This is a genomic window from Paenibacillus massiliensis subsp. panacisoli DSM 21345, from assembly GCF_000426545.1.
GTDB lineage: Bacteria > Bacillota > Bacilli > Paenibacillales > Paenibacillaceae > Paenibacillus > Paenibacillus panacisoli.
Genome location: NZ_AUFO01000001.1, coordinates 57672 through 115342, shown reverse-complemented (window position 1 = coordinate 115342; position 57671 = coordinate 57672). Strand labels below are relative to the sequence as shown.

Annotated in this window: 48 protein-coding genes and 1 other RNA gene (2 of these 49 cut by a window edge); 3 read left to right on the top strand and 46 right to left on the bottom strand. The window is 50.1% G+C overall.

The window, feature by feature from the left end; translation table 11 throughout:
* On the top strand, nucleotides 1-531 hold the 3' portion of the coding sequence (locus tag K331_RS0100480; RefSeq protein WP_028588759.1) for an aminotransferase-like domain-containing protein. It extends 678 nt beyond the left edge of the window; 531 of the gene's 1209 nt are visible here — the last part of the coding sequence; its start codon lies off the left edge, out of view; the stop codon is at nucleotides 529-531.
* Between the two features lie 210 nt (nucleotides 532-741).
* Here K331_RS0100480 and rnpB read toward each other — a convergent pair.
* From rnpB to K331_RS0100330, 31 genes are all read right to left on the bottom strand, one after another.
* An RNA gene (rnpB, locus tag K331_RS30870) (RNase P RNA component class A) lies at nucleotides 742-1146 on the bottom strand.
* A gap of 107 nt (nucleotides 1147-1253) precedes the next feature.
* The gene (locus tag K331_RS0100475) at nucleotides 1254-2369 is read right to left on the bottom strand and encodes a Nif3-like dinuclear metal center hexameric protein (RefSeq protein ID WP_028588758.1); all 1116 of its coding nucleotides are present in this window, start codon (nucleotides 2367-2369) and stop codon (nucleotides 1254-1256) included.
* Nucleotides 2345-3106 carry a tRNA (adenine(22)-N(1))-methyltransferase gene (locus tag K331_RS0100470; RefSeq protein ID WP_028588757.1) on the bottom strand — a complete coding sequence of 254 codons (762 nt, stop codon included), beginning with the start codon at nucleotides 3104-3106 and terminating at the stop codon, nucleotides 2345-2347. Before K331_RS0100470 ends, K331_RS0100475 begins: the two co-directional genes overlap by 25 nt.
* A gap of 347 nt (nucleotides 3107-3453) precedes the next feature.
* Nucleotides 3454-4587 (bottom strand): RNA polymerase sigma factor RpoD, encoded by a 1134-nt coding sequence (gene rpoD / locus K331_RS0100465; protein ID WP_018886743.1) that lies wholly within the window; start codon nucleotides 4585-4587, stop codon nucleotides 3454-3456.
* A gap of 40 nt (nucleotides 4588-4627) precedes the next feature.
* Nucleotides 4628-6448 carry a DNA primase gene (dnaG, locus tag K331_RS0100460; RefSeq protein WP_028588756.1) on the bottom strand — a complete coding sequence of 607 codons (1821 nt, stop codon included), beginning with the start codon at nucleotides 6446-6448 and terminating at the stop codon, nucleotides 4628-4630.
* Between the two features lie 41 nt (nucleotides 6449-6489).
* Nucleotides 6490-6999 (bottom strand): YaiI/YqxD family protein, encoded by a 510-nt coding sequence (locus K331_RS0100455; protein ID WP_051289561.1) that lies wholly within the window; start codon nucleotides 6997-6999, stop codon nucleotides 6490-6492.
* 207 nt (nucleotides 7000-7206) lie between these two features.
* Nucleotides 7207-9282, bottom strand: a complete 2076-nt coding sequence (gene glyS / locus K331_RS0100450; protein WP_028588754.1) for a glycine--tRNA ligase subunit beta — start codon at nucleotides 9280-9282, stop codon at nucleotides 7207-7209.
* Nucleotides 9275-10162 (bottom strand): glycine--tRNA ligase subunit alpha, encoded by an 888-nt coding sequence (gene glyQ, locus K331_RS0100445; protein ID WP_018886739.1) that lies wholly within the window; start codon nucleotides 10160-10162, stop codon nucleotides 9275-9277. Before glyQ ends, glyS begins: the two co-directional genes overlap by 8 nt.
* Before the next feature lie 377 nt (nucleotides 10163-10539).
* Complete coding sequence (gene recO, locus K331_RS0100440; protein WP_028588753.1) at nucleotides 10540-11295, bottom strand: DNA repair protein RecO; 756 nt, start codon at nucleotides 11293-11295, stop codon at nucleotides 10540-10542.
* 33 nt (nucleotides 11296-11328) lie between these two features.
* Nucleotides 11329-11463, bottom strand: a complete 135-nt coding sequence (locus tag K331_RS31305) for a YqzL family protein (RefSeq protein ID WP_084165294.1) — start codon at nucleotides 11461-11463, stop codon at nucleotides 11329-11331.
* Between the two features lie 108 nt (nucleotides 11464-11571).
* Complete coding sequence (gene era / locus K331_RS0100430) at nucleotides 11572-12474, bottom strand: GTPase Era (RefSeq protein WP_025679304.1); 903 nt, start codon at nucleotides 12472-12474, stop codon at nucleotides 11572-11574.
* Between the two features lie 167 nt (nucleotides 12475-12641).
* Entirely contained in the window at nucleotides 12642-13049 is a 408-nt protein-coding gene (locus K331_RS0100425) for a cytidine deaminase (RefSeq protein ID WP_025679302.1), read from the bottom strand.
* A gap of 28 nt (nucleotides 13050-13077) precedes the next feature.
* Nucleotides 13078-13461: a diacylglycerol kinase family protein gene (locus tag K331_RS0100420; RefSeq protein ID WP_028588752.1), complete on the bottom strand. Its 384-nt coding sequence runs from the start codon at nucleotides 13459-13461 to the stop codon at nucleotides 13078-13080.
* Nucleotides 13461-13955 carry an rRNA maturation RNase YbeY gene (ybeY, locus tag K331_RS0100415; RefSeq protein WP_028588751.1) on the bottom strand — a complete coding sequence of 165 codons (495 nt, stop codon included), beginning with the start codon at nucleotides 13953-13955 and terminating at the stop codon, nucleotides 13461-13463. Before ybeY ends, K331_RS0100420 begins: the two co-directional genes overlap by 1 nt.
* A 254-nt stretch (nucleotides 13956-14209) precedes the next feature.
* Nucleotides 14210-16456 (bottom strand): HD family phosphohydrolase, encoded by a 2247-nt coding sequence (locus K331_RS0100410; protein ID WP_028588750.1) that lies wholly within the window; start codon nucleotides 16454-16456, stop codon nucleotides 14210-14212.
* 15 nt (nucleotides 16457-16471) lie between these two features.
* Nucleotides 16472-17443 carry a PhoH family protein gene (locus K331_RS0100405; protein ID WP_018886730.1) on the bottom strand — a complete coding sequence of 324 codons (972 nt, stop codon included), beginning with the start codon at nucleotides 17441-17443 and terminating at the stop codon, nucleotides 16472-16474.
* A 6-nt stretch (nucleotides 17444-17449) separates the two neighbouring features.
* The gene (gene yqfD / locus K331_RS0100400) at nucleotides 17450-18643 is read right to left on the bottom strand and encodes a sporulation protein YqfD (protein WP_028588749.1); all 1194 of its coding nucleotides are present in this window, start codon (nucleotides 18641-18643) and stop codon (nucleotides 17450-17452) included.
* Complete coding sequence (gene yqfC / locus K331_RS0100395) at nucleotides 18640-18933, bottom strand: sporulation protein YqfC (RefSeq protein WP_018886728.1); 294 nt, start codon at nucleotides 18931-18933, stop codon at nucleotides 18640-18642. The genes yqfD and yqfC overlap by 4 nt, the downstream gene beginning before the upstream one ends.
* A 362-nt stretch (nucleotides 18934-19295) precedes the next feature.
* Entirely contained in the window at nucleotides 19296-19904 is a 609-nt protein-coding gene (locus K331_RS0100390) for a hypothetical protein (RefSeq protein ID WP_028588748.1), read from the bottom strand.
* A gap of 33 nt (nucleotides 19905-19937) precedes the next feature.
* Complete coding sequence (floA, locus tag K331_RS0100385) at nucleotides 19938-20942, bottom strand: flotillin-like protein FloA (protein ID WP_028588747.1); 1005 nt, start codon at nucleotides 20940-20942, stop codon at nucleotides 19938-19940.
* Nucleotides 20943-21041: 99 nt separating this feature from the next.
* Nucleotides 21042-22415 carry an NfeD family protein gene (locus K331_RS0100380; RefSeq protein WP_028588746.1) on the bottom strand — a complete coding sequence of 458 codons (1374 nt, stop codon included), beginning with the start codon at nucleotides 22413-22415 and terminating at the stop codon, nucleotides 21042-21044.
* 478 nt (nucleotides 22416-22893) lie between these two features.
* Nucleotides 22894-23337 (bottom strand): GatB/YqeY domain-containing protein, encoded by a 444-nt coding sequence (locus tag K331_RS0100375; protein ID WP_028588745.1) that lies wholly within the window; start codon nucleotides 23335-23337, stop codon nucleotides 22894-22896.
* A 15-nt stretch (nucleotides 23338-23352) separates the two neighbouring features.
* Nucleotides 23353-23526 (bottom strand): 30S ribosomal protein S21, encoded by a 174-nt coding sequence (gene rpsU / locus K331_RS0100370; protein WP_005547957.1) that lies wholly within the window; start codon nucleotides 23524-23526, stop codon nucleotides 23353-23355.
* 190 nt (nucleotides 23527-23716) lie between these two features.
* The gene (locus K331_RS0100365; RefSeq protein WP_018886723.1) at nucleotides 23717-24076 is read right to left on the bottom strand and encodes a histidine triad nucleotide-binding protein; all 360 of its coding nucleotides are present in this window, start codon (nucleotides 24074-24076) and stop codon (nucleotides 23717-23719) included.
* A 148-nt stretch (nucleotides 24077-24224) separates the two neighbouring features.
* Nucleotides 24225-24671 (bottom strand): hypothetical protein, encoded by a 447-nt coding sequence (locus K331_RS0100360; RefSeq protein WP_404821452.1) that lies wholly within the window; start codon nucleotides 24669-24671, stop codon nucleotides 24225-24227.
* A 349-nt stretch (nucleotides 24672-25020) separates the two neighbouring features.
* The gene (locus K331_RS0100355; RefSeq protein WP_028588743.1) at nucleotides 25021-28455 is read right to left on the bottom strand and encodes an AAA family ATPase; all 3435 of its coding nucleotides are present in this window, start codon (nucleotides 28453-28455) and stop codon (nucleotides 25021-25023) included.
* Nucleotides 28452-29666: an exonuclease SbcCD subunit D gene (locus K331_RS0100350; RefSeq protein WP_028588742.1), complete on the bottom strand. Its 1215-nt coding sequence runs from the start codon at nucleotides 29664-29666 to the stop codon at nucleotides 28452-28454. The genes K331_RS0100355 and K331_RS0100350 overlap by 4 nt, the downstream gene beginning before the upstream one ends.
* A 155-nt stretch (nucleotides 29667-29821) precedes the next feature.
* On the bottom strand, nucleotides 29822-34141 hold the full coding sequence (locus K331_RS0100345) for a UvrD-helicase domain-containing protein (protein WP_028588741.1): 4320 nt from the start codon (nucleotides 34139-34141) through the stop codon (nucleotides 29822-29824).
* Nucleotides 34138-37644, bottom strand: a complete 3507-nt coding sequence (gene addB / locus K331_RS0100340; protein WP_028588740.1) for a helicase-exonuclease AddAB subunit AddB — start codon at nucleotides 37642-37644, stop codon at nucleotides 34138-34140. Before addB ends, K331_RS0100345 begins: the two co-directional genes overlap by 4 nt.
* Before the next feature lie 213 nt (nucleotides 37645-37857).
* Nucleotides 37858-38349 (bottom strand): DinB family protein, encoded by a 492-nt coding sequence (locus tag K331_RS0100335; RefSeq protein ID WP_028588739.1) that lies wholly within the window; start codon nucleotides 38347-38349, stop codon nucleotides 37858-37860.
* Nucleotides 38350-38422: 73 nt separating this feature from the next.
* A complete protein-coding gene (locus K331_RS0100330) occupies nucleotides 38423-39793 on the bottom strand; it encodes a class I SAM-dependent rRNA methyltransferase (RefSeq protein WP_028588738.1) in 1371 nt (456 codons plus the stop codon).
* Nucleotides 39794-40053: 260 nt separating this feature from the next.
* On the opposite strand from K331_RS0100330, the gene K331_RS28595 reads away from it, so the two are divergent.
* Nucleotides 40054-41037 (top strand): Na/Pi cotransporter family protein, encoded by a 984-nt coding sequence (locus K331_RS28595; RefSeq protein WP_051289514.1) that lies wholly within the window; start codon nucleotides 40054-40056, stop codon nucleotides 41035-41037.
* Between the two features lie 51 nt (nucleotides 41038-41088).
* On the opposite strand, the gene K331_RS0100320 is transcribed toward K331_RS28595, so the two are convergent.
* Nucleotides 41089-42477, bottom strand: a complete 1389-nt coding sequence (locus K331_RS0100320) for an MFS transporter (protein ID WP_028588737.1) — start codon at nucleotides 42475-42477, stop codon at nucleotides 41089-41091.
* A 112-nt stretch (nucleotides 42478-42589) separates the two neighbouring features.
* On the opposite strand from K331_RS0100320, the gene K331_RS0100315 reads away from it, so the two are divergent.
* On the top strand, nucleotides 42590-43489 hold the full coding sequence (locus K331_RS0100315) for a LysR family transcriptional regulator (protein WP_028588736.1): 900 nt from the start codon (nucleotides 42590-42592) through the stop codon (nucleotides 43487-43489).
* A 43-nt stretch (nucleotides 43490-43532) separates the two neighbouring features.
* Here the strand turns inward: K331_RS0100315 and K331_RS0100310 are convergent, their stop codons facing one another.
* The 14 genes from K331_RS0100310 to lepA all read right to left on the bottom strand — a co-directional run.
* Nucleotides 43533-43973 carry an NUDIX hydrolase gene (locus tag K331_RS0100310; RefSeq protein WP_028588735.1) on the bottom strand — a complete coding sequence of 147 codons (441 nt, stop codon included), beginning with the start codon at nucleotides 43971-43973 and terminating at the stop codon, nucleotides 43533-43535.
* Nucleotides 43974-44059: 86 nt separating this feature from the next.
* Complete coding sequence (gene mtaB, locus K331_RS0100305) at nucleotides 44060-45406, bottom strand: tRNA (N(6)-L-threonylcarbamoyladenosine(37)-C(2))-methylthiotransferase MtaB (RefSeq protein WP_028588734.1); 1347 nt, start codon at nucleotides 45404-45406, stop codon at nucleotides 44060-44062.
* A 1-nt stretch (nucleotide 45407) separates the two neighbouring features.
* Nucleotides 45408-46175: a 16S rRNA (uracil(1498)-N(3))-methyltransferase gene (locus K331_RS0100300; RefSeq protein WP_028588733.1), complete on the bottom strand. Its 768-nt coding sequence runs from the start codon at nucleotides 46173-46175 to the stop codon at nucleotides 45408-45410.
* A gap of 131 nt (nucleotides 46176-46306) precedes the next feature.
* Entirely contained in the window at nucleotides 46307-47005 is a 699-nt protein-coding gene (locus K331_RS0100295; RefSeq protein WP_018887944.1) for a site-2 protease family protein, read from the bottom strand.
* Between the two features lie 3 nt (nucleotides 47006-47008).
* Nucleotides 47009-47974: a 50S ribosomal protein L11 methyltransferase gene (prmA, locus tag K331_RS0100290; RefSeq protein ID WP_028588732.1), complete on the bottom strand. Its 966-nt coding sequence runs from the start codon at nucleotides 47972-47974 to the stop codon at nucleotides 47009-47011.
* Nucleotides 47975-48119: 145 nt separating this feature from the next.
* On the bottom strand, nucleotides 48120-48317 hold the full coding sequence (locus K331_RS0100285; RefSeq protein WP_018887946.1) for a YfhD family protein: 198 nt from the start codon (nucleotides 48315-48317) through the stop codon (nucleotides 48120-48122).
* Nucleotides 48318-48395: 78 nt separating this feature from the next.
* Nucleotides 48396-48767 carry a hypothetical protein gene (locus K331_RS0100280; RefSeq protein ID WP_028588731.1) on the bottom strand — a complete coding sequence of 124 codons (372 nt, stop codon included), beginning with the start codon at nucleotides 48765-48767 and terminating at the stop codon, nucleotides 48396-48398.
* 363 nt (nucleotides 48768-49130) lie between these two features.
* Nucleotides 49131-50258: a molecular chaperone DnaJ gene (dnaJ, locus tag K331_RS0100275; RefSeq protein WP_028588730.1), complete on the bottom strand. Its 1128-nt coding sequence runs from the start codon at nucleotides 50256-50258 to the stop codon at nucleotides 49131-49133.
* 229 nt (nucleotides 50259-50487) lie between these two features.
* Nucleotides 50488-52329, bottom strand: a complete 1842-nt coding sequence (gene dnaK / locus K331_RS0100270; protein ID WP_028588729.1) for a molecular chaperone DnaK — start codon at nucleotides 52327-52329, stop codon at nucleotides 50488-50490.
* Nucleotides 52330-52407: 78 nt separating this feature from the next.
* Nucleotides 52408-53001 (bottom strand): nucleotide exchange factor GrpE, encoded by a 594-nt coding sequence (grpE, locus tag K331_RS0100265; RefSeq protein ID WP_028588728.1) that lies wholly within the window; start codon nucleotides 52999-53001, stop codon nucleotides 52408-52410.
* A 55-nt stretch (nucleotides 53002-53056) separates the two neighbouring features.
* Nucleotides 53057-54088: a heat-inducible transcriptional repressor HrcA gene (hrcA, locus tag K331_RS0100260; protein ID WP_018887951.1), complete on the bottom strand. Its 1032-nt coding sequence runs from the start codon at nucleotides 54086-54088 to the stop codon at nucleotides 53057-53059.
* A gap of 155 nt (nucleotides 54089-54243) precedes the next feature.
* The gene (locus K331_RS0100255) at nucleotides 54244-54720 is read right to left on the bottom strand and encodes an N-acetyltransferase (RefSeq protein ID WP_028588727.1); all 477 of its coding nucleotides are present in this window, start codon (nucleotides 54718-54720) and stop codon (nucleotides 54244-54246) included.
* Nucleotides 54721-54911: 191 nt separating this feature from the next.
* Nucleotides 54912-56102 (bottom strand): radical SAM family heme chaperone HemW, encoded by a 1191-nt coding sequence (gene hemW, locus K331_RS0100250; RefSeq protein ID WP_028588726.1) that lies wholly within the window; start codon nucleotides 56100-56102, stop codon nucleotides 54912-54914.
* Between the two features lie 94 nt (nucleotides 56103-56196).
* Nucleotides 56197-57671, bottom strand: partial view of a translation elongation factor 4 gene (gene lepA / locus K331_RS0100245; protein ID WP_028588725.1) — the 3' portion only. It continues 340 nt past the right edge of the window; the window shows 1475 of its 1815 coding nt (coding positions 341-1815); the start codon falls outside the window, past its right edge; the stop codon is at nucleotides 56197-56199.

Here is a 57671-nt window from a genome sequence, read left to right as displayed (position 1 = left end):
TCAGGTAATGTGCTATATACTAGCACTTTCTCGAAGATGGTGGCTCCGGCGCTGCGCTCTGGCTGGGTCGTTGGTGATCTTGAGATTATCAAAGTCATCGCCAAAGCCAAGCAAGCCGCTGATCTGCACTCCAGTCTGATCGACCAACGTGCTCTATCTGAACTGCTCGCTTCCTTTGACCTCAAGGCTCATATAGCCACAGTATCCGCGGAGTACTACAAGCGTCTGCTTAAGCTTACGGACCTTATCAAGTCTCGCCAGTGGGAGGGAATTAACTGGGTTGAGCCACAAGGCGGGATGTTCATGTGGGTGCAGCTCCCTGAGCACATTCAATCTGATGTCCTGCTGCGTCACGCAGTGGAGGCCGGAGTGGCCTTTGTACCAGGACAAGTATTCTATCCCGATGGATCAGGCACGAACCGAATCCGTGTGAATTTCACCCATACAGATCCGGGATTGCTCCCTGAGGCAGTCGAACGGCTAGACCGCGCCCTACGTCAATATGCTGCGGCAGAAGTATTGCAGTCCTAAACAGCGCATGTGAAGTCAACCGACTACGGCAGGAGTATTCGAAGCATCAAGACACCACATTGCTTCAAGATACTAAAAAGCTTCAATAATACCAAAAAGAACCTTCAGACTTCAGCAGCTGCGAAGTTCGAAGGTTCTTAAGCTTTTGGCTATTAAAGATACAGTATAAGTATCTCTCATGAAAGCACGTAGAGCGTGCAAGGTTGCAGTTAGGAAAGTCTTCCGTAAGCCGGGTTCTGTGCTCGTTGTGGTCCTAACGGGAACTACCCTTCCACTATAAAGCGACAATCATCTATCTAGGCCATCCATTACTGAACAGCTCCAGCGACCAACCCAGACACACCTCGGGCTAAGGCTGCTTCCGTGAAGAAGCTGTGTCCCATTAGGTCTTGCTCCAGATGGGGTTTACCAGGAATGAAGTCACCAGCATTCCTCGGGGTCTCTTACACCTCGGTTCCATCCTTGCCTGTGCCGCCATGAAGCGGCCATCGGCGGTCCATTTCTGTGGCACTATCCTTCGACTCGCGCCGACTGGACGTTATCCAGCATCCTGCCCTGTGGAGCCCGGACTTTCCTCTCGCGGCTGCCGCCGCCAGCGATTGTCTGTCAAACTTTCCGTACAACATTACATAGTATACAAGGATTCATCCCTCGTTACAAGTCCTGTTACAGTAATTCTGTTGGATATTCCAGCAGTATTTACATTAAGGGATAACATAGAGCTACATAAAGACAAATGGCTCTGTATTGATCTCCGACGCAAGTACCTCCGTCTCATAGCGCTGATCAGACAGCTTCTCTCCTAGCCACTCTGCTAGCTTGGACTTCATAATTTTCTCCGTGTTATGTCCTGGATCGATGATAGTCATCCCTGCCATGAGTGCATCATGAGCCGTATGGTAATCAATATCTCCTGTGACAATGACATCGGCTCCCTTGAACTGCGCCTTGCTCACATAACGACTGCCAGAGCCTCCGAGAACAGCCGCCTTCTTGATCGTCTTGTCCAGATCACCGACCACACGAACCTGATTTACATCAAGTCCCTGTTTAACTACATTCACATATTCACGAAGCGTCATGCTCTGCTTCAGCTTGCCGACCCGACCTAGACCAAAGGCTTTACCTTGCAGCTCTACATGATACAGGTCATATGCCACTTCCTCATAAGGATGAGCCTTGATCATCGCTTGCACGACTCTACTACGTGCTTGAGCTGGCACGATGGTCTCCACCCGAACCTCATCTACCTTTTCCACACGGCCTACCTGACCGATAACAGGACTAGTACCCTCTCCCGGCAGGAATGTGCCTGTACCTTCCACATTGAAGCTACAATGACTGTACTTTCCAATATGTCCGGCTCCTGCACCCAATACGGCATCCAACACCTGCTGGTGGTGCGTCTTGGGCACGAATACTACCAATTTATACAACTGCTCGGTATACGTAGCCTCCAGCGCAGAGCCGCTCTCAATACCGATAGCCTCAGCCATCCAATCATTGATTCCGCCCTCAGCCGCATCCAGATTGGTATGGGTGATATACACTGCAATATCATGCTTGATTAATTTTTCATACAGCTTTCCGACTGGCTGGTCGGTATTCAACGACTTGAGTGGTCTGAAAATAATCGCATGATGGGCTACGATCAGGTCCGCCTGAACCTTGATCGCCTCCTCTACAACCTCATCATTGACATCTAACGCGACCAATACACGCTTGATCTCTTTTTGCAGACTGCCCAGTTGAAGACCAATCCGGTCATCAGGAACCGCCAGATACTTGGGAGCCAATTGCTCCACGAGGCTGATTACGGTTTGTCCCTTGGCAAACATGCAAGCACCTCCTCTAATTGTTGAATCAATAATCGCAGCTGCTCCTTCTTCTCTTGGGCGGCTTCCTGGCCCGCGAGCTCCAATTGCTGTGTCACATGCTGAAGCTTGGCAATCTCCCCCTGCCATTTGCGAATGAATACCTCATTCACCTTATGCAGCAGAAGTGGCCCCATACGAATCATGAGATCCTCATCCACCCGGACAGAGCAGCCAGCGATCGTGAAAGGCTTGTACAAATCAGAATGTGTTGTGCTAATTGATGTGCCAGGAACCGCAGTGAGGATTTCATACACTTTACCGTCTTCCTCCAAAATGTGCTCATTCACCAAAATCCAGTTATGGCGAATGAGCCATTTGCGCAGAATATCCTCACCTACATTCGGCTGCAGAACAAGCCGTTGAACGCCTGCCAGCTTCTCCTGACCGCTGTCGAGGATGTGCGCGATCAGCGCGCCACCCATGCCTGCGATTGTAATAACATCCACTTCATCCAGCTGCAGCACCGCCAAGCCATCTCCCTGCCGTACATCAATACGGTCACCAAGGCCTGCATCCAGCACCTGCTTGCGTGCTGCCTGAAGCGGGCCAGCATTGACCTCGCCAGCCACTGCGCTCACTGCCCTACCACTCCGTACGGCAGCCACCGGCAGCAGAGCATGATCCGAGCCGATATCTGCCATACGGGAATGTGGTGGTATTTGCTCCATAATATACTGCAATCGATCCGAGAGTTTCATCCGTTCACCTACATCTTTTAGATTGTACTATTGACTGATTCTCATCTTCTTGTTTATTAATTCTTACCTTTCGGGGTCCCAATCATTTGCAATACCTGTAAAAAAAAGATAAAATAAAAACACAGTCGAAGCAGAGCAAGGGATTTCTTAAGATAATGAATTATAAGTGTTCAGCGAATCTGAACAATTCGATTATCGCAAGAAAAACTTCAGTTAATGGTGATCTGGCTTCTGCGAAAGTACGTCGATGGACGTTTTTCTCACAAAAGAAACCGCTTCTGCCATACGTCCATAGCCCGAAAAAAAGACCCTCTGCAGTCTAGCCCGCAGAAGGTCCGCAACGTTCTCTATTCCAGAAAATCCTTAAGCCGTTTACTCCGGCTAGGATGGCGAAGCTTGCGAAGGGCTTTGGCTTCAATCTGGCGGATCCGTTCACGAGTAACGCCGAACACCTTGCCTACTTCCTCCAGGGTCCGTGTACGTCCGTCATCCAATCCGAAACGAAGACGCAATACATTCTCTTCACGCTCCGTCAACGTGTCCAGCACATCCTCCAGCTGCTCCTTGAGCAATTCATAGGCCGCAGCATCCGCAGGAGCAAGCGCCTCCTGATCCTCTATGAAGTCTCCAAGATGGGAATCGTCTTCCTCACCAATCGGTGTCTCCAACGATACAGGCTCTTGTGCGATTTTCATAATTTCTCGTACTTTCTCAACACTCAATTCCATCTCAGCTGCGACTTCTTCAGGTGTCGGTTCACGCCCCAGCTCCTGCAAGAGCTGCCGAGAGACACGAATGAGCTTGTTGATCGTCTCCACCATGTGAACAGGGATACGAATCGTTCTTGCTTGGTCTGCAATAGCACGGGTAATGGCCTGACGGATCCACCAGGTAGCATACGTACTGAATTTGAAGCCCTTGCCATGATCGAACTTCTCAACAGCCTTGATCAGACCCATATTACCTTCCTGAATAAGATCAAGGAAGAGCATTCCACGTCCTACATAACGCTTGGCGATACTGACCACGAGACGTAGATTGGCTTCAGCCAGCCTGCGCTTCGCTTCTTCATCCCCGTTCTCGATTCGTTTGGCAAGCTCGATCTCATCATCAGCTGACAAGAGCGGTACGCGTCCAATCTCCTTCAAGTACATACGAACAGGGTCGTTGATTTTGATACCTGGAGGCAAGCTCAGATCATCATCAAAGTTGAAGTCATCATTATCATTGGAATCTGGATCATCACTTGGACGCATTCTGGCGATGTCTTCGTCGTTGTCATTCACGACATCAATCCCCATATCACCCAGCTGCTCATAGAATTCATCCATCTGTTCGGGGTCTTGATCAAATGGCGATAATTTTTCCATGATATCCTTGTAGTTCAAGGAAGATCTCTTTTTACCTAATTCAATTAGCTGATCCTTTACCTGATCCAACGTTAGTTCCGTTTCTAGTTCAGTATGTTGATCATTCGCCATAATTCGACTCCCTCCTCCCTAGAAACATCCGGCCTACTCCTTATTGTCTCTCTAGGGCTATAATATCACTTGCTATTTGTGCTGCCAGCAAAAAATCACCAGAACGCTCTGCGGCGATCATCTGCTCTCTTTTCTCATTCAACTGCTGCTGCAGCGGATACCTCCTGACCTCCCGGATACAATCATCCAGCATGGATGGCTCCCAATGACCTGGTGTGTCCATCATCGTAATCGAGCTTACAGCCTTCTCCAGACGATCATCCTGAAGCGAGGACATGAACCTGCTTGGGTCAGGGGGTTTACCTTGTGCATAATATGCATACAGATAAGCAGCAATAGCTGCATAATCATCGATATTGAAAGCATCTCCCAGATTCTCCTCTACATACAGGGCGGCATCGGCATCCTGAATCATCCAGGACAGCAATCTTCGCTCAGCTGCATGATAAGCAGGGAGTACTTGAGGGGTTGGTATTTGGGCTTTTTTATGCCTACCATTATTCCACCTTTTGGCGTTATTATCCCCAGGCAACTGTTTTTTTTGCAGAGATTGCCTCAGCAAATTGCACTCCTGCTTAAGAGTCTCATAATCGACATTCACTTCAGCAGACACCTCTCGCAGGTATACCTCGCGTTCCGTAGGTGAAGATAACGGGGCGATAACCTGAAGTGCCTCCTTGGAATAAGCGATTCTTCCCTCTTCTTCTAGGAGTATATGGTTTTTTTTCAGATATATAAGCTTAAATTTGACGGTTGAAACGGCCCCATCAATAATCTGACGTTTGAAGCGATCGCTCCCGTAACGTCTGATGAAATCATCCGGGTCCAGCCCATCACTTAGCAGGGCCACCTTCACCCGCAAGCCGACTTCCTCTAAGATCGGAAAGTTCTTCAAGGCAGCTGCTTGTCCAGCCGAATCTCCATCATAGCACAAAATAACCTCTTCACACAGACCCTTTAGCATCAATGCATGATGTTCAGTAAGTGCTGTGCCCATAGCCGCGGTGCCCTGATGAACACCTGCCTCCCAGGCCGCAATCACATCCCCGTAGCCCTCAAATAGTACCGCCTGACTCAGCTTGCGGATAGCAGGCTTGGCTTGATGCAAATTGTAAAGGGTTCGGCTTTTGTTAAACAATCGACTCTCGGGTGAGTTGAGATATTTCGGCTGTCCCTCCCCCATAATCCGTCCGGCAAAAGCAACCGTCTTACCGTTGCGGTTCCAGATCGGGAACATGACACGATCCCGAAAGCGATCAACATACCCATCTCCTTCATGACGGGCAGACACCAGGCCTCCTCTTTCCATCTCCGCCAGATCAAAGGATCTCTTCTCAAGAAACTGGACTACAGTATCCCATCGGTTGGGGGCATATCCTATCTGGAATTGATCAATGATCTTGTCCGTGAAGCCTCTTGAACGAAGATAGTCCATAGCCGCCTTGCCATGTTCGGTATTCTTCAATAAGAAATGGTACAGCTTCGCAGTCAATTCATAAGCCTGCAACAGTCTTTCTACCTCAGGATGTTGGTGTGACGTATCACGCCCCTGCCAATCCCCCAGGGGGATATGACTTTCTTCTGCCATGGATCTGACCGCTTCGGGAAAGGATAGTCCTTCGATTTCCATCGTAAATTTGATGGCATTGCCTCCCATACCACAGCCATAACAGTAGAAAATTTGGCGATCAGGCGTCACCGTGAACGAAGGGGTCTTCTCCGAATGAAACGGGCACAGACCTTTCATGTATTTCCCCTGCTTGGTTAAATGCACGTACTTGCTTACCGTATCTACGATATCATGCTGCTGCAATACCGCCTCAATAATCTGCTCCGGTATATTGCCATGTCCGGCACTCATTCCAACCACCTTCATCTCTATAGCACCTAAATTATTATTCGCTATTCCTGTTCATTCTCCTGCAAGAGTTGTAAAAGTTTTGTCAATTTATGTTGAAAAGCCTTTCGGTCCTCCACGGTGAATGGTCGCGGGCCTTTGCCATAACGGCCTTGCTTCCGCTCCTTAGCAGACGTATGACGACGATCCAGCATAAATTCAATGGTCTCATTCTCATAGGATGTTCCGCGAAAGGATAAAGCATAGCAGCGCTTAGCCAAAGCCAGTGCTGCCAGACCATAATCATTGGTTATAACCATATCCCCCTCGTGGATATGGTTGGCAATGTACAGATCCGCGCTTTGATCACTACGATCCACCGTGACAATGCTCACCCCAACTCCACCCTGCAGAACATGATCATATGAAGACACCATGATGACCTCAATATTATAATGTCGTGCCGTGGATATAATCACTGCCTTAACCGGGCAAGCATCTCCGTCAACGACGATTCGGGTGTTATGATTCACGCAGCTCGTCACCCCTCTAAGACATGAAGTCACACGATGCATAAATTTCATAAGAAAAACGACTATCGACGTGCTTTCACAGAAGACATAACGCATCTAGTTGAAGTGGTCAGGCGATGATCGAATGGTTCAGCTACATTGAAAACTTATACATTCTATCATCTTAAAATACGGAACGGCTGCATTATATGATGCGCAATCGTTCCGTATCTTATATCTATACCCAGTAATTCTTTAATTACACACGGCTTACCACACTAACTTGGAGAAATCTGCAAATTGCTTGAGATCTCCGTGAATGGATGCCAGTAGTGCAAGTCGATTCTCGCGTATATCCTGATCCTCTGCCATGACCATAACAGCATCGAAGAAGGAAGTAACGGCAGGAGTGAGTTCAGCTGCGAGTGAGATTGCCTTGCTTGCATCATGCACTTCCAGCGCAGCCATATACGGCACATGCAGCTTGCCCCATACCTCATGTAGATCCTTCTCCTGTTGCTCCGTCAGCAGCTCTGGCTGGATCGTTGTACGTGAGGCTTTGGCAGCAAGATTGGCCAAGCGATTGAAGGACTCGACAGTAATCTTGAAGTCCTCCTGTTCTTGAACTGCAGACATCAGCGCTTGTCCGCGGGCAACAACCGATGCGATCTGATCAAAACCTGCTGCGATCACAGCATCGACGACGTCGTAACGCAGTGTCTCGGAGAGCAGTTTTTTCACACGCATACCGAAGAAGTCCATCAGATCTTTACGAATTTCATCACTGCTGCGTTTCATATGCCCGAAATCCACATGTACGTTCAATGCTACATCGAACAGATCGCTCAGCTTCAGAGCCAGTTCACAGTTCAGAAGAATCTGTACAATCCCGGCAGCTTGACGACGCAATGCATACGGGTCCTGCGAGCCTGTAGGAATGATCCCGAGTGAGAAGCAGCCTGTGATCGTATCGATCTTGTCTGCAATGCTGACGATTGCGCCAGCCATTGTTGTTGGAACAGCATCCCCAGCAAAACGTGGCTGGTAGTGCTCGAAAATGCCTGTTGCAACATCCGCCTTCTCGCCAGCCTTAAGTGCATAATCCTGTCCCATGACACCTTGCAGTTCAGGGAATTCATACACCATTTGAGTGACCAGGTCGAATTTACAAATATCAGCTGTACGGCTTACGGATTCCGCGTCATTGGAGGACACATTCAAGCTCTGTGCCAACGTATCTGCAATCTTGCGAACGCGGCGCACCTTATCTCCGACCGTACCAAGCTCCTCGTGGAATACAATGCTCTCAAGCTTGGACAGCGCATCCTTGATAGCTAGCTTCTGATCTTCTTCATAGAAGAATTTGGCATCGGAGAGACGGGCACGAAGCACTTTCTCATTCCCTTTAGCGATGACATCAAGTGACTCGTTTCCACCATTACGTACCGTAACAAAATAAGGAAGCAACTCACCTTGCTGATCAAATACCGGGAAATAACGCTGATGTTCACGCATGGAAGTAATCAGTACCTCACGCGGGATGTTGAGGAAAGCCGGATCGAATGTGCCAAATAGCACGGTCGGTGTCTCAACCAGGTACAGCACTTCCTCTAGCAGGTCCTCTTTGATGGAGATATTCCAGGATTTCTCTTTGGCCAGCGCCTCGATCTGGTCCACGATCATCTTCTTGCGTACATCAACGTCAGCTACAACATGCTGCGCACTAAGCGCTTTTGTATAAGCGGATGGCTCAGATAGTGTTACTTCCGTGCCCAGAAAACGATGTCCGCGCGTTACATTCCCAGCCGTTACACCTGCAATTTCAAAAGGAACCACTTCCTCTCCGAACAACGCTACCATCCAACGGATCGGTCGTACGAACTTGAAGTCGTAGTTGGCCCAGCGCATGAATTTTGGGAAGGTCATGGATTGCACAATATGACGCAGTCCATCAGCAAGAATTTCGGTAGTCTGAACACCCTTGCTGCTCTTGGTCGCATAGATATACTCTACGCCGCTCAACTCTTTAAAGGTGAACTGCTCCGGGTCTACTCCCTGACTGCGGGCAAACCCGAGCGCTGCTTTACTCCAGTTGCCCTGATCATCCAGTGCAATCTTTCTGGAAGGCCCTTTTACTTCTTCCTCAATGTCTTCTTGCTTCTCGGCAACATCATGGACCAGCACAGCAAGACGGCGTGGAGTAGCGTATGTCTCTAGGGTGCCATGCTCCAGACGAGATTCCTGTAGCCATTGCAGCATGCGTTCCTTCAGCTGCTCTGTTGCTGCAGGCAGGAAGCGGGCAGGGACTTCCTCCAGACCAATTTCAAACAGAATATCCTTAGACATGCTCTACATCCCCTTTCTTCAACAACGGGAATCCCAGCTTTTCGCGTTCCTCCATGTAGGTAGCGGCAATTTGCCGTGCCAGATTACGGACACGTGTAATGTAGCCCGTACGCTCTGTCACGCTGATTGCTCCGCGAGCATCCAGCAGATTGAAGGTATGTGAGCACTTCAGTACGTAATCATAAGCCGGGAACACCAGATGCTGTGCCATGGCCTTGTTTGCTTCTTCCTCATACATATTGAACAGGGTGAATAGCATCTTTACATCAGATACTTCGAACGTATATTTGGAATGCTCATACTCAGGCTGATGGAATACATCACCATAAGTTACGCCTTCCACCCACTCTAGCTCGAATACATTTTCTTTTTCTTGAATATAAGAAGCCAGACGCTCCATACCATACGTAATCTCTACAGATACTGGGCTTGTCTCAATACCCCCTACCTGCTGGAAATACGTGAACTGCGTAATCTCCATCCCATCGAGCCATACTTCCCAGCCAAGACCAGCACAGCCCAGCGACGGATTCTCCCAGTTATCCTCAACAAATCGAATATCGTGCTTCAGCGGATCTATTCCAAGGCGCTTCAGACTCTCCAGATACATCTCCTGAATGTTATCCGGTGAAGGCTTGATAATGACCTGAAATTGATGATGCTGATACAAGCGATTCGGGTTCTCGCCATAACGACCGTCTGATGGGCGACGTGAAGGCTCCACGTAGGCCACCTTCCATGGCTCCGGTCCCAACGAACGTAGGAAGGTCATTGGGTTCATCGTGCCTGCACCCTTCTCGGTATCATAGGGTTGAACGATAATGCAGTTCTCAGCTGCCCAGAAATCCTGGAGCGTCAAGATCATCTGCTGAAAATTCATAGTACACGCCTCTCTTCTGTATATTGTATTTCCTTATGTACAGACGACATCTATGGCAAGCCGGACATGAAAAAGCCCCCGCCCCTCTACGTCTGCACAGACGTAGGGACGAGAGCATTGCTCCCGCGGTTCCACCCTACTTGATTATCAGTCCACTTGACTGACGATCCGCTTTTCGGTGTCATTGTTAAATCCATGCTCCTGAGTGCCCATCACAGCTTGCTCCCACCGGGCTTTCACCATCCCCGACTCGCTATAAGAAGCTACATTCTGCTACCCTCTCGATCATAGCATAGCCATCTCACTCACAGTGAAATGAATTCCTACACAGCACCACACAATATCACATTGAATGATGCCCAGATAAAAGTATATTACTACTGAATATCGTATTTATCAAGCTGATCCAAAAAATTTCTCGTTTTAAGCTGCAAGCCTAGCTGCATATCCATGAATTGTCTCATGATTTGCTTCATCTCTTGCTTGGTGGAATCACTGATATTTACATTGCCCAATCTCGTCAGATCCAGTTGCGAATACAACCGCAGTAGCTTGAGCGCTTTGGGCGACAGCTCTAGTGAAGCTGGGTCAAAATGACGACAGGCCCGGCATAGCACACCTCCAAGACGGGGACTAATGAAGATCGGGCCCTCCTCCAGCACTTTCCCACAAGAGATACATGCATCCAATTGGGGGCCGTAGCCGGCAGCCTGGAGGATTTTCATTTCGTACATATTCGTTACAGTTAGCGGGTCCTTTCCTTCAGACATGGCCGAAAGACAAGCCTTAAGCTGCCTGAACCAGAAGGCCCCTGTCTCTTCTTCTTGCAGCACACGATCCAGCAGCTCACATACATAAGATGCATAAGCCGCCTTGACAATGTCCTCACGAAGCTCATGATGGGACTCCAGAATCTCTCCCGAATTCAGCGTACCCAGTCCCGTATTACGGAAGAATACATATGAAGCATACGTAAAGGGCTGTGTTAACGCTCCATGGCGGCTTTTGGGCTTTTTGGCCCCACGGACGAGTACCCCAACTTTGGCTCCGTTCTCGGTGCAAAGCGTAATAATTTTATTTCCCTCACCGTAGTCCATGCTACGGATGACGATTCCTTCCAACCTGTAGAGCATAACTGTTCCCCCAACCATTGCCTAACAAGCCAATCATTCATTGACTTCGTCCTCTTCATCCAACTCTGCATCCACCGCATCCTGCTCAATTGCTTGAGCGTGCTTGTACAATAAATACGCATCGACATCTCCAGTCATCGTAAAATACTGCCACGAAAAATCTCGCATTCGTATTCATCCTCTCTTTTCGGAAATGGCGCCCAAATTAACGGAATGCATTTACGAAATAGGATGTTCGCTGACTGTCGTTGTATGTGTTGCAATTATTGGATGAGCCTAGGCATCACGGTGAAAACCAAGATCACGCAGCACACGTTCCTGATTGCGCCAGTCTTTCTTCACCTTTACCCACAGCTCCAGGAAGATTTTGGACCCGAGCAAGTTCTCGATATCCTTGCGCGCTTGCTTGCCCACTTCCTTCAGCATAGCTCCCTGCTTGCCAATGATGATACCTTTTTGTGAATCCCGCTCCACGTAAATGACGGCCGAGATTTGCACGATCCCGTTGTCCTGCTTACGCATATCCTCAATAATAACAGCAATGGAATGGGGAATTTCCTCACGGGTCATATGCAGAATCTTCTCACGAACCAGCTCCGCAATTACGAATTGCTCGGGGTGGTCGGTCACCTGATCATCGGGATAATATTGCGGTCCTTCCGGGAGATATCTCGCAATCTGCTCCAGCAGACGGTCCACGTTATTTCCCAGCTTGGCTGATACAGGTACAATCTCGGAAAAATCATACAGCTTGCGATATTCTTCGATTAGTGGCAAGAGAGCTTCCGGCTCAATCCGGTCAATCTTGTTGAGTACCAATATTACAGGTGTGTTCACCTTCTTAAGCTGCTCCGCAATAAAGCGGTCCCCTCCGCCCATGCCTTCCGCAGCATCGACCAGGAACAAGACAGCTTCCACCTCGCCTAGTGTATTAAAGGCTGTCTGATTCATATAGTCACCAAGCTTGGACTGTCTCTTGTGAATACCTGGCGTATCCAAAAAAACGACCTGACTGTTCTCTGTTGTGTATACTCCATGAATTTTATTACGTGTCGTCTGTGGCTTATCCGACATGATCGCTATTTTTTGGCCAATTACGTGATTCATCAGCGTTGATTTACCCACATTCGGTCTACCCACAATGGCTACGAATCCAGATTTGAATTGCTTCTTGGACATTTATTTTCCTCCTGAAAGATCTTGCTCTAAATTAGGGCCTGAATGCAAACCAACTCCGTTGTCCGCTTCAAGCAAATTATAATCTTGAACTTGTGTACAAACGAGCTCGGGCTGCTACTTGTTTAAAAGTGCCTCTAGGCAAAAGGCTCATTCGTTGAACTCTTCGTCTACTCTTTGCCTAAATCAGAAGGTCCGAATGCATAAGGAAGCAGCTCCTGCATCGTGGTCTCACGCATCTCGCCCTTCAAATTACCAAGAATAACAGGCATATCCGGCGCACATAGCTCTGCCATGACCTGACGGCATACACCACATGGAGCAATAGGCTGCTCCGTATCTCCAATTATAGCCATCGCCTTGAAGCTACGTGCCTTTTTCCCTTGAGCCATCGCGCTGAACATGGCTGTACGTTCGGCACAGTTGCTCGGCGTATATGCAGCATTCTCAATGTTGCAGCCATGATGAATATTTCCGTCCGCATCCAGCAGTGCAGCCCCAACCTTGAAGGAGGAGTAAGGCACATAGGCCTTCTCACGGGCAGCCCTCGCTTCTTGCATTAACCCTGACCAATCCATCATTATTCTAACCTCCAGCTATAAAAAATTAACGTAAAGATAAAAGTTGACCTGCAAAGTGCATTACAGGTTCAAAAAATACGATACAGCCGACAATAACGGCAAATACCGCAGCCATGAGCACAGCCCCGGCAGCGGTATCCTTGGCGATTTTGGCCAAAGAGTGAAACTCCGGGCTGATCAGATCCACCGTGGTCTCAATGGCCGTGTTGATCATTTCCGCCACCAGTACCAACGCCATGGCCGTGATGACAAAGAGCCAATCTATTAACGAAATATGTAGAATGTAGCCCATGACGCCGACCAGCAACGTAGCCGCCACATGGACTCTCATATTGATCTGGGTGCGAAATGCGTACACAATACCTTCCCAGGCATGGCGAAACGTAAGCCTCCATGATCGTTCTCTCATTATCTCAACAGCCCCACCTGAGCCAGCACAGCCTCTTGCTTGCCCATCATCTCCGCTTCGCTCGCTTCATCCTGATGGTCATAGCCGAGCAGATGGAGAAAACCGTGTACGAATAAGAACCCAAGCTCTCGATCCAATGAATGACCGTACTCTTCACTTTGACGCTTGGCCGTCTGCACCGAAATGATAATATCACCCAGCATATCGGGCAACTCCAGCTCTGCTTCAGGTTCCAGGCTGTAGATAATATCAGGCTCCTCTTCCAGCTCCTCATTCATGGCAAAGGACAGCACGTCTGTCGGTCGGTCAATGCCCCGATATTGCCGGTTCAGCTCGTGAATTTGTTCGTCAGTCACAAAAGTAAGGGCCACTTCCCCTTCTGTTACACCTTCAGCCTCTCCAGCACGCTCCAGGAGGGTCTCCAGCGTGGAGATCAGGGCATCTGTTATTTCCAGATCATCCTGTTCGCTATTCCATACCAATTGCAGGCCCATACATAACGCTCCTTTTATCGTTCATTTGAAGCCAATCATTTCACCCTAGCTGGCTAAGCCGCTGTGGTGTATCTATCATCCTATCCAGACCCCGGCATGTCAATGAGTACACATCCCTTTCCATCCAGCTTCTAGGAATAATTCTCTATGACTGCCGGTTTGCACGGATTTGCACGATTTGTAAGATCCGCGAGACCTTTATAGCTAGCTACCGCTACATTTACATGGACACTTTACTTGCGCTCGCTCGATTTCTAGCTCTGCTTGGTCTCATTAGCCTGGCCCGGCTTGCCTTCCGGGTACTCGATTCTGGAATGAAATATTCCCATGACCGTCTCCTTCAATGTCTGAGCTATGATATCTAACTCTCGCATCGTCAGATCACAGTCATTGAATTGATGGTCATCCAGCTTACTCTTGATAATCTTCTCTATCATCGACTCCACTTGCTCCACTGTCGGCTTACGCAAGGAGCGAACCGCCGCTTCTACACTATCAGAAATGCCAACGACCGCTGCCTCCTTGGATTGTGCCTTCGGCCCCGGATAGCGGAAATCGTCCTCCGTGAAATCAGGCTGAATGCCCTGCTCCTCAGCTTGTCGTAAAGCTTTGTGATAGAAATAATGGAGGAAGCTGGTCCCATGATGCTGCTCGGCAATGTCACGAATCGGCTTAGGAAGCTTGTAATCCTTCTGCATCTCCACACCATCTCGTGCATGGGCAATAATGATGGATTTGCTCAGCTTCGGGTCCATGGAATCGTGAGGATTCTCCATTCCATTCTGATTCTCTATGAAATAAGAAGGACGCTTCGTTTTTCCTATATCATGATAGTACGAGCCAACACGGCACAACAGGCCATTCGCACCAATCGCTTCGGCTGCCGCCTCCGACAGATTACCAACCATAACGCTATGATGATACGTACCTGGCGTCTCAGTAAGCAGCTTGCGCAGTAGCGGATGGTTCGGATTCGACAGCTCTACCAGCTTAAGCGCAGATAGAATGCCGAATGTTGATTCGAAGAATGGCATCAGCCCAATGACCAACACCGCCGTAACCAATCCACCAGCGAAGGCGCCTGCTGCAGCGTATAATGTTGTGGTCTGTGACCAGCCTCCCTCATCAATCCATGCAAGAGCGAACACGGTCAGACTGCCGAAAATACAGCACATAATGGCTCCCTTGAAGAGTGCTGATCGCTGACTAACCCGGTGGATCGTGAAGATGGCAGTCAAGGAGACAACAATGGCAAAAAAGCCGAAGTTATAATCGAAAATTTGATTTTGATGGACATTGAGAATAATGCTGGATAATACACTGAAGATGAGAGCACTCACAAAGGCAAGTGAACGGTCCAACAGCAGTGTAATCAACATGGCACCAATAGCGACAGGAGCAAAATAGCCCAAATAGGACCGGTCATTGTTCTGTACAATGCTAACTAGGTAGAGTGAGCCGATCGTAATAAGGAAAATGATTACCAGCATGAGAAGTTGAGCGTTATTATACTTGAATTTGGGAGAGTCTGACTGGCGTATATACATGAGCAGACCGCCTGCCAGCAGGCTCGACAGCACCAAAAGCCCCAACTGCGGCCAATAATTAATCTCGTCCTTGAGCAGGTTGTTCTCATCTAGCAGTGCATAGGTCTCAGGCGTAATTCGCTCTCCTTTTTGGACAAGCACCTCACCTTGCTTAATGAATACCGTAGGTGTATTCTCTCTGGCCTGCACCTTGGCTTCCTTCGTTGCTTCATCATCATAGAACTTATTAGCTGTGATAGCGAGTCGGGCAAGCTCCTGCACGACCTCACGCGAAGTCCTGTCACTGAGCGTACTGGTGCTTACCAGCTCGGCTACCTTCGCCCTCGCACTTTGCGCATCGGTAATCTGATCATTCATGAGCCGAATCACAATCTCACGGGTAACTGGCTTCATAGCGGTAATTTGCTCGGAAGTCAGCCTTGGAATCTTGATGAATGTCTCCTCACTAATGCGATAAGTCTGTTCCTTCGTCCGTTGCAATACCTCGTCCAGTAGCTTTTGCGGATAGGTGTCTGATTTGGCGCTATTATTCACAAAATTCTGCACAAAATCGCTGGCACGCTGCGGAATCTCCTGCTTATAGATCCCGATTTTATCCTCACGTGATACCTGGTCGTCCTGATTGAGCCGTTCAATCCGATCCAGGATAGATACCACGAAATTCTCATTGCGCATCGGAACAATCGTATAGATCGACTGCACACGCTCGGCAGCCTCTTCTTGCGCCTTCAGGGTAGCCTTGTTATTCGGCAGCTGCATCGGAGCTACAATTTCTTTCTCGCTTGGCATGTTCACCTGAATATCGTAACGCTCCGGTAATAGACGGGGAGCCAGGCTAACAAAGAAAAGAAGCATCAAAAATAAAAACAGAAGATAGCGTGTTGCCACGCTATACTTCCATCCGCTTGTTCTATACTGGAGCGCTCTGTCCTTCAATGGTTCTTTCGAGGTCATTAAAACAATCCCTCTCTATACTTGATTTTCAACAGCACGGTCATAGGCCACGATGATTTTCTGCACTAGAGAATGCCGTACCACATCCTCCTCCGCGAATTGTACGAAACCAATCTCTTCAATTCCGCTAAGGATGGACTTTGCCTCCACCAGACCAGATTTTTTGCCCCGAGGCAAATCGATTTGCGTTACATCCCCGGTTATGACCATTTTGGACCCAAACCCAAGACGGGTCAGGAACATCTTCATTTGCTCCGGCGTCGTATTCTGTGCTTCATCCAAAATGATAAAGGAGTCATCCAATGTACGACCACGCATATAGGCCAGCGGCGCAATCTCGATCAGTCCGCGTTCTAGTGCCTTGGCCGTCTGATCCGGTCCCATCACATCATATAACGCATCATACAGCGGTCTCAGATACGGATCGACCTTCTCCTGCAGATCACCTGGCAAGAAGCCTAGATTCTCACCCGCCTCAACAGCAGGCCGTGTAAGCACGATTCTCTTGACGGAGCCTTCCTTCAGAGCAGCCACAGCGAGCACTACAGCCAGATACGTCTTGCCCGTTCCGGCAGGGCCGATCCCGAATACTACATCCCGCTTCTTGATCGTCGTGACATAATGCTTCTGCCCGATCGTCTTGACGCGGATGGGCTTGCCGCGGAACGTGCTCGTAATCTCGCCCTTGAACAAGTCCAACAATTGATCGGCACGATGATCCTTTGCCAGTTCAACTGCATACAACATATCACGTTCAGTCAGTACATAGCCGTTACGAATCAACTGCAACAGCACATCAAAGAGCTGCCCCAGCATCTCAACCTCGCGCACTCCGCCATAAATCGCAATCTCCTGCTCGCGCGAATCAATCTTGGCTGTCGTAACGCCTTCAATTATCTTCAGAAACGAATCCTGCGGTCCGAAGAGCGATTGCCCCTCCCCCGCATTGTGAAGTGCAATGCGTATGCTGCCTTGTTGTTCAGCCAAATATCCTCAATCTCCTTGGTTATAAACTATCGGAAGCTCTTCCGTGATATACTGCTCAACTTCAAATAATACTTTCATATAAACTTTACCATTCTCTCTCTTCTCATGCAAAATTTTTTGTCCTAAAATTTCAGTTCCTTTGCCATATTTGGCTAAAATCTGCTTTTTGGCATGTTCTATACCGCTAATCTTAGCCTCTGTCTCACTCACTACATGAGTGGCCTTCTGCGACTCCATAACGCGTTCAGTCATCCATCCGACGGGCAAGCGAAGATCTCTCCATGTAAGCGGATTATGCTCCGTTACGGTTTCATAAGCAGCATATGGCTTCTGGCCATAACCCCACATCTGGATGGCACGATTCCCGAGCACCAGATACAGTTTATCATAACTGTTCCCTGTATAGCTCTTTCTATGCTGCACAAGAGGAATCTCGATCTCATATTCATGCCATACCATGCCCTTGACCTCACCCTTGGCTACCACCATCTGGGCGTGCTGCTCGTCGCCGATCATGCCGGAGATCAGAATGTCGCCCTTCTTGACACGTGTGTTCCGACTAACCACAGGTCTGCCCTGCTCTGCATAGATCTCGGTAATTACTGCATCTGCCTTGCTAATTAAATGACGTGGACTAAGAAGCTTCGTCGGTTCAGGCTTCTCGGCTTCCACGATCTGAATAATGACCTCCGTACCACGAATTTCCACCCCCACCCATGAGGTGTCGGGTAGTCTGCGCATAAGGGCCTGAGACAGCTTGTCCTGGCTCATGAGCCGGAATTTCCATTGATAAGGGTACAGACCTTCGCTCTTGGCAGCCTGCAGCACCCGGTCCACTGTAAGCCGATCATTGCCCCTTACCTCCACATCCCACACTAACGAGCTCATCAATACCAGCACCAGAATAAATATACCCACACCTGCTGCAAAAAAAGCCCTCCTACCCAGGCGTGACAGTTGAAACGGAAGCCCCCTGCGTTCATATACATGCATACGGGAGCCTGTCCGCTTCAAAAGGGGACGAAGCCGAAAGAAATCCGGCAGAAGTACCCTCATGCTGGTCATTTGCTCACCTAAGGAAACTACATCCCACACATGTATGCCCTGCACGGTCAGCAGATTCACCAATTCAGCAATTCGTTCTCCCTTGACTACAAGTCGAACATGGCCTTGAATCCAGGTTAAGGTTGAATTCTTCAAGGTTCATCCCCCGTTCTCTCCATGCGTATATGGATAATCTCACCCTCTATACTTATCTCTTCTGGCAAAATAGAGGTGATCACAAGCTCCCTGCCCTCGATTCTCAGCTTCCCGTAAGCATGCGCCAGCAGCAGGTGCTCAGATGTGAAATCCATCAGGCCCTTGTGATTCTCGATATACAGCTGCCTGCTGCCAATTAAGATGACGCGGGGCATATCCAAAAGAATGTCCTGAGGCAAATCCAGAGCCTCACTGGTCCATTTCCGCAGCCTGCGGCTGAATCGGGCCATTAAGCAGCCTCCCCCTTCCTGTACTGCCGCACGATGCTGTAGTTGCTTGATCGCGCTATGAAGGGCACCCAGGCATCATAGTCCCCTTCCATACACCCTATTCACAGACGGTATTTTTTATGTAAGGTGTACGCAAAAAAGCTGTATGTCTTCAAGAGACATACAGCTTTTCAGATACTAACACAATGTGATCGTATGCAGTTCAATGCAGTTCGATTCCATGCACCGCTTAACGTCCTATTTTACATCAGCTCAACGGCTTCACTCGTGCTTAATAGAGCATGCTTGAGCACTAGCTTATGAGCGGTAGCCGTCATCAGTTCGCAATTTTGTGGGAATTGTAGCTTTAGAACAGGATTAATCTAGAGCATGTTGCGACGATAACGCGTGGATCTGCGCTTCGACTTTGGAGGTGACAATATTTCGGACCAAATGATCCCTTGTCTGACATCGTCTGCAGACATTCGACGAAATTTGCTGCCACTGCTTGCAGACTCCGATAGTTCCTCTGCCGGTTCAAAGAGATTGGTGCTTGAAATCCGATTCAATCGCTCATTCAAACGTGCTCGCTCTTCCTCCATTCTGCGCAAACGCTCATCCAGAGTGCTAGCCTCGCCATTATGACGACCCATGGATAACGTATCCCGTTGAGTAGAACCCGTGTCCGTGCGTTCATTCAGCTGTCTGCGCTTCTGATCATTCTCACGCTCGTACTCATCATAGTCATCTTCATCATCGTCATCGTCCCAGGAAGGATCATACCCGTCATCTTCATCCGGGTCATATCTACGATCCTCCCCGTACCCTCGACCTGTCTGCGGGTCATTGGGATCGGCGTGAGAAGGCGACGGCTGAGCTGGTCTAGTTGGCTGCTGTGTAGATTTGGTTGCTCGACCAAGAAGCGAGAACAATCCGAAGAGAATTGCTGCCACAATATAAAAATTATCAAATATCCAGCCTATCAGGTTCATGATTCACCGCCTCACTTACGGTATCCGCTGCAATCATCTGTTATTGTCCGATGAATCTCTGTCGGAGTTATCACTAGGCTTACCAAGTGCTTCACGCATTTGCGTATCTGCCTCAAGATTTTGCATATTGATATAATCCATGACACCGATATTCCCGCTACGCAGCGCTTCCGCCATAGCAAGTGGTACCTGGGACTCGGATTCTACAACGCGCGCGCGCATCTCTACGACGCGAGCCTTCATTTCCTGCTCTTGTGCTACAGCCATCGCACGACGTTCTTCCGCCTTCGCCTGCGCAATCCGTTTGTCAGCCTCAGCCTGCTCTGTCTGCAGGAAGGCACCGATATTTTTACCTACATCCACATCAGCAATATCAATAGACAGAATCTCGAACGCTGTACCCGCATCAAGACCCTTGGACAACACTGTACGCGAGATCAGATCCGGATTCTCCAGTACATCCTTGTGAGAGTCAGAGGAACCATTTGTACTTACAATCCCTTCCCCAACACGAGCAATAATGGTCTCTTCACCCGCACCACCGACGAGACGATCAATATTCGCGCGCACGGTAACACGAGCTCTTACCTTAACCTCGATACCATCCTTGGCAACTGCGGAGACAATAGGCGTCTCGATAACACGTGGGTTAACACTCATTTGGACAGCTTGTAGTACGTCACGACCAGCCAGATCGATAGCTGCTGCGCGTTCGAATTCCAATGGAATGTTAGCACGCTGTGCAGCAATTAGAGCATTTACGACACGGTCTACATTACCACCCGCCAAAAAGTGACTTTCCAGTTGATTAATATTGAGACCAAGGCCTGCTTTAGTTGCCTTGATCAGAGGATTAACAATCCGGCTTGGCGTAACCCGGCGCAATCGCATCGCAACCAGCGTAATGATTCCGATCTTTACACCCGAAGCCAATGCGGAAATCCACAGCATAACCGGGAAAAAGCTAAAGAAGACACTAAGGACAATAATCGCCAGCACAGCGATCAGCAATACTCCGATGAATCCACCTTCGAACAATTCGATCATCCTCCAAGTATAAATACGTATTTTTTGAAGCCTCACCGCTTGGAATTCAGCCAGAGTCTATACAATCATCCAGCATCCGCCCTGCTTAGACTAGACCGAATCTGTCACCTCAGCAACGACAACTCGGCCTCCCTCCACTTTAATGACGACGATCGGTTTGTTCGCTTCAATAAAGCCACCTTCAGTCACCACATCAAAACGCTCACCATCAATACTCACTGTACCTGATGGACGCAGGGGAGTAAGACTGCTACCTGTCTTGCCCGTAAGCGCGTCACGATTCGTGACCGATGAATAACCACGATCGGCTGTCAGGTTCTCACTAAGTATAAATTTATTCCATACCCCGCGGTCCTTAAAGGCAATCGCCACGATCACAATGATTACCGACGCAGCAGCTGTTGCAATACCTAATGATAAGAGTGCATGCGATGTATCATAGGCAGCGCGTACCACTCCTGTAATCAAGCTGATGGAGCCCAGCAACCCGAGAATCCCGTAGCTTGGCACGAATATCTCAATCATCAACAGCACCAGACCAATGATGAACAACAGCCATGTCTCGTAGCCTGCAAAGCCAGCCGCATAATTACCGAAGAAGTACAAGCCAAAGGCGACGATGCCCACAATTCCTGGCACACCAAAGCCTGGTACCAGGAGTTCAATTACCACACCAGCAATACCAAGGAACAACAACAGCACTTGTACCCAAGGATTGGTCAAAAATTCCGCGAACCGCTCCAAGGGAGTCTTGTTCACCTCGAAGACATCGTCGGTTCCGTATCCCATCCACTCAATGACTTCCTGTCTTGACGAGGCAATGTGATCCGCATAACCCGTCTTCAGGGCCTCTTCGCTGGTCAAGGCAATAATCTCGCCTTGTTGCTTGACCTTGCCGATCTCATCCATGCGAACTTCGATCTTGGTATCGACCATGCCCTCAGCTATCTGCGGATTGCGTCCATTCGCTTCAGCTACAGAGGCCATATCACTCTTCCACGCTGCAATCAGCTTAGGATCATCAATATGATTCCCCAGCCCATCGACCAGCGCAGCCGCTCCAATCATACTGCCCGGCTTCATGACAATCTTGTCTGCGCTAAGGGCTATGTAACTGCCTGCCGATGCGGCATTGCCCTGTATATAGGCTACCACGGGAATCTCGCTGCCCTGAATCAATTCACTAATTCGTTCTGCAGTGTCGACCCGCCCGCCAGGCGTATTAATCTCTAATACAATCAACCCAGCCTTGGATACTACAGCTTCACTGAATCCACGCTTCAACACGTTCTCTAGCCCCTGCTCAATCGTCTGTTTTACGGGGAGTACATAGACTGCCCCCGTCTCAGCGCGTTCTTCCGTAGCAGCCGCTGGCTGCACCATGAAGGCGGACATCAGCAGGATACCTAGCATTAGAAAAGACAAGCTCAGCCTGAATAGCTTCCGTTGGTTGAACCTAGCCATTCTTTCTACCTCCTTTCCCACCTAGTATATACAGCTTACCAGATTTTTCACCTGAACATTACGCAAATCCCAAAATGTATCTCACTGAATAATGCTTCACTCTAGTAACATTCACTCTTGGGATCTGCCATGCACATTTTTACGCAGCAAACGCATTCAGGTTTCAAAAAGTCGACACTTCGCCTACCGCTCATGTCACACCTTGTCTGAGCAGGCCAGATTAGAACTTGTTCTGCAACAGCATTTGTAGGGTAGCTCAAGGCTCAGCCCATAGCACGTGCTCTCCAATCCATCCAATACGATACTTACTTTTTATTACCCTCTAGTTGAGCTATTCCTCACCGGTTGGATGATATTTATGTCGTTGTTAGTAAGCGCAAACGTCAGTGTCATAAAGTACACTTCAGCGGTGTATACATGTATGTACGCATAGAAAAAACACCCCCTCAGGTTCGAGGGAGTGTTTAGCTTCTTTAAATTATTGCAGAAATTGTTGAACCGATTGGTTCACGAGTTTACCGTCCGCGCGCCCCTTTACCTTAGGCATCAAGGCGGCCATTAATTTACCCATATCGGCTTTCGAAGAAGCACCGGTTTCCTGGATGGTCTGCTGTACAATAACTTTAATTTCTTCTTCGGTAAGCTGCGTAGGGAGATATTGAACAAGAATCTCGATTTCTGCTTTGGTACTTTCCGCAAGCTCGTCACGGCCAGCTTTTTCAAATTCTTGGAGGGCATCTTTCCGTTGTTTGATCTCACGACTCAGAATATCAAGCACTTCGTTGTCATCCAGATCACGTTTCAAATCTATTTCAAGATTTTTGATCGTAGAACGAACCATTCGAATGGTGGAGAGTTTGAACTTGTCCTTACTCTTCATCGCCTGCTTCATATCTTCGTTCAATCGTTCGCTCAAATGCATGGTATTTAGCTCCTCCTAGAACTTTCTCTTACGAGCAGCCTCGGACTTTTTCTTGCGCTTTACGCTTGGCTTTTCATAATGCTTGCGTTTCTTCACCTCAGCCAATACGCCATCTTTAGCGATGGAACGTTTAAAGCGACGAAGTGCAGCATCAATTGTCTCGTTTTTGCGAACTTTAGTTTCAGACACCAGTTTTCCCTCCCTCCGACCAGACCGTCCAAGAGCAATAACACGGTTCATCACACCTCATTATAGGTGAAAATTTTGTCCCGTGTCAACCTTAACTGTAAATAGATTTTGAATGCACCCCAGAACATATTCAAGAACGCATTCATGCCCTTCCTTTCAAGCCCAATTATTAAGCGTATGGAGGGCGTAACTAAGCGTGTGAATCCGAGATTCCCGTCAGTGCACCAAGCTTTGCCCCACCCAGAAGATGGTAGTGAATATGGTGTACTGCCTGTCCGCTGTCCGGACCACAGTTATTAATCAACCGGTATCCTGATTGCTCCACACCAAGCTCACGTGCTACCTGCTGTGCTACGCTGTGCATGTCGCCAATCAGCGCCAGATCTTCATTTGTTACCTCGTTCATAGAAGCAATATGCTTCTTCGGAATAATCAACACGTGCACTGGAGCTGCTGGCTGAATGTCATGAAATACAACCACATTGTCTGTCTCCATTACTTTTTTGCTCGGAATTGTACCTTCAACAATTTTACAAAACAAGCAATCCATCCGTCTGCCTCCTAATATCAAAATCATTCTATAGCTATCATACCGGAAATAGAGCAGGCCCGTCCAATAAAACCCAAGTGAAGGACCCGCCTGTATAAACAGAGCGGGCTCACGCTTCCACGATATCGTTGCGCTTAAAATATCAGCATCAATAGTAAGGCAATAGGCTTATGGCAGTCAGCACATACAATGGCAGCACAAGCTGCCGGAAGCGGCGTCTGCCATATCCGAATGGGCCACCAAAGCCAAACCCCGGGTAGCCGAAGGCACGCATTCCACCGCCACACCCACAACCACAGCCTCCATGCATGCTTGGCGCCATGTTTGTTGATTCATAGGGCATATTTGCATTTTCACCACCTACGGGCACGGCGAGATAGAGATTCTCATCGTCGACATGCTCCACAATTCCATCGTGAATCCCGCCATCTCTCGTCCACACGCATACATAGCGGTGCATGTGCTTCTTGCACAACCCCTTGGCATCATCCTTCTCAGCCGTAGCTGGAGATGTCGCTCCCGGCATCGGGGCATTAATGTTAGTTGGCATGGAGCCTTGGGCAGGGCTCACTACAACCGGATTGTTATTTTCCATATCCTGCATTCCTCCTCATAGCTTCTGCTGTATAGTATTCAGAAATAGGCTCTTTGCTACTTGAAATTCAGCATTGACCTATAGACACAGAGGAAGCTAATACGCAGCGCTTGTACTCCTTGGCTATATCGAGGAGATGAAGAAATCACAGCCAGTAATATTTATTAGGATAAAAAAAAGCATCCCCTCTCGGTCTTCGGAGACCGGGACAGCATCTCATCAATTCGGATGATCTGCCCTAGGGAATGCAAAGGTATAGTATGTCGGCTTAGCTGTATTATAACAGCACCTTGAATCTGTCTCTGTGAAGAATATCACGTTGCGAATGACGTTACGAATGAATCGCTACTTACAGCGTCTCCATCACTACTCTAGAGCCGCCACCCTCTCGGTCAGGTGGAAGCACTACAATTTTACGTGGAAGGCGTGCACGCAGCTCCGGGACGTGGCTGATGACCCCGACGGATAGCTGATCATGGTGCAGCTTCTCCAGCGATGAGATGACCGTATCCAGTAGCTCTGGGTCCAGTGTGCCGAACCCTTCATCGAGGAAGAAGAACTGAAGTGGATATTGACCACGCAATTGAATCTGGGCAGAAAGGGCCAATGCCAAGGCTAGCGAGGTCAAGAAGGTCTCACCTCCCGATAGTGTGGACACAGGCCGCTTCATCCCCCCATTCGCATCATCCACAATGACGAACCCGCCTCCTGAATCGACTTCCAGCGCGTAGCGTTGTCTCGTCAGGAACCGAAGCCGCTGTGAAGCCGACTGACTGACTTGAATAAGCTGCTCCTCGGCAATGTATTCCACAAAGGCATTGCCTCGCAGACAGCTCTGCAGCTTGGACAACTGCTCGCTCTCAGCGACAAGCTGCGTCCGCTGATGCTCCAGCTCCTTCCATCGAACATGACGAAGCTGGATATCTTCCCAGTCCCGTTCCGCCTTCGCCTTCTCGCTCATCGCTGTTTCGTCACGTTCACGGGCTTCCCTCAGCCGGGCCTGGTGTTCTTGCCACTGCTCTTCGGTCAGTTCAGCACCAGACAGACGCTCCTGAAGATGTCGTACATGTGTACGCACCTCTTTCTCCAGCTCTCGATGATTCAGCACCTCCTGACGATGCTGGTTCGCACTTGCTTCATCCAGAATAGAGGATAGCACCTGCTGCTCCGTGGCAAAGGAAGACCTCCCAAGCTGCTCATTCCATTGCTCCTCGGCACTTGTTCTCCGTTCTACAGCTGCTGTTGCTGTCTGCCTTGCCAGCAGCAGCGTTCTGGAAGTATCGTGCTTACGCTCCTCGGATTGCAGCTTGACAGCGCGATTGCTTCGAGACTCCTCCCGGAGTACCTCAAGACGGGTACGGGACTCCTGCAACAACTGTCCTGCATGTCCATCACCGATCCAGGAATGAAGGCGGCTGGACTTCTCCTTCAGCAGCTCTTGTTTGCCTCCAAGCTCCCCATCCAGCGTGATAATCTGCTTGTCCAATTGGACTACTTCCTGCTCCAGTTGCTGCACAGCAGCCTGCTTCTCTTCAAGAAAGCTCACACTGGTACTCAGCCGTTTTCGAATATCCTCAGCTCGTTCATCTCGCTCTTGCAGCACACGATATTGCTCCTCAGTCTGCTGAATCGACATTCCAGGATGCTCCTGTTGCCAGCTGGATTCGGCATTCGTCCGGCGTTCGAAGAGGGTATTGCGCTTGCGCTCAGCCTGTATGTAAGCCGCTTCGGCGGCTTCGCGCTCGGCAAGGGCTCGTATGTGCTTCTGGTGAATAGACTTCTCACGCTGCTGAAGAGCTGTGAACTGCTCCTGAAGCGTCTGGGTATAGCTCCGAAGCTCCGTCAAGGATTCCTTCAGCTCACTCAGTGCAGATTGGCAATCCTTGACGCTACGAATAGTGCCAGCGACTTCGCTTGGGCTATTTGTCCGTGCAGATGCTACATCGGTCACTGACATGGGCTCTGCTAGTGCTGCTGCAGCCTCTGCTGTATACGACGGTAGCTGCAGCTGTATATTCTGGTACTCCTGAAGCCGCTGGCGTAGCTCTATTCGCAGGTCCTGCAGCTCGCTACTAAGCTCCTGAAGCTGCTCCAGCTCAGAAGCTGCCTGCTGCTCAGCAGTTATTACAGCTGCTGGCGCAGGATGCTCCAATGAGCCGCACACTGGACAAGCCTCACCCTGTTGCAGGCCAGCCGCGAGTCTGGTAGCGAGTCTATGGAGCTCCTCTTCCTGCCGCTCCCTACGCTGGTGCTCAAGCGCTGCCGATAGGGCTACTCCCTCATCCTTCATACGCTCCTGCAGGCTAAGCCAACGTTCTACTTGACTGGACGCAAGCTCAGCAAGCTGTTGATGGCTGGATGCAAGCTCTGCAACCTCCTCTGATAGCTGCTTCTCTACGGCCCTAGCACGCGCCACCAGCTGCTCCTGTGCTGTCAGTTCCCCTTCGGCTTCATGAAGTTGCTCTGTCCATGTCCGTAACTGCTGGACCTGCTGTAGGGCATTTAGAAGGAGCTGCCGCTCTTCGAGTTTTACCTCAACCTGCTCCAACTCCTGCTGCAGCTCCTTCTGACGGGTAGCTCCACGAGCATACAGCTCCCGTTCACGCGTAAGCGTGCTCTCAAGCTGCTCTCTTTGTTGCCTGGCTGCGGTTAACTGCTGCACTACTTGGTCACAACGGATCGAGAGCTCCTCGACATCCCGTTGAAGCGCCTGAGCCTGCTCCAACTGATCTATGCGAACGAGAAGCTTTGGTTCTTCCTCCGTGAGTGCCCTTTGCGCACGCTCATCAGATTCAGCAGCTTTCATTGCTGCATCCTCAGCTTGCTGCGCCGCCAACTGAGCTTCACGGGCGCTTCGCTCCTGCTGCTCGGCATGCTCAACCGAGCGTCTCCACTCCTGCAGCACAGGCAGCAGCGAAGCTGCACTTTCCGCCATGGCCAGCCGCTGCTCAAGCTCAGCGATCGCCGACTCGCGGGAAGTAAGACATTCAAGCTCGACCTTGCGCCCGTCCAGTTCGACAATCAGTTCACGCAGCTTGCGCATAGCCTCCGCCTCACCTGACAGCTGCTCCAGCTCAGAGCGGATCTTCGCAGCTGCAACTACAGCTTCCTTCAGTCGTCCCTCCGTCTCCTTGAGCGCTTCCTCTCCCGCTTGCCCAAGCCCCTGCTGCTCAGCCTCCAGCGTTCTCAAAGCCGCCTCGCTCGCCTTCACGCGCGCGCTAAGCTTCTGGGCAAGCTGGTCGCCATAGCGCTCGAGGTGAAATAGCCGCTGAAGCATCTGTCTGCGCTCACTGCCCTTCAAGGACAGGAACTCGGCAAATTTTCCTTGCGGCAATACTACGGCTCTCGTAAAATCATCCATCTTCAGACCGATGATATCCTCAACGCACCGTGTAACATCTGCGAGCTTGTCTGCGAGTACCTGATCACCCTCAGGCGTAATAGAGACGATTCGGCTCAGTGTATTGCTGACCGATACACCAGATGTCCGCTTAAAACGCCGCTCCACCCGATAGCGCAGCGGTCCGTCAGCAGACATCAGCTCAAAGGTGAACTGCACCGAGAGCGAATCCTCTGCATGATTCATGATGCCCTGTGTTCCATTAACCGCTCTCTCTACCTTCCCGTACAAGGATAGTGTAATAGCATCCAGTAGCGTTGATTTCCCACTGCCAGTAGGCCCGAAAATCCCGAACAGACCTGTCTCGGTCAGCTGCTCGAACTGAATCTCCTGCGTCTCCCTGTAGCTTTGCAGACCTCCAACTTTTAATAGAATCGGCTTCATGACGGTATCCCCTCACCACTCTCACCAACTGAATCCTCTGAAAATACAGCTTCACGGTCCGCATCCTCGTCCACCAGTTCCAGAAAAAGCTTCACAAGCGCATCTTCCGCTTCAGCCCCCCCAGTCTGTCGCTGGTAAAAGGAGCGAAACAGCTCAGGCAAGGGTAACTCGGAGCGCTGCTGCTCTACCATAGAGGTGACCATCTCGGGATAAATTGGGCGAATATGGATAATGCCGTCCCTGCTTTTGCGTAGACGCTGAATATCCCCCATAGACATCGCTTCGGTCAAGGTAATCTCCAGATCAATGTAGGCCGTCTTGTCCAGCCCTTCATCAAGCCAGCGATATACCTCCTCCAGACCTCCCTTAGCCCGCCAACGAACTAGCGGACGACCGCTCGTCAAATGCAGTTCCTCAAGCTGTATATCCTTTCCAGGAGAAGCATCAATAATCGTGACCGATTTCGCCTGCCCCGCCTCCGAGAAGCTGTAGGCCAATGGAGATCCGCTATAACGAATTACTCCCTCACCTTTTACATGCTGGGGTCTGTGAAGATGCCCAAGCGCAGTATACTGGGCACCAGTAGCCAGGGCTGAGGGATCGACAGTATAGGCTCCTCCGACTTGAATGGGTCTTTCCGAATCTGTCTCCAGACCGCCTAGAACATAAATATGGCTCATTGCCAAATTCACGGTGTCTGGTCGGAATGACGCTGCCATGTGAGACATTAATTTACCTACTCGTGTACTGTAGGCCCCACGCAGCACTCCCTCATCCCCCTCCACCGTCAGCAGCTCGTTCAATCGAGCCTCTGACGGGTAAGGAAGGGCCGCCAGACAAGCTACCTCATCTGTACGGGGCACATGGATTCGAAGGGCCTCCGAGCCAGGCAGACCTACTAGCTCAATGCCTCGGCGTTGGACAAGAGGCTTGACGGAAGCCACGCGCTCCGGCTGGTCATGATTCCCGGCAATAACCGCTAGCTGCCGACCATGATCCGTAAGACGCGCCGCTGCTTCATAGAACATCTGCTCGGCAACCGCCGGCGGATTCACGGAGTCATATACATCGCCAGCCATCAGAATCAAATCCACCTGCTGGTCATCAGCGATTCGAACGAGCTCCTCCAGAAAGGCTTCCTGCTCCTTTACACGACTTCGCCCTTCCAGTGTCCGGCCTAGATGCCAATCTGCGGTATGCAATATTCTCATGCTGGTTCCTCCTTTCGCACACACTTGTACTTATTCACCTGATTTTTATTTACTGTATTTATTCACTTGTACTTGTGCACTGTATTTATTTCACTTGTACTTGTCCACTGTATTTATTCACTTGTGCTTGTGCATGTACTTATTCACTGTTATTATTAATTGCTTGCATCTGAACGGACTTCTACACGTACGAATTCGCCTGTCTCTAGGAAGCACAGCCAGCACTCAGCTACAGGCTTATGCAGGATACCCTTCATCACTCTGGCATACAGCTCTAGCTGAAAGCTATACTGCTCAACAAGCCTGTCCATCGGTCGATATTCAGAGATCTGATCGGTCTTATAGTCAATCAGGACCAGTCCCTCTGAATCCTCAAACATACAATCCACGATCCCTTTTACCATCACCTTATCATTCGCGATCTCAGTTGATCGTGAGGATAAGAGCTCCAGACCCCCACGGTAGCGGGACATACGCAGATATTCGTTTACTGGCAGTGCGTAGCTGAACGGTTGTTCTCTCCAGACCTGCTCCGCCGTTAACATTCGCTGTCCAATCGGACTTGCAAAAATACGTTCGAGCACCGCAGCATCCACCACCGCTGCATGCTGCTCCAGCAAAATCTCCGCGTCCACAAGATGCCTCCGGGTAGCCTCTATGCTTTCTTGTGTGATAGGTCCTTGCAAGGGAAGATGAAGCAGCATGGTATGGTAGACTGTGCCTCGTTCCGTAGGACTAAGCGCTTTATTCTCCATGAATCGGGGTCTCCGAAGCTGCAGTGCTGAGGTCTTTCCCGCTCCTAAAGGAACAGTAGCCTGACGAACGGATGTACCAGCCTCAGTTGTCCCCCCCTGACTCAGATTCTCCCGAGGCAGCTTATTTGCAGGCGAATCCTCAGCCGGCGTGTCAACCCTGCCTAGTGAATCAGTAGGTCGCTGCCGATCAGCACCTTGCCATTCCTCCCAGGTTACAGATAGCTGCTCCTGTACATCGGCTGTTCGCTTCATCTCCGTAGCTGAGGTACTGGCTGCAATCTGCCCAGCCAGCGCATACGGATAAGTCCAGATTAGCGCTGCGAGCGTATCAGCAATCTGAGCTTGTTCCAATACTTCCGCTTCTGTGCTCTTTTCTTGCACAGCATCCTCTTCTGCCCCGTACTCGACTGTTGGATACTCTGTCTTATCACCTGTTACAGCACCATGTTCTTGTTTATCCGTATCCCCTGTTCCAATGACCTGACCAGCGCGTAACGCTCTTATTCTGCTCTCAAACGCTAGGTCCACAGCCTTGTCGGCTGCTGCGCCTGTGCTAGCACCCTGATCCATAAGCAGCTCGTCAGAACGATGTACATGAACCTGCCAATCTCCTTGTAGCAGAGCTGATGGAAGCGATGACGCCCCTGGAACCTCATGCTCCAAGCCGACCGCTTCTCTTAGCACGACGGCAGACGGATGACGAATTAATGCTGGACCCAGCCAATCTAGATAGCTGCGAGCAGAAGCAAGCACATAGTCAGGTAATGCGGGGGAATCATGGCCACTTACACCAGACCATGCAAGCACCCGCGCGGCGAGATCACGCACCGTTCCTGTCATAATCAGCTTCTCGCGCGGGCGAGTCAGGGCTACATACAGCACCCGAATCTCCTCGGCAAGCAGTTCAAGCTGCAGGCGGCGCCGAATCGCCAGATGGGCCAGTGTAGGATAGCTTACGCGCACCTTCTCTGCTACATATTTCGGACCAAACCCCAGCTCTTTATGCATCAGGAATGGCATGTTCAGATCCTGCCGATTGAACATCTTTGCTGTTCCTGCCACAAAGACAATCGGGAACTCCAACCCTTTACTCTTGTGAATCGTCATGATGCGTACAGCCTGATCTGTATCCGTCTCCGTAGCGACTGCACCCAGATCACCGCCATGCTCACGCAATCTGTTCAGGAAGGTGAGGAACCGGAACAACCCTCGATTCGATGTGGACTGCTCATATAGACGAGCCCGATCATATAGTGCCTTAAGATTGCTCTGGCGCTGCATACCACCGGGAAGCCCTCCAACCCAGTCCAGATAGCCTGTCTCCTGATATAGTCGCCAGATCAGCTCACTGAGACGCCCAAGTCTTGAGGCTCGTCTCCAGTCTTCAAGCTGGTGCATGAAGTGTGCAAGCCTGGAATCCTCTTGCCGTTGCTGATGTGTATCTGTCTGCAGACCAACAGCAGCCTCCGCAATGCCCTGTGTCTCAAGTGGGGACACAGCTAGTTGGACTGCATCGTAGAAGGAGCCTGAAGGCTGCTGCAATCGAATGCGCGCCAGCTCTTCCTCCGATAAGCCCACAATCGGCGAGCGTAGCACAGCAGCCAATGGGATATCCTGTCGTGGATTATCTATAACCTGCAGCAAGGACAATATAATCTCCACTTCAGTAGCCTTGAAATACCCCTTCGTCTGCTCCCCTGTGGCCGGAATACTGGCTAGACGAAGCTCCTCCATGATTAGCGGAGCCCACAGTGCAGCAGAGCGAAGCAGGATAACTATGTCACCGTAACGTGCAGGACGCATGGCCTTCAACGCCTTGTCATACACCGGAAGAGCAGGAGCCGTATCTCCGATCAGTTCCTTGATTCTTCGCACAATTAGCCTAGCCTCCAGCCGAGCTGTCTCCAGCTCAGCCAGTTCCTCCTCGTCCCTGGTCTCTGCATCGCCCTCCTCAGCAGATGAGGAAAGACCGCTGGAGCCAGAACCATAGCTCTCTTGTGAACTCGTCCGTTCAATCAGCAGCAGCTCTGGCTCATATCTTTGCTCCAGCGACATCGGTTGTGTGACTGCCGCTTCCTGACCATTCTCTGCTTGTTCGTACTTTTCTTGTCCACTCCTATCTTCGGCTAAACCAGCTACAGCTGAAGCCTCCGGAAACGAAGCACCGTGGACCAGCATAGCCCGTTCATCGTAGACAATCTCAGCGACCTCTGCACTCATAATCTGTGAGAAAATTAAATTGACTGCATCCACTACCTCACGACGACTGCGGAAATTACGAGCCAGATCAATCAGCAGACCCTCATTCTCCTCCAAGCCAAAGCGATGATATTTATCAAGGAACAAGCCTGGCTCCGCAAGTCGGAAGCGGTAGATGCTCTGCTTGACGTCCCCTACCATGAATCGGTTCCCAGGCTGCTCCCGCGCCAGCAGACGCACGATATCCTCCTGGACAGTATTCGTATCCTGATACTCATCCAGGAGGACTTCATCGAACAGAGCGCGATACTCAAGTGCCGCATCTGACGGCAGCAGCTGTCCCGGTGTGGAATCGGGATGTCGAAGAATGTGCAGACAATAATGCTCCAGGTCATTAAAGTCCACTAGTCCTCTCGACTGCTTCTCCTGACGGAAGCGCTCAGCGAACGCATGGATCACTCTCGTTAGCTCCTCCATCAAAGGTGCCGCATCGTGCAGCTCCGCCAAAAATTGCTCGGGTCTGCGACCGAACAATGAGCTCTTGAGCTCAGCTATTGTTTTTTTGGCACTATCGCGCAGAGCCTTTACACGCTCCTGTAGCACCGGGTCCGTCTGGTCCTTCTTTACGGGCTTCAATTTGCCAAAAGCAATCTCCTGAAAAGCATCGTATAAAGCGTCCCAAGGCTCCTGCTCCACCTGCTGCAGTAAATCTCGCACCATGTGCAGCTCTTCCTCAACCGTTACGGCATAGGGGGCGGGTCCAGCGGGCTGTACTGCTGCTTCCCTGGCTTGCTCCAGTAGATTAGCTGCCCCACGCAAGGACAGGATGGCATCCTGCTGGATGCTCCTTACCCATGCGGATCTTCCGAGCTGCTCCAGATCCTCGGTACGGAATGCTGCAGCCGTACTGCTTAACCAATATTCCGGCCATGGGTGGCTTCGCGAAAAGTCATACAATCGCTGCACCAAGCCATAGACAGCATCGTCAGTCCGTTCACCGCTGAACCAATCGACCATACTCCGAAAGGCACTGCCCTCCGGGTGTAATCCATACTGCTCCTCGAAAATCTCCTCCAGTAGCTCCTGACGCATAATCTCAGTCTCATGCTCGTTCATGATGCGAAAGCCAGGGTCCAGCGGGATGGATTGATAATGACGCCGAATCACTTCCATACAAAAGGAATGAAGCGTAGTAATCGAGGCTCTGCCCAGCAAAGCAAGCTGACGGCGGATATGCTCACTATTCGAATTCTCTTCCAGCGATCGCTCCAGCGCTTCACGAATACGATGGCGCATCTCGGCTGCAGCGGCCTTGGTAAAGGTAGCTACTAGCAGGCGATCTACGCTATAGCCCGATTCTGGATCGGCTATTTTGCGAATAATCCGCTCCACCAGTACTGCCGTCTTGCCCGAGCCTGCCGCAGCCGCCACTAGCATGTCCTGCCCTGAACGGGAGATGGCCTCCCACTGATCATCACTCCATATGCTGCCTTCCGGCTTAGGTATAGATTGCTTCGTCATTTGTCCCCGCCTCCTTTCTGCTCGATCATGCTCCATGCCTGCTCCTTACCCGGTCTGCCCAACCATTTGTAGCCGTTGCTCTCCAGCGTATCATCGAATTGACATACAGGCTTGAAAGAGCAGAAATCGCAGGCAGTCTCTTGTTGAATCCGATAGGGCTCAATACGTGTCTCCCCATTGGTCATCCTGCTCCCGATATCGCGAATATTATGTCGCACGGCAGACAGCAGACGATCCCATTGTCCAGGACCAGCTACGGAGGAGCTGCTGTAAAAGGTCCCGTCCGCTTTGATTGCTACAGGCAAAATGGAAGAATAGCCCTTGTCGAGCAGCATATCCATCTTGCGAATAACGCCTGGATCAGCCATCAGCAGGCCCTTCATTTTGAATTTCTTCAGCATCTCCTGCTGCGCCTGATCCTCACGCAGTCCATTCGCCGCCTGCAAGAGCGGATTATGCACATGGAAGTACAACGTGCCCGCAGGATAAGCAGGCTCTCCGAGCCACTGCTCGGCATGCGTCAGCAACACATCGAGATAAGTCAGCATTTGCAGTGATAGGCCGTAATACACTTCATGTAGACGAAGATCCTTTTGACTTGATTTGTAGTCAATCACTCGCAGCAAGAGACCTTCTTCTCCCTCAGCCACATCGACCCGGTCAATACGCCCAATCACTTCCATTACGACCCCGTTGTCGAGCTCGAAGCGCAGAGGAGGAATCTCCTTGCCCGGTCCAAAATCCAGCTCTAATCCCAACGGCTCAAAGCTTCCTTGCCGGGCATGCTCCCCCAGAATAACTGACGCACGACTTACGATGTCCTTTAGCTTGCGGAAAATATAGCCATACCGCTTGGAGCTGAGCAGAATTTCGCCCTGCAGACGAGGAGCCAGCTGCTCCACCGTATTCTCCGCCTCTTGTCTGCACTCCTCAGCGCTCAGGCTTCCCCAGCTCTGGTTACGCTCCTTCAAGCTTGTAGCCATCATGCCAAGCGCGGCATGGAAGAGCTGACCGATATCTGGCGCCTTCAGTCGATACACCTGTCTTTCCTTCAGCTTAAGTCCATGTGAGGCAAAGTGTGAGAACGGACAGGCGACAAATCGTTCCATCCGAGAAACGCTCGTTCGTAGCGTATTTCCATACAGCTGGCGACTCGTATCCTCAAGCAGCGTGCTCGTGTGGTTCGCATAGAATAGCGAGGTGAGTAGCTGGCGCAGGCGTGAATAATAAGGCCCGTCCGAAGCAGATGACGCGAACCAATTGTATACGGACCACCAAGGACCCGCGATGGATTCTCCCCGCATCCACTGACGCAGCTGCATAACAAGCTGAGGTAATGCATCCGCCGGATGCGCCGCATATGTGGCCTGTAACGCCCATTCGCTGCCAGGCAACGGTCCGGCAGCCAACGGCTGCTCCCGCAGACTACGGAACATGCTCCGCAGCTGCCTGATATATTCAGAGGGCAGCAAAGGCTTGCCTTCGTCATCAGCTACAGGGTAGCTAAGCCAGAGTCCTCTCCCAGCAGCTGTCATCGCCGTGTAAGCCAGGAACCGCTCGTCCAGCAAGCGCCGATTCACCTCGGGAGCCAGCTGTAGACCCAGTTGCGTCAGGCGTGCCCTTTCCTGCTCGGACAGTACTCCATCCTCCTGCGGAACGGCAGGCATAATCCCTTCGTTCATTCCCAGCAGAAAAACATATTGAATATGATTCACTCGGGATCGGTCCATACTTCCGAGAATAACCTGATCGAGTGCAGGCGGAATTAATGCCAGTCGGTATTCAGCCAATCCTGTCTCCAATATCGACGCAAACAGCTCCTTGTCCCACTGCTCGTCCCCCATCATCTGGGCCACCTGATCCAGCAGCTCCAGCACAGCATCCCAGATCTGACGGTGCTCCCGCGCCGTCTCAGGGTCCCCTTCTGTCTCAGCCTGCTGAATCAGGAGGTCGAGCTTCTGACCAGCCTCAGCTTCCTCCAGTAGCAGATACAGTGCCTCACATTGTGCAAGTACGCTTTTCGCTCGTTTCATTCGCCGTTCAAAAGCGTGTAGCGGAGTCACAATGGCCTGTCGACATAGCTCCATTCGCTCCAGCAGTTCATCTTTATGGCGGCTCCGCTCCTGTTCCTCCATATCCAAGGACAGACTCGGAACCGACTTCCACGGCTTGCCGTCCGTCCAGCGTGAACCATGAATGCCGCAGGCTAGGACATAATTCTCAAGCTCGTCCATTAGCGCCCGATTCACCGGGCCATCAGATGGCAGCAGCAGGTCTGTCTTGATCGCACGGAATACATCCTCATAGCGCCAGCCTCGCCGCACAATATCCAACGAAGCCCGCACTAGCTCAACGAGTGGGTGATGCAATATTCCTCTCTTCTCATCAACGAACACTGGAACCTCATACTTAGCAAACAGCGGCTGTGCCAGATGCTCATAATCGGCAGGATTCCGCACAAGGATGGCCATATCCTTATACCTGACGCCATGCTCACGAGCCAGACGCCTCATTTCCCGAATCGCGCCCTCCAGCTCTGCACGTCGGTCAGAAGCAGCATACAGCCGAATATCCTCTATCGGGTCTATAAATGGTCGTGCTCTTGGCTGCTCAAAGGCGGCTTCCAGACGCATCAGCCCTGAGCCAGGCAGATAGCGGGGCGGAACCTCAGGACGCAACACTTCTGTATGCTGCTCAATTCCCAGCTCCTCTGCCATCCCCCTCAACTTGGTGTACGTCATCGCCGTAGGGTGGAACATGTCCAATTCATGCGGAGAACGCCCTGTCGCATAAGTAGGGTCTAAAGTCAAGGAGACCGTAAATTCCTCTGCTACAGTCATCAGTTCACGAATGACCTGATACTCCAATGGAGTAAAGGTACGGTGTCCATCCAGCCAGATGCGGGCGCCTTTTAGCCACTGTGAATGCTGGACCTGTCCGGCTAGCCGTAGCATCGTATCCTCACCGTCGAGATATAGTGGCGCCATCTCCTGCTCGAACTCCCGATAGATCAAGGCGACGTCCTGGAGCTTATCACCCAGAATCGGCATATCTTTCATCGCCCCGACACGCCCTAATTGCTCTGTCAACGATTCACCCTCTGCACTGTATTGCTTGTGCTCCGTGAAGAGACGGTTCAGTCGATCTACGAAGCCGAGCTGGTCGCCTGAATCGCGAAAGACACGTAGCTCTTCCTTGTGTCTACGCAATATTTTATATAAAAGCATCTTCTTGCCCTCTTCGCTTACCGAAGCAATGGCCGAGCCACCTGTCTCCTGAAGCACCCGATGCGCCAGTCTCCGAAAGCCGAGCACCTGAGCACGCATGCTGCCCTGAACACTACCACCAGACAGCAGTTCATACTCCGTATGGAAGGTTATTTGCTCCGGCACCAGTAGAATGAGCGGAGAGCCAACAGGGCTATCCTGCAGGTGTGCATCAATTTCGCGGTGAATCCGGGTACTCTTCCCGGTCCCGGCACGTCCTATCATCAAACGGATCATGCTCCTGTACCTCCTAGCCTTTTACGTCTTGATCCTATATTCAGACGGATTGTCCGTCCCTATCCAAGTATCAATCATGTGCACAGTATAGCACAATAAGCCTGAAACAAAGAACATACGTTTGTCACAGCCTCGCGACCAGCCTGTATGCCAATACCGAAAAGCCCATGCAACCATGCATGAGCCTCTCCAGCTTTAACCAATTGAAAAACATTAATTTACAGGCGGCAGACTATCTCTCAGGCCTCTACGGATCAGATTAGCCGAAGGCGGCTGCATTCCTAACTCCCGTGACCAAACAGAAAGCTGCCCTGTGTGGTGTATCTCGTGAGCAACAATGTGGCGCATAATCTCCCCCCACATATGCTCCTCTACACTACCATCATGACGATGGTTAACAAATACTTTGTGCTCCAGACCATCATGCCAGTGTTCTATGAACGGAGAGACATCCTGATGGTATCTGGCATCAAGAGCCATTACCTTAGCCAACGTGCTATATTCCTCAAAGTCTTCTTCCGTGTCAGGCTTGTCCTCCATGACTCTGATCCAGCTCCACTCTACATCCACGATATGGAAGAGCGTCTTCAGAATCCCTCCCACTCCGCCTGTACGAGCTCTGAGCAATTCTTCCTCATCCAGCGCTTCACACCAACGATACCATTCCTTGCGTACCTGCCAATTGTATAAAAACAACGTCTTCATGCACCCTCAACCTCCTGCTTCTCTGAGATAAATGGTACATCTGAGGACAATCCGAACTGACAGCTAACAAAAGCTACAGAAGGTGCTTACTTCGAACCTCGAAGATGGCGAATTTCAAATAATGACCCTCCTCAACACCCAGAATCTGGGGATGGTCCTTGCCTGCCGCACGCCACTCGACTAATCTCAGAATTTTGCCTGCATCCTCTGCCGCTTCCTTGATCGTACTCAAAAAGAGGTCAGGTCTCATGTGGAAGGAACAGCTTGCCGTCACCAGATATCCGCCCTCATTCACGAGCTTCATGCCGTGCAGGTTAATGTCCTTATAGCCCCGACATGCGCCTTTGACGGCATTACGTGTCTTCGCAAAAGCTGGCGGGTCCAGAATCACTACATCGAAGGTCTTCCCACCTCCTGCGGTAAGCGGCTTGGACGTATCGACCTTCTGACCGCTTGCGCGAGCTACACGTTCCTCAGTACCTTTGACCTGATCACGCAAATATTGGAAGGCATCCTCCACGACAAACTCGACTCTGTCCTCAAAGCCGTTCAGCCGTACATTTTCGCGTGCACTCTCGATCGCATGCTCGGATATGTCAAGACAGGTTACCTTCTTGGCACCATGCTGGCAGGCGTTTAACGTAAAGCTGCCGGTATGTGAGAAGCATTCCAGCACGGTCGCTCCGTCCCAATAAGGAAACTCCACACGCTTGCCGCTCTTGTTCACCGGAAGCTTCACAAGCTCACCATTCTCCTCCACGTCCTGCAAAGTAATGCCACTTCTCGCTCCCCAGCCTGTCATCAATGGGGCGATGGCTGCACGATTCTCGCGTTGATCGAAGAAATATCCGGTCTTCTGACCTTCTACAATGTCTACCTTAATCTTCAAGCCATTCTCTGTCACGGTCACATAGCGCGGACAGTCCCCTAGCAGCGGGCCCTTCACCTGCTCCAGCCCCTCCAGCTCACGGATGGACACATCACTGCGCTCGTAGATGGCAGTTGGCTGCATGACCTCTGCCAGTGCATCCCGAATCTCATTTCGACGCTGGTCCATGCCCAAGGTCAGCAACTGCACGACCAGCACATCACCAAAGCGATCCACGATTAATCCTGGTAGGAAGTCCGCTTCACCGTACACCAGACGATAGGCATCTCCATCTTTCAGGAAGCGTTCACGATGTTGTAGACACTCTCGAAATCTACGTACAAAAAAGGCTGTATCCATCGCCTCAAGTGGTTGATAGGACACGACACGGACCGTGATCTGGGATGCCGGATTATAATAGCCTGCAGCCAGAAAGCGCCCCTGATGATTCATTACACTCACGAGCTCGCCAGGAGACGGATTCCCGTCGACAGAGGCAATTTCATTTTTAAAAATCCATGGATGAGCCTGTTCCAGTCGTTTTTTGCGACTGCGCTCTAATATTACGGAAGGCAAATGTGTTTCGCTCCTTTTTTACAAATACCAGACTAACTAACTTATTCATTATAGCTCAATTGCAGACAGGCATCTACTTCTCGCTTGCTGCGGTATATCATTCAACCTGCTTTTGACCTACTCATCTGCAGAGTACAGTAATGGTCAAGCCGGGCTTGTCATGTCTCCGTCCGCTACCTCATATATGTAGTATGAAAAACATCTATTGGCATGTAACCAGGCTGATCCTCATCAACAGAATCGGGAAGGAGTGGACACGCTTGTTCTATCAGATCATCATGCCACTGGGCTGGGGACTGTTCGTATTCCTTGGAGGAATGAAGATCATGGAGTCAGGTCTGCGAAAGCTTGCAGGTCCTATGCTCCAGCGAGGGCTCCAGCACGCCACAGCCTCTCCGCTGAGAGGGCTGCTGGTCAGTACAGGAATAACCGCACTATTGCAGAGCAGTAGCGCCGTGACCGTCATCACCATAGGAATGGTCAACGCTGGCTTGCTAACCTATGGCCGTACGCTTGGCATTATATTAGGTACTAATATTGGTACGTGTCTTACCACAGAGCTGATGGGTTTGCAGCTAGGCACGATTGCTTTGCCTCTGCTGGTATTATCAATCCTAAGCTGGGTACTTGCTGTGATATGGTATGAGCATACCGGCAGAGGCTTGGGCCTACAGTTTGTCAGTCTCACTATCACTGGCTTTGCACTCATCATGACAGGCATCCGCATCATGCAGGCCATCGGTCCATGGGTCGAGGAAGCAGGGATGTTCCAGTGGTTCCTGACACATGCCACCCAGAACATGTGGTGGGCATTTATTGCAGGAGCCTGTCTGACGGCCATCATGCACAGCGGCGTTGCCGTTATTGGTATTGCCATGAGCCTAGCGGCCACAGGAGCGCTACCGCTGGATGTAGCCATTGCAATCGTCATCGGCTCGAATGTCGGCACCTGCGTTACTGCATGGATGGCTTCAATCGGAGGTAGTACGTCCGGCAAATTCGTGGCCTGGACCCACATTCTGCTGAATGTTGCTGGCGCGCTGATCTTCATGCCCTTAATACCATGGCTGCAAGGGGCAGCAACTCTGATCTCGAGCGAGGCGGGAGCGCAGGTCGCCCATGCCCAGACCTTGTTCAATCTAATCAGCTCGTTGCTGGCTCTCCCCTTATGCTACCTCCCAATCTGGACACGATTGGAGAACACCAGCGATCCGAAGGATACACTACCTGTAATCAGATCGTAGTCCATGTAGTCGTGAACATCATCAAGATCATACCCGATCTTTGATGATCGGCTAGGACTCTTGCAATTGCCCTGACTCCCGGCGCCGCCAACTCATGAATACCAAGGACAATGCAATGAATGTGAGGATCAGCCCAAGCACTCGGAATCCCTGGAAGCTGAAGTTACTCCCCATTACGCTGCCAATCAATAATGAAGAGAGAATGGTCCCCAGATATCTTGATGTATTAAATATTCCAGATGCTACCCCTATAACTTCTTTTGGAGAGCTATTGAACAAGGCCGCTTGCATACCGACACTGTTCAACCCGTTACTAATACCGAACGCAGCTAAAGCCACACATACACTGATAACCGGAGAAGTTTCATTCAATGTGACGATCCATATTGAACCAAATGTCATCAGTATTCCGGACACGAGCAACGCTGGTCGAGGTCCTGCTTTATCAATCCAACGTCCTGCCATTGGAGAGGTAACGAGTGAACACAAGCCTAAGCTTAGCATGAGAATGCCTGTATGGAACTCGCTGACATGGCGTACCATTTGTAGGTAGGAAGGAAGTCCGAAAAAAAGCGAGTAAAAAAGTGCATTCACAAGCAGGAATTCGACATTCACCCAAGTCATCGCAGGATATTTAGCAAATGTACGCAAAGGAATAAAAGGTGACTTCGCTTTGAGCTCATGCCGTACAAAAGCTCCCAGTGCAACGAAGCCCATCAGCGTAACACTAACATTACTTAACGAAATTTGAGCAGAAGATTTGGCTGACAGCAATCCAACAAGCAAGGCAATCAGCCCTACCGTGAACAATAGAATCCCTTTCACATCCATCCATTGAGACCATTCACGAAAGGACATGTTACGTGCAACGGATGATGCTGACGGCTCGTCCTTTGGAATATGGCTCCAAGCCAATAGAAAGCTTGTCACCACGAACGGAATATTAACGAGAAAGATGGCAGGCCAACTCCACCAGTGAATGATGATCCCGCCTATAAAAGGTCCGATTGCTGCCGCTCCAGAGAGGAATATGGACAACACTGACAGCGCAGTCGCTTGTTTCTCCGTAATGTGAATTCGCACGAGGGCCATTCCGACCGCAACCATCATGCTTGTGCCAATGGCTTGCACTATGCGGAACACGATAAGCCATCCAAAATTAGGCGACATGGGGGCTAATAAAGATGCAACGAAGGATACAACAAGCCCAGTAAGAAATATCCTCCTCCGACCCAATAAATCACTGGCTTTTCCCATGATTGGTTGAGCTATCGCGCTTGCTATATAGAAAGAAAAAATAATCCAAGAAACTACTGTAAATCCAAGCTGGAACTCGTTTTGTATCCTTGCAATAGCAACCGAGACCATTGAAGAATTTAAAGGGTTCAGTAGTACCCCCAGTCCAACGGAAATCATTAACCACCTGCTGCGATCACCCATTTTGCTCCCTCCAATATCTTATTCATCTCATCTTACTCGAGATTCATTATTCATTCCAAAGCATTTTATGTTATGATTTCATTGATTTGAAGGAATGAATGGAGGGTGCGAAATGGAACTTCTTCAACTGCAATATTTTATCGCAGTAGCTCGTCTGGAGCATATGACTGAAGCTGCACGCAGTCTGCACGTTACTCAGTCGTCATTAAGCAAAACGATTCAACGATTGGAGGAGGATCTGGGTGTCCCTTTATTCGATCGAATAGGGAGAAAGTTGCGATTAAATGAGTTCGGTAGTACGTTCCTTCGCCGTGCAGAAAGAGCGTTGTTTGAATTACAACAGGGTAAGCAGGAGATTAACGATTTGTCCAGCCCAGAACATGGCACACTGGAATTGGCGGTGACCACCGCAAGCAGGTTACCCCATATTCTGCGAGAGTTTCGGAAAAAGCGGCCCCATATCCAATTTCATGTGCAGATGCTGACTACGCAGGAGATGGTTACACGCCTTCATAGAGGAGAGGTCGATTTCTGCTTAGCCTCACCTCCTATACAAGGAGAAGACATTGAATGTCGAATCGTGTTCATCGACCCTATCGTTGTGGCTGTTCCAAACAGCCATCGGCTGGCAGATCGAAGTAGTGTATCCTTGAATGAGCTAAGCGATGAATCGTTTGTTGGTGTTAAGAGAGGTTACGGTACTCGCGATCTGGTAGACTCCATATGCGAATCGGTTGGATTTTTACCTAAATATGTGTATGAGGGGGACGAACCTGCAAGGCTAAGTTCTCTTGTAGAAGCAGAAATTGGCATAGCCTTTATACCAAGCACGGCTAGGAATTCATCGGAGCACATCAAATATCTCAGTGTAGAAAATCAGGGATTGGTACGGGAGATCGCTTTGTTATGGCACAGGAGTCGATACATTTCGCGGGCTGCTCTCGAATTCCATGAGGTAGTTGTAGATTATTTTGAGAAGATATCCAAACACACGAGTGGAGAAATACAGTAGATTACGCACCCTTGATCTACTGTATTTCTAATGTGGATCTTAATCAGGATACATGAATATCCAGTTGGGACAGTGCTTTTTGCAAAATAATATCGTTATTGTCATAGCCACCGCTCCGTTGCAGAGACCAAGCCTGCTCAGGGCTGTACCATTCTACTCCTTTAATCTCCTCAACCTGAGCCTGCAGCTCACCACTCAGCGCCTCCACGAGATAATAATGCACTTCCTTATCGACTTGTCCATAATCAGGATGCTCATACGTATAAGCAATCATATCTACCTGATTGATGATCTTCCCGGTGACGCCCGTCTCCTCCAAAATTTCACGAAGAGCAGTCTCCTCAATGGTCTCTCCAGCCTCCATTTTCCCTTTGGCCAAAGACATTTTCCCGTAACGATCCGTGATCAGTTGAATCTCAAGCTGCCCATCCACATGACGATAGACCACACCACCTGCAGATATTTCCTTTTTTACGGCTGTCATATCATGCCCTCCTTGTGCAACAAGGATTTTATCCTCCAGTGGAAGACAAAATCCTTGTCCGTTAATGTTGTCAAGCGATAATGCCTTTACAAAGCCGCAGCACGCAGACTACTGTCCACGACACGAACGAGCTTGCCCTGGCTTTCATTCACTCCAGCTTCTGTAAGCAGAACCTGACATACCTGACCATTCAGCTCGGTAGATCCCTCGAACACGATATCAATGTAATTGTCGCTATAGCCATGTACCCTGCCACTATTCTTCAAGCCCTTCGGTTCTCCCTCAGGAATGACCTCCAGCACCTGTCCTACGAATTTTTGGGCATAAGCCAACTGCATTTGCTCTGACAGCTCAATCAGTTCATGTACACGGGCATTTTTGATGTCCTCGTCAACCTGATCCTCCATACGAGCGGCAGGGGTGCCTGTACGCTTCGAATATGGGAAGACGTGCATTTCGGAGAAACCAATCTTCTTCATTAGGTTATACCCATTGCGGAACATTTCGTCCGTCTCCCCCGGGAAGCCTACAATGACGTCCGTCGTGATCGCTACATCTGGCATTGCCTTGTGGATCATTACCATCTTGTTGTAGAACTCTTCTGTTGTATATTTGCGACGCATGCGCTTCAGCACCGTATCATCTCCGGCTTGCAGCGGAATATGGAAGTGACGCACCAGCTTCCGGGAACGCTTCAGAACGTCCAGCATTTTCTCGTCAATCTGACTGGCCTCAATCGAACTAATCCGAATGCGCTCCAGTCCTTCTACCTTTTCCAGATCCCACAGCAGATCAGACAGATCGTAGTTCTCCAGATCATCTCCGTAGCCACCCGTGTGAATACCTGTGAGCACAATCTCCTTGTAGCCTGCCTCTACAAGCTGGTGAGCCTGGGCAATGATGCTCTTGGCATCCCGACTACGGGACAGCCCACGTGACCAAGGAATTATGCAGAATGTGCAGAAATTGTTACAACCATCCTGAATTTTCAGAAAAGCACGCGTACGGTCTGCGAAATCCGGCACATCCATTTCCTCGAAGACACGAGTCTTCATAATGTTGCGTACCGCATTGACGGGCTGACGGGACTCCTGAATCTGCTTGACATAAGGCAAAATCTTATCCCGATCCTGTGTACCTACAACCAGATCAACACCTGGAATGTCCAGAATTTCGGCTGGCGAGGTCTGGGCATAGCATCCTGTTACCGCTACGATCGCATCCGGGTTACGGCGAATGGCACGACGAATGATCTGCCGACTCTTCTTGTCGCCGGTATTGGTTACCGTACAGGTGTTAATCAGATAGACATCAGCCGTCTGCTCATCGAAATCAACCTGTTCATACCCTTCCTGCTTGAACAATTGCCAAATCGCTTCTGTATCATAAAAGTTGACCTTACATCCCAGTGTATAAAATGCCACGGCCGGCATGTCAAATCCCTCCCATTTCTCCTGATTCATAAAGTATGCAGGCAAGTGCAGTCATCCCAGCCGTCTCAGCGCGCAAAATGCGGCGTCCGAGCCCTGTCGACTGCGCACCTGACGTCTCTGCTGCTGCGCTCTCCTGCTCTGTAAATCCGCCCTCCGGTCCGATCACGAGCAAAATACGCGGAGCCACAGCACCATGATCTCTCCCCTGCATAAAGGGAGCGATCACGTCACGCAGCTGGCGTCCGCTTTCTTTTTCATAACAATAGCATACCAGATCATACCCCGTAAAAGAGGCCAGTAATTGCTTCCATGAGAGCGGTGCTGCCAGCTCCGGGATTCGATTGCGGTGACTCTGCTCTGCCGCCTCCTTGGCAATCTTCCGCCAACGCTCCAGACGCTTCGCTTCCTTCTTCCCATCATACTGCACAACCGTCCGATCAGACAGAAATGGAACAAAGGCATAGGCCCCAAGCTCCGTGCACTTCTGAATGACCAGCTCCATCTTGTCACCTTTCGGTAGACTTTGTGCGACTGTAACCTGCACCTGCGGCTCGGATGTCATATCCAGCTTCTCTATAATTACAGCAGTGACACTCTCTGCCCCGATCTCCTCAATCTCTACCCGAGCTTCACGTGATATTCCGTCACTAACGATAAATTGATCTCCAGGCCTGCTCCGCATCACTCTGGTGATATGACGAGCATCCTCGCCTTCCACAACGACGCGATCCTCCAGAAAATGTGCCGGAGGGATGAAATAACGCTGCATTGCTTGTGCCTCCCTACCTGCTTCAGTCACGTTCATTACGAATGCTTCCAAAAATATATCATACAACTTTTGCGGATGGATGACCAGTATTTCGGATCATTTGGCGCTTGCCTCAACAAAAAAAGGAGCCGTTAGGCTCCCCCTACTCCAAACAGCATGATGGCAAATCTGAAAAACTGATCGGCAATCACATTAATCATCGAATAAAGTGGATCAATCGTAAAGGCGCGTACAGGCGGCAGCACCAGAATTAGCAGAAAAATAAAAATAGAGTATTGCTCGAACTGCTGCAACCGACGACGCAGCGGCCCAGGGGCCACATCCTCCAGAATCCGGTACCCATCGAGTGGTGGCAGCGGAATCAGATTGAACAGGAACAGCAGGATATTCAGCGTCACCATATAATTAACAAAAATGCGAATGGCCTCAAAGGCATTCGGATTAGCTTCGCTAATCGTCGACCATAGCCCAGTTGCTGCAAGCCCTACATAGAGCAATGTAGTCACAAAGGCCAGTAGCAGGTTACTTAACGGTCCGGCAGCGGAGACCACAATCCCCATGAGCCGGGGATTACTGAAGTTGTCGCGATTCACCGGGACAGGCTTCGCCCAGCCAAAGCCCGCAATGACGAGCAGTAGCGTCCCTAGCACGTCCAGATGCACTGCCGGATTAAGCGATACCCGCCCCAGGAGGCGGGCCGTCGGGTCTCCAAATTTATTCGCAAAATAGGCGTGCGAGAACTCGTGAATCGTAAAAGCAAACATGAGTGTCAGCAGTACGAATGGTAATTCAGTCAATGAGAACCTGAATATGGAATTCAAGAAATCCATGGATTACCCCTTTCTCGCTATGAACGCAATCCAGTCCTCGTCCCGGTGCTTATCCTCGATCTGGAAGCCAGCGGCAACCAGCGCTTCCTCCACGACCTGCTCCTTGTTCTTCCAGATCCCTGAAGCAATGTATACACCGCCTGGAACGAGCGCTTGGTACACATCGTCAATGAACAACAGAATGATCTCAGCCAAAATATTCGCGACGACAACCTGAACCGGGAGCTTGACGCCAAGCGACGGATCTTGAACGTCCAGGACAGACAGCAGGTCGCTTTCCTTGACTGTAATCTGCTTCTCTAGCCCATTCAAGCTGGTATTCGCCAGTGCACTTGACACCGCTACAGGATCAAGATCCAAGGCTAAGACGTGCTTGGCACCGAGCTTCACTGCACCGATGGAGAGGATACCGGAGCCTGTACCGACATCAATGACCTCTTCGCCACCCTTGATGACCGACTCCAGCGTACGCAAACACAGAGATGTGGTAGGATGTGTCCCTGTTCCGAAGGCCATACCCGGGTCCAGCTCGATAATCTGCTCATTGCTACTAGTTGGCTCGTAGTTCTCCCATGTTGGCTTAATGGTCAGACGTTCTGATACTCGCTGCGGCTTGAAATACTGCTTCCAGGCGTCAGCCCAGTCATCTTCATTCACGGTCTGTTGCTCGAAGCGATACTCCCCAGGATCAATATCGAATGCTCTCAGTTCTTCAATTCGCGGTACAAGCTCTCCCTGAATATCATTCAAATCCGTCTCTTCAGCGAAGTAACCCTTAATGACAGCCTGCCCCTCAGGAATATCGTTCAGCGGTCTTTCGTACCACTGTCCAAAGGAGGTATCACGCTCTTTGTTCAGCGTCCCCGATTCCTCAATGGATACCCCCCCAGCTCCGGCTTCATGCAAAAAGTTGGAGATCATCTCCACCGCTTCTTCTGTTGTATGTATGGTTAATTCATGCCATAACATGTAGCTCTACTCCTCCTCATTTAACAAGCATCCATAGTATTGTACTATACTTGCTGTCCCTAGCACAAAAAAAGAGAGGACTGCTTATGACCAGCCCTCTCTAGCCCTGTCCTTCATTTATCCTTCAAGCCCTCGTTGCAGCATTCTAGAGATCGCTGAGCTCAGGTTTGTTCATAATGCGATCCTGTCTACGGTCTGCCGCCTCACTACGACGAAGTGCTTCGACATCATCATGATCGGCTAGCTCTGCCGAGAATTCTACGTCCTCATTCTTGGCGGACTGTAGTTTCTTCAGTTTGTCAGTCTTGGTTAGTACTCTGTCGTGACGTTTATTTCTGGACATGAAGCAGCCTCCTGTCGAGATAAAATGTTAATTTCCCTGGATTTATTCACTTGATTTTATTTTCATGCTTTACTTTTACTAAAGCATGCCTCCGGCTTGTTCAACAATCTGCAATGCCTGGTGATGAATGGATTCATCGACGACAGCCGTTAGCAAAATATCCTTCCCTGTCGGTCCTCCCTGGCCGCCGTCACTCATCCCGCTCGCAGTAATATCGGCTGCAGCAAGTATGGATGAGGAGCTTCCGTAAAAATCGGCACCTGATGTTAAAGAGGACAGGCTGCTTACTTTCCCGGAAAAGACAGGAATACCTGAGCTCATACCTGCACCTGGATAACGACTGAACCGATCAATGGACATATCGACGACTCGCAGTGCCTTCAGCTTGTTAGCCGCCTCCTGCGCCTGTTCGGGTGTGTTGAAGTATGCTAGAATATTTTTCTCGCTCACAAGCCATCCCTCTTCCTGTAATGTCCGACGGTTCATTTATGCCCTAGTACCAACGCCAGCATAGCCCCACCAAATGCAATCGTACTGCGTGTAATCCTTTCGAAGTAAAATTGCAGAATACGTAGGTCCTAGCTTCTATAGTACTGAGCCCCTGCCGCCTCACTTTAGGGTGTGCACGGCATCGATTCTTATGCATGGGTGCTTGGCTTGTACGCTATAACACAATAAGCCAGATCACAGCATCCTTTGATCGGATCACCGCAATCTGGCTTATTCACACATCTATTCATTTGTACTCATTAGAGTCATACAGACAGTAATAGTACTTCAAAGCACTACAACGATTATCTTCAGTTCGGAGCCTTAATCTCCACGGAATGCGCGCTTCACCCGGTCAAAAAAGGATTGTTCATTCTCGTGTGTCTGCTCTCCACTTAAGGAACCGAACTGACGAAGGAGATCCTTCTGCTCATCGCTAAGCTTGCTTGGTGTCACTACGACTACCTTGATATGCTGGTCACCCTGACCGACACCACGAAGTCTTGGCACACCCTTGCCCTTCAAGCGGAAGTACGTTCCAGTCTGTGTTCCGGCAGGAACCTTAAGCTTGACCTTCTCCGTAAGCGTCGGTATCTCGATCTCATCCCCAAGCGCTGCCTGAGCAAAAGTCAACGGAATCTCACAGTAAATATCGTCACCCTCACGCTCGAAGAAATCATGCGATTTCACGCGAATAACGATATACAGGTCGCCAGCTGGACCACCACGCAATCCGCCTTCACCTTCACCTGTCATACGTAGCTGTGCACCGTCGTCCACTCCCGCAGGAATGCGAACATGTATAGTGCGTTGCTTACGGACTTTACCACTGCCGCTGCATGTCGAGCATTTGTCCTTGATGATCTTCCCTGTACCGCTACAGTTGGAGCAAGCACGACGATTCACCATGCGACCGAACGGCGTGTTTTGCACAACCTCTTCCTGTCCTGTGCCACGGCAGACCGAGCACGTCTCAGGATGAGTTCCCGGCTTTGCACCGGAGCCATGACAGGTATCACAGCTTTCGGTTCTAGGAATCGTAATATCTGTCTCCTTGCCGAAGACGGCTTCCTTAAATTCAATCGTCATGTTGTACTGCAGATCATTTCCCCGCTGTGGTGCGTTCGGGTCACGACGACCACCGCCGTTGCCACCGAAGAACATATCGAAGATATCCCCGAAGCCACCAAAATCACTGCCGCCAGAAAATCCGCCGCCCATGCCTTGGTTGGGATCTACATGCCCATATTGATCATAGCGCGCTCGCTTCTGACCATCGCTAAGCACATCATAGGCTTCCTTGACTTCCTTGAACTTATTCTCGGCATCCGGTGCTTTGTTGACATCAGGATGATATTGACGGGCCAGCTTTCGGTACGCTTTTTTGATTTCGTCCTCGCCGGCGTTTTTATTTACACCAAGCACCTCATAGTAATCACGCTTGTCAGCCAACATTCCACCCCCATCCTAACGCACTGATTGGCTAACCCAAGTATGGCATGGAAAAAGCAAAGTCAAAGCACGGGAGGTCCCGGCTTTGACCTTTCCATCATGACATGGCTGCTCAGCACGTTATATTTATGCATTCGGCATGATGCGACAATTATATGTGTTCACGAGCTTCCTGTGAAGTTAACGCTCACGTCCTTTTGTTCATCATCATGCCATTTTTAATTGTAGCTTACTTCTTATCCTGATCGTCATTAACGACTTCATAGTCTGCGTCTACGACATTATCGCGAGCAGGACCTTCGGAGGATGCGCCACCCTCAGCAGCTTGCTGTGCTTGTGCTGCTTGCTCATAGAGCTTCACGGACAGCTGTTGCACGATTTCTGTCAATTCTTCTGTTGCAGCCTTGATCTCGTCAACATTGTCGGTTTCGAGTGTTTTTTGCAGCTTGTCTTTGGCTGCATTTGCCTTCTCAATCTCGGAAGCATCGACCTTATCACCAAGATCCTTGACGGTCTTGTCTACTTGATAGATCAATTGGTCTGCAGAGTTCTTCGCCTCAACAAGCTCCTTGCGCTTCTTGTCTTCTTCCGCATGCAACTCGGCATCCTTCATCATGCGTTCAACTTCCTCGTCGCTCAGACCGCTGGAAGAAGTAATCGTGATTTTTTGGCTCTTGCCTGTTCCCTTATCTGTTGCAGATACGTTCACAATACCGTTGGCATCAAGATCGAAGGTAACTTCAATCTGCGGAACACCACGTGGTGCTGGAGGGATGTCTCCCAATTGGAAGCGACCCAGAGTCTTATTGCCAGCAGCCATCTCGCGCTCGCCTTGCAGGACATGAATCTCAACGCTTGGCTGGTTGTCCGCATAAGTAGAGAATACCTGGGACTTGCTTGTAGGGATTGTTGTATTGCGGTCAATCATCTTCGTGAATACGCCGCCTGCAGTCTCGATACCAAGGGACAGAGGTGTCACGTCGAGCAGGACAACATCCTTAACGTCACCAGTCAATACACCAGCTTGAACAGCCGCACCCAGAGCTACAACTTCATCCGGGTTAACGCCTTTATGTGGCTCTTTACCTGTCAGCTTCTTGATTGCCTCTTGCACAGCAGGAATACGAGTGGAACCACCGACCAGGACAATCTTGTCGATCTCACTAGCATTCAAGCCGGAATCGCTCAACGCTTGACGAGTAGGGCCCAGTGTGCGCTCAACAAGATTCGCGGACAGCTCTTCGAACTTCGCACGAGTCAAGCTCAGCTCCAAGTGCTGTGGCACGCCGTCTACTACTGTAATGAACGGCAAAGAGATCGTTGTCGTAAGTACTCCGGACAATTCCTTCTTCGCTTTCTCTGCAGCATCCTTCAGACGTTGGACAGCTGCTTTATCCTTGCTCAGATCAATACCTTGATCCTTTTTAAATTCACTTACGAGGTAGTCGATGATTACTTGGTCAAAGTCATCACCGCCCAGTTGGTTGTCACCACTGGTTGCCTTAACTTCGAAGAAGCCATCTCCAAGCTCGAGAATAGATACGTCAAACGTACCGCCACCCAGGTCATATACCAGGATAGTCTGATCTTCGGATTTCTCCATACCGTATGCCAATGCAGCTGCTGTAGGCTCATTGACGATCCGCAATACTTCGAGACCAGCGATCTTGCCTGCATCTTTTGTTGCTTGACGCTGACTGTCATTGAAATAAGCTGGTACAGTGATAACAGCTTGGGTTACTGTCTGACCCAAATATGCTTCCGCATCAGCCTTCAGCTTTTGCAGAATCATTGCGGAGATTTCTTGTGGAGAATACTCTTTGTCTTCAATCTTCTCCTTATGGTTGGAACCCATGTGACGCTTGATGGAGCTAATTGTGCGGTCTGGGTTGGTGATCGCCTGACGCTTTGCAGTCTCACCTACGATCCGCTCGCCGTCCTTCTTAAAGCCAACTACCGAAGGAGTTGTACGGGCGCCTTCCGGATTTGGAATAACGACTGCCTCGCCGCCTTCCATGACAGCTACACAAGAGTTGGTAGTTCCCAAGTCAATACCGATTACTTTACTCACAAGAATATCCTCCTTCTATAAGTACCATTGGCCTTCTGACCGTAGTTTTTGTAATTCATCTATGGAATCAAGTAAGTATTACATGCTAACCTTCACCATCGCAGGGCGAAGTACTTTATCCTTCAGCATGTAGCCCTTCTGTACCTCTTCAACAACAATGCCTTCCTCATGCTCATCACTTTCGACCTGCATGATGGCCTGATGAAACTCTGGATTAAATGGCTGCCCTACAGCCTCCATCGCACGTACCCCCTCTGCTGTGAGGACGCTCTCCAGTTGACGGAAGATCATACTTACACCCTTCGTGAAGGATTCTCCTTCATCGGATTGCGGAGCACTAGCCAGTGCACGCTCAAAATTGTCCAGGACCGGTACCAACTCGGTAACCAGCTTCATGGATGCGTACTTCGCAAGCTCTTCCTTCTCCTTTTGGGTACGGCGGCGGAAGTTGTCGAAATCCGCTTGCGTACGAAGAAGACGTTGCTGCTGCTCTTCCAGTTCGGCGGCTAGACGACTCTGTGCGCCAGCTGCCTCAGCTGCAGGCTCCTCTTGTTGAGCGGCTTCCTGCTCTTGTGCTTGCACATGATCGTTAACCGTTTCTGCAGCAGTTGCAGAAGCTTGCTCCTCAGTATTCACTGCCTCTTCCCCTTGAAACGTTTGATTGTCTTTCAAGATGTTTCACCTCCTTCGATCAATTGCTGCGAGTAAGACTTCAATCATTGTACGGTTATTTAAAGCGTTGACTCAACATATGGGTAAGATCCTTGGAGAGTATGCCCAGAATATTGATGACTCTGGCATATTCCATCCGTGTCGGGCCCAGAATGCCAATCGTGCCAAGAGCTTCCCCATCTATAGCATAGGTAGCCGTAATGAGGCTACAATTGGAAAAGGCCTCGTGATGATTCTCCGTGCCAATTCGCACCTGAATGTCTGGAGCACCCATGACAGGGGTCATCATTTTCAGGAGCGTAGGAGTCTCCTCCAGTAAGTCCAGAATATCCTTCACCTTGTCTACATCCCTGAACTCAGGCTGGGTCAGCATATTCGTGGCACCGCTCAGATACAGACGCTGATCACTCTCGTTCTCAAGTGTCTTATCCAGCACATCAATAACGTTCTCAATCTGGGAGATATGACGCTCCATCTCCTGACCGAGCACCGTGTGCATTCGTGTCTTCAACTGGTAGATGGGGGCACCCGCCAGCTTAGCGTTCAGCATGTTGACGATATTTTGCATATCCGAGAAGGACACACCCTCCGGTATCGAGATCGTCTTATTCTCCACTTGACCAGTGTTAGTCACGATAATGGCCACCGCTGAATCCTCATTGAGGGGCAACAGCTGAAAATGACGCAACGAAGTATGAAAAACCTCCGGTCCCAGCAGGATGGAAGTGTAGTTCGTCATATGCGACAGAACATTGGATGCATGCTGGATAACCTGCTCCATAGCATTTAGTTTTTGTGCATAAAAAGCCTTCAGCTCTCTCATCTCTGCAGATGCAAGCTTGCTGAGCGGCACCAGATGATCCACATAATAGCGATATCCCTTATGTGAAGGAATCCGTCCGGCAGAGGTGTGGGGCTGTTCCAGATAGCCCTGCTCTTCCAGGTCCGACATCTCGTTGCGGATGGTTGCCGGGCTGAAGCCGACATCTTCTCTCTTGGATATGCTGCGGGACCCCACCGGCTCAGCCGAACGAATATAGTCGTCAACTATAGCATTTAGTATTAACCTTTGACGCTCGGTCAACATGCGAGTTCCTCCCTTGCTGTCCAAATGATGTAATGTATTTTCTTCAAACCAAATACAATATCTGCATCCACAATCATCCATAATCATTAGCACTCACTCAAGATGAGTGCTAAGCGATAATACAAAAATACCAAACCGACCTGATTGTTGTCAAGTCAGTTCAGTACTTTGAGTACAGCTATTTCATCACAAGCATGCTGCTTGCTGCAATGGATGCAATCGGTCCACACTTTTTCAGGAAAGATATCCTTCGTCACTACCGAGAACCCGTTCTTAATGAAGAAAGACACCTCGTAGGTCAGAGCCATAATCTTGGGAATCCCCTGCTTCTTCGCCTCGACGATAAGCTGATCCACGATCTTGGAGCCAATCCCCATTCCCTTATGGCCTTCGGATATACCAAGCGAGCGAATTTCCACCAGATCTGTGCCCAGTCGGCAAAGAGACCCACAGCCAACCACTTCGCCATCAACCTCGGCCACCACGAAGTGTTCAAGTTGACGATGCAGTACCTCCCGTGATCGCGGAAGCATAATTCCCCGCTCTGCATATCCGCTAATCATTTCATATAAAGGTTCCACATCCTCGGGAACCGCACTCCGACATATGACCTGCTTGCACACCGATGACATCCGCTCTCCTCCTGACGCCTGCTGTAAGATATGAATAAATATACAACACGTCGTATAGAATTGCAAGCGAGGAATTCAGATGTTTTTCGGCGTGGCAGTGGCATAACGTTCCTCATCACCAACTTTGTCGGTTGCCTTCTCTGAATCTTCATTCGGCATAATCATTAGGAATATTAATATAATCTGTTTAATTATACGCTCTGCGTCTTGGAGGCAGCACCGATGAATTCAGCAAATACATCATTGCCAAAAAGGATGCCCTGTGCGCTCAGGCGGTATCCGTCTGTAATCGGCTCCAGAAGACCTCTTTGCAGCATTTTCTGGAGGGAAGCAGAGAACACCTCATCCATGGATTGTCCAAATTGCTGCTGAAAACGACTTATTGAAGCTCCTTCATGCATCCTCAGACCCACCATCATGAAATCCTCCATAGCCTCTTCCATATCAATATCGACGCTATCCAGTCGTGGCAGACGCTGCATTGCAGCTTCATTATAGGCATTAACTCCCTTAATGTTAATATGACGCAGGCCTGCCGCATAACCATGCGCACCAGCTCCCAGACCATAGTATGGCTCGTTGCGCCAATATGTCATGTTATGTCTGCTCTCATAGCCTGGCTTGGCAAAATTACTGATCTCATACTGCATATATCCGGCTGCCTTCATCCGATCCATAAGCAGCTGATACATCTGGAGCTCGTCATCCTCATGCGGGAGCGGCAGCTGGTTCTTCTGAAAGAGTGTATGGAAGAGGGTATTCTCTTCCACCTTGAGGCTGTAGATCGAATAATGTGGCAGGCCCAGCTCAAGAGCCTTGGTCACACTTTCGTCCAGCATATCCACCGTCTGATTCGGCAGGCCGAACATGAGATCAATGGACAGATTGTTCAAACCGACCTTCTGGGCATTCTCAAGACTGCGGTAGACATCATCCGTATTATGAATACGTCCTATACCTGATAACAGCTGATTCTGGAATGCCTGCACCCCAAAGCTGACACGGTTCACACCGCCTTCCTTCATGACTGCGAGCTTCTCTAAGTCAGTCGTACCCGGGTTGGCCTCCATAGAGAATTCAATATCCTCGGCCCAATTCGGGAAATAAGTCCGCACCGATTTCAAGAAATAATCCATCTCGGCAGGTGTAAGCACCGTCGGTGTGCCGCCGCCTACGAAGATGGTCTTGATGGTCCCTGGTGGGTGCAGTTGTACGGTCTGCTCCATTTCGCGCTCCAGCGCTCGCAGATAATCCATGACAGGCTGGTCCTTCAGGACGTAGGAATTGAAATCACAGTAAAAACATTTATTCGTACAAAAAGGGATATGAATATACACGGCCTGCGGCGCAGACGCATGCTGTCCCTGTTCCAAAGCTGACATATTGTTCACTCCTGCTGAACCAGACTCCGCCAATCAAGAATCGGCCCGTATATTTGGAAAGGGAAAGCCTGAAGGCTTTCCCTTGGTATATTGGCTACTCATCAATTTTCAGTACGGCCATGAAGGCTTCCTGAGGCACCTCTACATTACCGACCTGCTTCATCCGCTTCTTGCCTTCCTTCTGCTTCTCGAGCAGCTTACGCTTACGGGAGATGTCACCACCGTAGCACTTGGCAAGCACGTTCTTCCGCATTGCCTTAACCGTCTCCCGGGCAACAACCTTCGTACCCACAGAAGCCTGAATCGGCACTTCGAACATCTGACGTGGAATGAGCTCACGCAGCTTCTCACAAATAATGCGGCCACGATGATATGCACGTTCACGGTGCACAATGAAGGACAGCGCATCCACTTGCTCCCCATTCAGGAGGATGTCCATCTTGACCAGATTGGACTGACGATAGCCTGATAGCTCATAGTCAAAGGAAGCATACCCCTTCGTGCTGGATTTCAGCTGATCAAAGAAATCGTAGACGATCTCGGATAGTGGAATCTCGTATGTGATCGTAACACGAGTCGTATCCAGGTACTCCATGTTCACATACTCACCACGCTTGGACTGACACAGCTCCATAACTGTTCCAACATAATCGTTAGGAACGATAATTCCCGCCTTTACGTACGGCTCCTCAACATAATCAATACGCCCAACCTCTGGATAGTTCGAAGGGTTATCAATCTGGATCATCGAGCCGTCCGTCAATTGAATTCGATAGATAACGCTCGGTGCCGTCGTAATAAGAGGAATATTGAATTCCCGTTCGATCCGCTCCTGAATGACATCCATATGCAGGAGGCCAAGGAAGCCACAGCGGAAGCCGAAGCCCAGGGCGCTGGAGGTCTCTGGCTCGAAGCTCAGGGAAGCATCATTCAACTGCAGCTTCTCCAGCGCTTCACGCAGATCATTGTAGTCTGAGGTCTCGATTGGATACAATCCGCAATACACCATTGGATTGATCTTACGGTAGCCTGGCATCGGCTCGATAGCCGGATTCTTGGCATCGGTGACCGTATCCCCGACACGCGTATCACCGACATGCTTGATTCCAGCTACGATGAAGCCAACATCACCGACATTCAGCTCGTCCACAATGCTCATACGCGGCTTGAAGGCACCGACCTCGATAACTTCAAAGGTCTTGTCCGTTGCCATCATTTTGATCTTGGAGCCTGCTTTAATCTTCCCATCAACTACTCGCACATACACAATTACACCCTTGTACGGGTCATAGTGTGAGTCAAAGATCAGCGCCTTCAGTGGCGCATCAGGATTCCCTTGTGGAGCAGGTATTGCCTTTACGACTTGCTCCAAAATCTCCTTGATCCCGATCCCTGCCTTAGCAGATGCCAGAACAGCCTCGCTCGTATCCAGGCCAATAACGTCCTCAACCTCTTGCTTCACCCGGTCAGGGTCCGCACTAGGAAGGTCAATCTTGTTAATGACCGGCAGAATCTCCAGATCATTATCCAACGCCAGATACACATTTGCGAGCGTCTGAGCTTCGATTC

Bases quoted from the DNA above. Each gene is read 5' to 3' on its own strand.
- K331_RS0100475 (WP_028588758.1), bottom strand. From the start codon at position 2,369: ATGTTTGCCAAGGGACAAACCGTAATCAGCCTCGTGGAGCAATTGGCT.
- K331_RS0100470 (WP_028588757.1), bottom strand. From the start codon at position 3,106: ATGAAACTCTCGGATCGATTGCAGTATATTATGGAGCAAATACCACCA.
- rpoD (WP_018886743.1), bottom strand. From the start codon at position 4,587: ATGGCGAATGATCAACATACTGAACTAGAAACGGAACTAACGTTGGAT.
- dnaG (WP_028588756.1), bottom strand. From the start codon at position 6,448: ATGAGTGCCGGACATGGCAATATACCGGAGCAGATTATTGAGGCGGTA.
- K331_RS0100455 (WP_051289561.1), bottom strand. From the start codon at position 6,999: ATGCATCGTGTGACTTCATGTCTTAGAGGGGTGACGAGCTGCGTGAAT.
- glyS (WP_028588754.1), bottom strand. From the start codon at position 9,282: ATGTCTAAGGATATTCTGTTTGAAATTGGTCTGGAGGAAGTCCCTGCC.
- glyQ (WP_018886739.1), bottom strand. From the start codon at position 10,162: ATGAATTTTCAGCAGATGATCTTGACGCTCCAGGATTTCTGGGCAGCT.
- recO (WP_028588753.1), bottom strand. From the start codon at position 11,295: ATGCTCTACAGGTTGGAAGGAATCGTCATCCGTAGCATGGACTACGGT.
- K331_RS31305 (WP_084165294.1), bottom strand. From the start codon at position 11,463: ATGCGAGATTTTTCGTGGCAGTATTTTACGATGACTGGAGATGTCGAT.
- era (WP_025679304.1), bottom strand. From the start codon at position 12,474: ATGTCCAAGAAGCAATTCAAATCTGGATTCGTAGCCATTGTGGGTAGA.
- K331_RS0100425 (WP_025679302.1), bottom strand. From the start codon at position 13,049: ATGGATTGGTCAGGGTTAATGCAAGAAGCGAGGGCTGCCCGTGAGAAG.
- K331_RS0100420 (WP_028588752.1), bottom strand. From the start codon at position 13,461: ATGAGAGAACGATCATGGAGGCTTACGTTTCGCCATGCCTGGGAAGGT.
- ybeY (WP_028588751.1), bottom strand. From the start codon at position 13,955: ATGGGCCTGCAATTGGTATGGAATAGCGAACAGGATGATCTGGAAATA.
- K331_RS0100410 (WP_028588750.1), bottom strand. From the start codon at position 16,456: ATGACCTCGAAAGAACCATTGAAGGACAGAGCGCTCCAGTATAGAACA.
- yqfC (WP_018886728.1), bottom strand. From the start codon at position 18,933: ATGGCCCGATTCAGCCGCAGGCTGCGGAAATGGACCAGTGAGGCTCTG.
- K331_RS0100390 (WP_028588748.1), bottom strand. From the start codon at position 19,904: ATGAACCTGATAGGCTGGATATTTGATAATTTTTATATTGTGGCAGCA.
- K331_RS0100380 (WP_028588746.1), bottom strand. From the start codon at position 22,415: ATGGCTAGGTTCAACCAACGGAAGCTATTCAGGCTGAGCTTGTCTTTT.
- K331_RS0100375 (WP_028588745.1), bottom strand. From the start codon at position 23,337: ATGCATTTGAGCGAACGATTGAACGAAGATATGAAGCAGGCGATGAAG.
- K331_RS0100365 (WP_018886723.1), bottom strand. From the start codon at position 24,076: ATGGATTGCTTGTTTTGTAAAATTGTTGAAGGTACAATTCCGAGCAAA.
- K331_RS0100360 (WP_404821452.1), bottom strand. From the start codon at position 24,671: ATGGAAAATAACAATCCGGTTGTAGTGAGCCCTGCCCAAGGCTCCATG.
- K331_RS0100355 (WP_028588743.1), bottom strand. From the start codon at position 28,455: ATGAAGCCGATTCTATTAAAAGTTGGAGGTCTGCAAAGCTACAGGGAG.
- K331_RS0100350 (WP_028588742.1), bottom strand. From the start codon at position 29,666: ATGAGAATATTGCATACCGCAGATTGGCATCTAGGCCGGACACTGGAA.
- K331_RS0100345 (WP_028588741.1), bottom strand. From the start codon at position 34,141: ATGACGAAGCAATCTATACCTAAGCCGGAAGGCAGCATATGGAGTGAT.
- addB (WP_028588740.1), bottom strand. From the start codon at position 37,644: ATGATCCGTTTGATGATAGGACGTGCCGGGACCGGGAAGAGTACCCGG.
- K331_RS0100335 (WP_028588739.1), bottom strand. From the start codon at position 38,349: ATGAAGACGTTGTTTTTATACAATTGGCAGGTACGCAAGGAATGGTAT.
- K331_RS0100320 (WP_028588737.1), bottom strand. From the start codon at position 42,477: ATGGGTGATCGCAGCAGGTGGTTAATGATTTCCGTTGGACTGGGGGTA.
- K331_RS0100315 (WP_028588736.1), top strand. From the start codon at position 42,590: ATGGAACTTCTTCAACTGCAATATTTTATCGCAGTAGCTCGTCTGGAG.
- K331_RS0100310 (WP_028588735.1), bottom strand. From the start codon at position 43,973: ATGACAGCCGTAAAAAAGGAAATATCTGCAGGTGGTGTGGTCTATCGT.
- mtaB (WP_028588734.1), bottom strand. From the start codon at position 45,406: ATGCCGGCCGTGGCATTTTATACACTGGGATGTAAGGTCAACTTTTAT.
- K331_RS0100300 (WP_028588733.1), bottom strand. From the start codon at position 46,175: ATGCAGCGTTATTTCATCCCTCCGGCACATTTTCTGGAGGATCGCGTC.
- K331_RS0100295 (WP_018887944.1), bottom strand. From the start codon at position 47,005: ATGGATTTCTTGAATTCCATATTCAGGTTCTCATTGACTGAATTACCA.
- prmA (WP_028588732.1), bottom strand. From the start codon at position 47,974: ATGTTATGGCATGAATTAACCATACATACAACAGAAGAAGCGGTGGAG.
- K331_RS0100285 (WP_018887946.1), bottom strand. From the start codon at position 48,317: ATGTCCAGAAATAAACGTCACGACAGAGTACTAACCAAGACTGACAAA.
- hrcA (WP_018887951.1), bottom strand. From the start codon at position 54,088: ATGTTGACCGAGCGTCAAAGGTTAATACTAAATGCTATAGTTGACGAC.
- K331_RS0100255 (WP_028588727.1), bottom strand. From the start codon at position 54,720: ATGTCATCGGTGTGCAAGCAGGTCATATGTCGGAGTGCGGTTCCCGAG.
- hemW (WP_028588726.1), bottom strand. From the start codon at position 56,102: ATGTCAGCTTTGGAACAGGGACAGCATGCGTCTGCGCCGCAGGCCGTG.